The organism is Mycobacterium sp. ML4 (assembly GCF_054515735.1).
The window spans coordinates 1-57,671 of sequence record NZ_JBTNSY010000021.1 but is presented as its reverse complement, the minus strand read 5'-3'; the positions used below and the strand labels follow the sequence as shown (position 1 = coordinate 57,671).

General features: G+C 67.3%; 45 protein-coding genes and 3 pseudogenes (1 of these 48 running past the window's edge). 17 read left to right on the top strand and 31 right to left on the bottom strand.

The window, feature by feature from the left end; all coding sequences use genetic code 11:
- Window positions 1-62, bottom strand: partial view of a DUF1360 domain-containing protein gene (locus tag ACX9NE_RS22075; protein WP_459363207.1) — the 5' end (the start) only. Its footprint begins 493 nt before the window's first position; only the first 62 of its 555 coding nucleotides appear in the window; its start codon is at window positions 60-62; the stop codon falls past the left edge of the window.
- A gap of 32 nt (window positions 63-94) precedes the next feature.
- Entirely contained in the window at window positions 95-724 is a 630-nt protein-coding gene (locus tag ACX9NE_RS22070) for a flavodoxin family protein (RefSeq protein WP_459363206.1), read from the bottom strand.
- 51 nt (window positions 725-775) lie between these two features.
- On the opposite strand from ACX9NE_RS22070, the gene ACX9NE_RS22065 reads away from it, so the two are divergent.
- Together ACX9NE_RS22065 and ACX9NE_RS22060 are read left to right on the top strand one after the other, a co-directional pair.
- Entirely contained in the window at window positions 776-1,027 is a 252-nt protein-coding gene (locus ACX9NE_RS22065) for a hypothetical protein (protein ID WP_459363205.1), read from the top strand.
- Window positions 973-1,425 (top strand): annotated as a pseudogene (locus tag ACX9NE_RS22060) (Orn/Lys/Arg family decarboxylase); the annotation flags it as partial. The gene ACX9NE_RS22065 and the pseudogene ACX9NE_RS22060, both read left to right, overlap by 55 nt.
- 4 nt (window positions 1,426-1,429) lie before the next feature.
- Here the strand turns inward: ACX9NE_RS22060 and ACX9NE_RS22055 are convergent.
- The gene (locus tag ACX9NE_RS22055; protein ID WP_459363204.1) at window positions 1,430-1,816 is read right to left on the bottom strand and encodes a MerR family transcriptional regulator; all 387 of its coding nucleotides are present in this window, start codon (window positions 1,814-1,816) and stop codon (window positions 1,430-1,432) included.
- A gap of 138 nt (window positions 1,817-1,954) precedes the next feature.
- Here ACX9NE_RS22055 and ACX9NE_RS22050 point away from each other — a divergent pair, with 138 nt between their 5' ends.
- Together ACX9NE_RS22050 and ACX9NE_RS22045 are read left to right on the top strand one after the other, a co-directional pair.
- A complete protein-coding gene (locus tag ACX9NE_RS22050) occupies window positions 1,955-2,374 on the top strand; it encodes an Hsp20/alpha crystallin family protein (RefSeq protein ID WP_459363244.1) in 420 nt (139 codons plus the stop codon).
- Between the two features lie 179 nt (window positions 2,375-2,553).
- Window positions 2,554-3,213 carry a PAS and ANTAR domain-containing protein gene (locus tag ACX9NE_RS22045; RefSeq protein ID WP_459363203.1) on the top strand — a complete coding sequence of 220 codons (660 nt, stop codon included), beginning with the start codon at window positions 2,554-2,556 and terminating at the stop codon, window positions 3,211-3,213.
- 8 nt (window positions 3,214-3,221) lie between these two features.
- Here the strand turns inward: ACX9NE_RS22045 and ACX9NE_RS22040 are convergent, their stop codons facing one another.
- The 13 genes from ACX9NE_RS22040 to ACX9NE_RS21980 form a co-directional block, all read right to left on the bottom strand.
- Window positions 3,222-3,410 carry a hypothetical protein gene (locus ACX9NE_RS22040; protein ID WP_459363202.1) on the bottom strand — a complete coding sequence of 63 codons (189 nt, stop codon included), beginning with the start codon at window positions 3,408-3,410 and terminating at the stop codon, window positions 3,222-3,224.
- Between the two features lie 38 nt (window positions 3,411-3,448).
- Window positions 3,449-4,345, bottom strand: a complete 897-nt coding sequence (locus ACX9NE_RS22035; RefSeq protein ID WP_459363201.1) for a universal stress protein — start codon at window positions 4,343-4,345, stop codon at window positions 3,449-3,451.
- A 15-nt stretch (window positions 4,346-4,360) separates the two neighbouring features.
- Window positions 4,361-4,705: a ferredoxin gene (gene fdxA, locus ACX9NE_RS22030; RefSeq protein ID WP_459363200.1), complete on the bottom strand. Its 345-nt coding sequence runs from the start codon at window positions 4,703-4,705 to the stop codon at window positions 4,361-4,363.
- Window positions 4,706-4,789: 84 nt separating this feature from the next.
- Window positions 4,790-5,671: a universal stress protein gene (locus ACX9NE_RS22025; RefSeq protein ID WP_459363199.1), complete on the bottom strand. Its 882-nt coding sequence runs from the start codon at window positions 5,669-5,671 to the stop codon at window positions 4,790-4,792.
- 415 nt (window positions 5,672-6,086) lie between these two features.
- Entirely contained in the window at window positions 6,087-6,353 is a 267-nt protein-coding gene (locus tag ACX9NE_RS22020; RefSeq protein ID WP_459363198.1) for a hypothetical protein, read from the bottom strand.
- Window positions 6,350-6,967: an RNA polymerase sigma factor gene (locus ACX9NE_RS22015; RefSeq protein ID WP_459363197.1), complete on the bottom strand. Its 618-nt coding sequence runs from the start codon at window positions 6,965-6,967 to the stop codon at window positions 6,350-6,352. Before ACX9NE_RS22015 ends, ACX9NE_RS22020 begins: the two co-directional genes overlap by 4 nt.
- 30 nt (window positions 6,968-6,997) lie before the next feature.
- Window positions 6,998-8,065, bottom strand: coding sequence for an acyl-CoA dehydrogenase (locus tag ACX9NE_RS22010; protein WP_459363196.1), 1,068 nt, complete (start codon window positions 8,063-8,065; stop codon window positions 6,998-7,000).
- Window positions 8,066-8,074: 9 nt separating this feature from the next.
- Window positions 8,075-8,599, bottom strand: coding sequence for an OsmC family protein (locus ACX9NE_RS22005; protein WP_459363195.1), 525 nt, complete (start codon window positions 8,597-8,599; stop codon window positions 8,075-8,077).
- Window positions 8,600-8,674: 75 nt separating this feature from the next.
- On the bottom strand, window positions 8,675-9,523 hold the full coding sequence (locus ACX9NE_RS22000) for a DUF3097 domain-containing protein (RefSeq protein ID WP_459363194.1): 849 nt from the start codon (window positions 9,521-9,523) through the stop codon (window positions 8,675-8,677).
- A gap of 73 nt (window positions 9,524-9,596) precedes the next feature.
- On the bottom strand, window positions 9,597-10,667 hold the full coding sequence (locus ACX9NE_RS21995; RefSeq protein WP_459363193.1) for an ABC transporter ATP-binding protein: 1,071 nt from the start codon (window positions 10,665-10,667) through the stop codon (window positions 9,597-9,599).
- 2 nt (window positions 10,668-10,669) lie between these two features.
- Entirely contained in the window at window positions 10,670-11,500 is an 831-nt protein-coding gene (locus tag ACX9NE_RS21990; RefSeq protein ID WP_459363192.1) for a carbohydrate ABC transporter permease, read from the bottom strand.
- Window positions 11,487-12,425 (bottom strand): carbohydrate ABC transporter permease, encoded by a 939-nt coding sequence (locus ACX9NE_RS21985; RefSeq protein WP_459363191.1) that lies wholly within the window; start codon window positions 12,423-12,425, stop codon window positions 11,487-11,489. The genes ACX9NE_RS21990 and ACX9NE_RS21985 overlap by 14 nt, the downstream gene beginning before the upstream one ends.
- Window positions 12,422-13,744 (bottom strand): ABC transporter substrate-binding protein, encoded by a 1,323-nt coding sequence (locus ACX9NE_RS21980; RefSeq protein WP_459363190.1) that lies wholly within the window; start codon window positions 13,742-13,744, stop codon window positions 12,422-12,424. The genes ACX9NE_RS21985 and ACX9NE_RS21980 overlap by 4 nt, the downstream gene beginning before the upstream one ends.
- 86 nt (window positions 13,745-13,830) lie before the next feature.
- On the opposite strand from ACX9NE_RS21980, the gene ACX9NE_RS21975 reads away from it, so the two are divergent.
- Window positions 13,831-14,049: a hypothetical protein gene (locus ACX9NE_RS21975; protein ID WP_459363189.1), complete on the top strand. Its 219-nt coding sequence runs from the start codon at window positions 13,831-13,833 to the stop codon at window positions 14,047-14,049.
- On the opposite strand, the gene ACX9NE_RS21970 is transcribed toward ACX9NE_RS21975, so the two are convergent.
- Both ACX9NE_RS21970 and ACX9NE_RS21965 read right to left on the bottom strand, forming a co-directional pair.
- A complete protein-coding gene (locus ACX9NE_RS21970; RefSeq protein ID WP_459363188.1) occupies window positions 14,050-14,847 on the bottom strand; it encodes a ketosteroid isomerase family protein in 798 nt (265 codons plus the stop codon).
- On the bottom strand, window positions 14,844-15,407 hold the full coding sequence (locus ACX9NE_RS21965; protein WP_459363187.1) for an isochorismatase family protein: 564 nt from the start codon (window positions 15,405-15,407) through the stop codon (window positions 14,844-14,846). Before ACX9NE_RS21965 ends, ACX9NE_RS21970 begins: the two co-directional genes overlap by 4 nt.
- Window positions 15,408-15,481: 74 nt before the next feature.
- On the opposite strand from ACX9NE_RS21965, the gene ACX9NE_RS21960 reads away from it, so the two are divergent.
- Window positions 15,482-16,474 carry a DoxX family protein gene (locus ACX9NE_RS21960; RefSeq protein WP_459363186.1) on the top strand — a complete coding sequence of 331 codons (993 nt, stop codon included), beginning with the start codon at window positions 15,482-15,484 and terminating at the stop codon, window positions 16,472-16,474.
- Between the two features lie 5 nt (window positions 16,475-16,479).
- Here ACX9NE_RS21960 and ACX9NE_RS21955 read toward each other — a convergent pair whose 3' ends face one another.
- Genes ACX9NE_RS21955 through ACX9NE_RS21945 form a run of 3 tightly spaced genes read right to left on the bottom strand, consistent with a single transcriptional unit; the run spans window position 16,480 to window position 20,510 of the window.
- On the bottom strand, window positions 16,480-16,998 hold the full coding sequence (locus ACX9NE_RS21955; protein WP_459363185.1) for a gluconokinase: 519 nt from the start codon (window positions 16,996-16,998) through the stop codon (window positions 16,480-16,482).
- On the bottom strand, window positions 16,965-18,986 hold the full coding sequence (locus ACX9NE_RS21950) for a DUF7064 domain-containing protein (RefSeq protein WP_459363184.1): 2,022 nt from the start codon (window positions 18,984-18,986) through the stop codon (window positions 16,965-16,967). Before ACX9NE_RS21950 ends, ACX9NE_RS21955 begins: the two co-directional genes overlap by 34 nt.
- Window positions 18,987-19,004: 18 nt before the next feature.
- Complete coding sequence (locus tag ACX9NE_RS21945) at window positions 19,005-20,510, bottom strand: carboxylesterase/lipase family protein (RefSeq protein WP_459363183.1); 1,506 nt, start codon at window positions 20,508-20,510, stop codon at window positions 19,005-19,007.
- Window positions 20,511-20,588: 78 nt separating this feature from the next.
- Here ACX9NE_RS21945 and ACX9NE_RS21940 point away from each other — a divergent pair, with 78 nt between their 5' ends.
- A complete protein-coding gene (locus ACX9NE_RS21940) occupies window positions 20,589-21,212 on the top strand; it encodes a hypothetical protein (RefSeq protein ID WP_459363182.1) in 624 nt (207 codons plus the stop codon).
- A gap of 8 nt (window positions 21,213-21,220) precedes the next feature.
- Here the strand turns inward: ACX9NE_RS21940 and ACX9NE_RS21935 are convergent, their stop codons facing one another.
- The 4 genes from ACX9NE_RS21935 to ACX9NE_RS21920 all read right to left on the bottom strand — a co-directional run bounded on the left by ACX9NE_RS21935 (window position 21,221) and on the right by ACX9NE_RS21920 (window position 38,514).
- Window positions 21,221-22,804 (bottom strand): PE family protein, encoded by a 1,584-nt coding sequence (locus ACX9NE_RS21935; RefSeq protein ID WP_459363181.1) that lies wholly within the window; start codon window positions 22,802-22,804, stop codon window positions 21,221-21,223.
- Between the two features lie 47 nt (window positions 22,805-22,851).
- Window positions 22,852-25,419, bottom strand: a complete 2,568-nt coding sequence (locus ACX9NE_RS21930; RefSeq protein ID WP_459363180.1) for a PEP-utilizing enzyme — start codon at window positions 25,417-25,419, stop codon at window positions 22,852-22,854.
- Window positions 25,420-25,427: 8 nt separating this feature from the next.
- Window positions 25,428-37,841, bottom strand: coding sequence for a type I polyketide synthase (locus ACX9NE_RS21925; protein ID WP_459363179.1), 12,414 nt, complete (start codon window positions 37,839-37,841; stop codon window positions 25,428-25,430).
- A gap of 322 nt (window positions 37,842-38,163) precedes the next feature.
- A complete protein-coding gene (locus tag ACX9NE_RS21920; RefSeq protein ID WP_459363178.1) occupies window positions 38,164-38,514 on the bottom strand; it encodes a hypothetical protein in 351 nt (116 codons plus the stop codon).
- A gap of 169 nt (window positions 38,515-38,683) precedes the next feature.
- Between ACX9NE_RS21920 and rbpA the strand changes: the two genes are divergently transcribed.
- Window positions 38,684-39,019 (top strand): RNA polymerase-binding protein RbpA, encoded by a 336-nt coding sequence (gene rbpA / locus ACX9NE_RS21915; RefSeq protein ID WP_083114870.1) that lies wholly within the window; start codon window positions 38,684-38,686, stop codon window positions 39,017-39,019.
- A gap of 19 nt (window positions 39,020-39,038) precedes the next feature.
- On the opposite strand, the pseudogene lnt reads toward rbpA, so the two are convergent.
- From lnt to ACX9NE_RS21900, 3 genes and pseudogenes are all read right to left on the bottom strand, one after another.
- Window positions 39,039-41,605, bottom strand: a pseudogene (gene lnt, locus ACX9NE_RS21910) (apolipoprotein N-acyltransferase).
- A 178-nt stretch (window positions 41,606-41,783) separates the two neighbouring features.
- Window positions 41,784-43,316: an amidohydrolase gene (locus tag ACX9NE_RS21905; RefSeq protein ID WP_459363243.1), complete on the bottom strand. Its 1,533-nt coding sequence runs from the start codon at window positions 43,314-43,316 to the stop codon at window positions 41,784-41,786.
- Window positions 43,317-43,420: 104 nt separating this feature from the next.
- The gene (locus ACX9NE_RS21900) at window positions 43,421-43,945 is read right to left on the bottom strand and encodes an FxsA family protein (protein ID WP_459363177.1); all 525 of its coding nucleotides are present in this window, start codon (window positions 43,943-43,945) and stop codon (window positions 43,421-43,423) included.
- Between the two features lie 72 nt (window positions 43,946-44,017).
- Here ACX9NE_RS21900 and ACX9NE_RS21895 point away from each other — a divergent pair, with 72 nt between their 5' ends.
- Both ACX9NE_RS21895 and ACX9NE_RS21890 read left to right on the top strand, forming a co-directional pair.
- The gene (locus tag ACX9NE_RS21895; RefSeq protein ID WP_459363176.1) at window positions 44,018-44,710 is read left to right on the top strand and encodes a dienelactone hydrolase family protein; all 693 of its coding nucleotides are present in this window, start codon (window positions 44,018-44,020) and stop codon (window positions 44,708-44,710) included.
- Entirely contained in the window at window positions 44,707-45,222 is a 516-nt protein-coding gene (locus ACX9NE_RS21890; protein WP_459363175.1) for a hypothetical protein, read from the top strand. The genes ACX9NE_RS21895 and ACX9NE_RS21890 overlap by 4 nt, the downstream gene beginning before the upstream one ends.
- A 29-nt stretch (window positions 45,223-45,251) precedes the next feature.
- Here ACX9NE_RS21890 and ACX9NE_RS21885 read toward each other — a convergent pair whose 3' ends face one another.
- The gene (locus tag ACX9NE_RS21885; RefSeq protein ID WP_459363174.1) at window positions 45,252-45,632 is read right to left on the bottom strand and encodes a PPOX class F420-dependent oxidoreductase; all 381 of its coding nucleotides are present in this window, start codon (window positions 45,630-45,632) and stop codon (window positions 45,252-45,254) included.
- Between the two features lie 169 nt (window positions 45,633-45,801).
- Between ACX9NE_RS21885 and ACX9NE_RS21880 the strand changes: the two genes are divergently transcribed.
- The 4 genes from ACX9NE_RS21880 to ACX9NE_RS21865 are packed head-to-tail and all read left to right on the top strand — an operon-like array spanning window position 45,802 to window position 49,584.
- Window positions 45,802-46,998, top strand: a complete 1,197-nt coding sequence (locus tag ACX9NE_RS21880) for a DUF1214 domain-containing protein (RefSeq protein WP_459363173.1) — start codon at window positions 45,802-45,804, stop codon at window positions 46,996-46,998.
- Complete coding sequence (locus ACX9NE_RS21875) at window positions 46,995-48,140, top strand: sulfotransferase family protein (protein ID WP_459363172.1); 1,146 nt, start codon at window positions 46,995-46,997, stop codon at window positions 48,138-48,140. Before ACX9NE_RS21880 ends, ACX9NE_RS21875 begins: the two co-directional genes overlap by 4 nt.
- A complete protein-coding gene (locus ACX9NE_RS21870) occupies window positions 48,127-48,765 on the top strand; it encodes a TetR/AcrR family transcriptional regulator (RefSeq protein ID WP_459363171.1) in 639 nt (212 codons plus the stop codon). Before ACX9NE_RS21875 ends, ACX9NE_RS21870 begins: the two co-directional genes overlap by 14 nt.
- A 15-nt stretch (window positions 48,766-48,780) precedes the next feature.
- On the top strand, window positions 48,781-49,584 hold the full coding sequence (locus ACX9NE_RS21865) for an SDR family NAD(P)-dependent oxidoreductase (protein WP_459363170.1): 804 nt from the start codon (window positions 48,781-48,783) through the stop codon (window positions 49,582-49,584).
- 90 nt (window positions 49,585-49,674) lie between these two features.
- Here the strand turns inward: ACX9NE_RS21865 and cobN are convergent, their stop codons facing one another.
- A complete protein-coding gene (cobN, locus tag ACX9NE_RS21860; protein ID WP_459363169.1) occupies window positions 49,675-53,259 on the bottom strand; it encodes a cobaltochelatase subunit CobN in 3,585 nt (1,194 codons plus the stop codon).
- Window positions 53,260-53,315: 56 nt separating this feature from the next.
- Between cobN and ACX9NE_RS21855 the strand changes: the two genes are divergently transcribed.
- Window positions 53,316-53,516, top strand: a complete 201-nt coding sequence (locus ACX9NE_RS21855) for a hypothetical protein (RefSeq protein WP_459363168.1) — start codon at window positions 53,316-53,318, stop codon at window positions 53,514-53,516.
- Window positions 53,517-53,519: 3 nt separating this feature from the next.
- Here ACX9NE_RS21855 and ACX9NE_RS21850 read toward each other — a convergent pair whose 3' ends face one another.
- Window positions 53,520-55,061, bottom strand: coding sequence for a molybdopterin-dependent oxidoreductase (locus ACX9NE_RS21850; RefSeq protein WP_459363167.1), 1,542 nt, complete (start codon window positions 55,059-55,061; stop codon window positions 53,520-53,522).
- A 206-nt stretch (window positions 55,062-55,267) separates the two neighbouring features.
- On the opposite strand from ACX9NE_RS21850, the pseudogene ACX9NE_RS21845 reads away from it, so the two are divergent.
- Together ACX9NE_RS21845 and ACX9NE_RS21840 are read left to right on the top strand one after the other, a co-directional pair.
- Window positions 55,268-56,134, top strand: a pseudogene (locus ACX9NE_RS21845) (PE family protein); the annotation flags it as partial.
- A 290-nt stretch (window positions 56,135-56,424) separates the two neighbouring features.
- A complete protein-coding gene (locus ACX9NE_RS21840) occupies window positions 56,425-57,252 on the top strand; it encodes an SDR family oxidoreductase (RefSeq protein ID WP_459363166.1) in 828 nt (275 codons plus the stop codon).
- Window positions 57,253-57,671 lie beyond the last annotated feature (419 nt).

The window sequence follows — 57,671 nt, the reverse complement described above, 5'->3', positions numbered from 1 at the left end:
GCTTCCTGCCGTGCCCGGTCGGCGACTCCGGCGCCGGTTTTGTCGGTGGTCACTTCGGTCATGGAACTCCTCGAGAGCCTTCGGTAGGCGCAATCTACGCCTCGTACGGCGGGTAACTCGGTGTCTTCAACGTGCGGGCGAGGTGGGCTGCGTTGCGTGCCGCCGCAGCGGTGGCGGAGGCGATCTGGTCGGGTACCTCATCGAGGTCGTTGTAATCGGTGGCTTCCATTGCAGCACCGGTCCAGTACGTGCAACCCTGCGCGGGAATGCTGAATCCAATGTCGTTGAGCGCCTGGAAAAGATCCGCCACCACCTTGTGCGCGCCGTCCTCATTGCCGACCACGCTGACGATGGCGACCTTGCCAACCATCGCAGGTTTGCCGCTGTCATCGGTGTTGGACAACTCGGCGTCCAGGCGTTCCAGCACACGTTGAGTCACGCTGGACGGGTGTCCGAGCCACACCGGCGTGCTGACGAGGAGGATATCGGCATCAAGCACCTGGCGCCTGATGTGCGGCCACTCATCCCCGCCACCCATATCGTTCTCAACGCCTGGCGCGATGTCGTAGTCGACGCACCGCACGAGCTCACACTCGACCCCGGCCTTACCCAGTTCGACCGCTACATGCTGGGCGATCAATGCGCTGCTTGAGGCCGCTGGACTGGGTTTGAGGCTGCACACCAGACCAAGTGCGCGAACAGAAGTCTGAGGCTCGTCGCTCATGGCGAACTCATACCCGGCTTATGCCCCGGTAAACCGGGTACCCGCCGCCTCATGGACCAGTCTGAGGCCCCCCTGTTAGCGGCGCTGCGCGACTACCACCGCTGCGACCGCTACGGGTTCACGCCCCCGGGCCACCGCCAGGGCCGGGCCACCGATCCCCGCGTCATCGAGGTCCTGGGCAGGGAGCCGTTTCTCGACGACGTACTGGCCAGCAGGCGGTGGGACAGTGAGCGACACTTCTCCCACCGGGCTATCAGGCCGCCGACTGGCTACAGGCCAACTGCCAACTCGACCTCGGCCTGAGTGATCACCGCCGAATTCTGGCGACCATGTCCTTCGCCGACGACAAGGAAACCGCTGACCGGCTTGTTTCCGCGCTGACGCGGTGGCGCAAGGCCGCCCACAACTTTGACCGCCCGCCGGCAATTCAGTTGCCCTCGCCGGCTGGGTTGCAGCTGGAAACGGTGCAATTGCCGCGGGATGCCTACTTCGGGCCTACCGAGATGGTCAGCGCCGATCGCGCCGCCGGCCGCGTGGCCGCCGAACAGATCACCCCTTACCCGCCAGGCATTCCTGCGGTGGTCCCCGGCGAACGCCTGGACGCTGCGGTGATCGAGTACCTGCGGTCCGGGGTGGACGCAGGTATGACCCTGCCCGATCCCGCTGACCCGACCGCACACCAATTCCGCGTGGTCGCCTGAGGCGCTACGTCTTGCGCCGCGACCCGCGCCCGCGCGAGTTGTTCTCTGTCGCAGCCTTTTTGACGGCACCGCGCAGGGTGCGGTTGGCCGATTTCAAGTCACTGTTGACGGCCGTCAGTTCGGCATTGTCGTCCTCAAGGCTGAGAATACGGGCGATCCCGGCAAGATTGACCCCCGCGTCGACCAGCGCACTGATACGTCGAAGCCGGGCCAGGTCATCAGCGCTGTAACGACGCGTTCCGCCGTCACTGCGAGCCGGTGTGAGTAGCCCGTACCGTTCGTACAGGCGCAGCGACTGCACCGCGACGCCGGAAAGCTCAGCCGCGACCGAGATCCCGTACACGCCGTGATCAGACGCCGGGGGTGTCGCGTCGCCTGAACGATCGGTCATCGGGCATCTCCTCCCCAGTTGCTAAGAAACCTATCTATCACACTTGCACTCATCTGTCGATAGTGTTATAACAAATCTGTGTCACTTGACATAGAAATATACGACTTCAGACAGCAGAGGAGTAAAGAGGTGACTGCCATGCTGATGCGTACCGACCCGTTCCGCGAACTGGACCGTTTCGCCCAGCAAGTGCTCGGGACAGCCGCTCGTCCCGCGGTCATGCCGATGGACGCGTGGCGCGAGGGGGAAGAATTCGTCGTCGAATTCGATCTGCCCGGTATCGACGCCGACTCGCTCGACATCGACATCGAACGCAACGTCGTCACCGTGCGGGCCGAGCGACCGGCGGTCGACCCCGACCGGGAGATGCTGGCCTCGGAGAGGCCACGCGGAGTGTTCAGCCGCCAGCTGGTGCTTGGCGAAAATCTCGACACCGACCGGATCGCCGCTTCCTACGACGAAGGCGTCTTACGTCTGCGCGTCCCGGTTGCCGAGAAGGCCAAGCCACGCAAGATTTCGGTGGGCCGCAGCGAGACTCGCGAAGCCATCAATGCCTGAACGGCGGTGAGTAGCCAGCGGCCGCGGTGGCATTCGGCGTTCCGCGGCCGCTGCCGCTTACCGGGCTTGTCCGGGTGTCGCCACGGCAAGATATCTTGGAGCAACCCTCGGCGTTAGACATCCAGCGCCGCTTGCTCACATCTCGCGGCGCGCGCTCCACCCGAGGAGGCCATTTCGCGATGACCTGGAATCTTGACGGCCAGTCGGCCGCAGTCGAACAAGCACTTGCCGGCGGAACGCCGCAGCGGGTGGGTTCGTTTCGGTTCTACTTCGCCGACCAGCGTTGGGAGTGGTCGGAACAAGTCCAGCGGATGCACGGCTATGAGCCCGGCACGGTCACCCCGACCACGGAGCTGGTGCTGTCCCACAAGCATCCCGACGACTGCGGCCAAGTCGTGGCAACCGTCGACGACATTCTGCATAGTCGCTGCGCTTTCAGCACCCGCCACCGCATCACCGATACCGGCGGAAAGGAACACCACGTGGTGGTGGTCGGCGACCGCCTGGTCGACGAGCGCGGAACCGTCATCGGGACGCAAGGTTTCTACGTGGATGTCTCCCAAGAAGAACTCCGCCAAGACCTGGTCACCAAACGACTCGCCGAGATCGCCGAGAACCGTGCCGGTATCGAGCAGGCCAAGGGCATGCTGATGCTCGTGTACGGCATCGGTGAAGACGCGGCCTTCAATCTGCTCAAATGGCTGTCGCAGGAATCCAACGTCAAGCTCCGCCCGCTTGCTGAGCAGATCGCCGAGGACTTCCGTAGCGCCGGCCGGGCGATCGGTGCGCAGCCGGATTTCGACCAGCTACTGTTGACAGCGCATACTCGCGTCGGCTGAACCTGCGCCTAGCGCGACGCACCCTCGGTGTCGTCGAAGAACGACCACTCGCCGTCGGCATTCACCTCCATGCGCCAACCCAGCTCGGAGTTGTCGGCGACGGAGTCCACAAACCAGGCGTGCGCGTCATCGGCGCTCTCGATCTCTTTGGTGGCGACGACTTCGCCGCGGGGGTCGATCACTCTGAATTCAGCCATGCTTCTTGGGTTTCCCCAGTGGCCGCATTTCAACCGCGCTATCCGCGCGCGACGATCACCGGCATCCGGGTCGAGTGCACGATCGCGTTGCTGACCGAACCGAGGAGCATCCCGGAGAGAGCACCGCGACCGTGAGTGCCTACGACGACAAGCTGTGCCGACTCCGAACGCGCGACGAGTTGCCGCGCCGGGCGATCGCAGACGACCACTCGGCAGACCTTGACATCGGGATAGGTCTCCTGCCAGCCGGCCAGGCGTTCGGCGAGGGTGACTTCGGCCTCGTCCTTAACTTTCTCCCATTCCAACCCGGGCAACTCCACGACTTCGCGGTCGCTCCACGCGTGCAGCGCGATCAGCTCGACACCTCGCCGGGAGGCCTCGTCGAACGCCACCGCGGTAGCGTTCTCGGACGCTGGGGAGCCGTCGACACCCAGCAACACCGGCGCATGTCGGGGATCCGGCATCAAGGGATCCTCGTCGTGGATGACCGCGACCGGACAATACGCATGCCGCACCACGCTGGAACTCACCGAACCCATCAGCAACCGGGCGACCGCCCCCCGGCCTGCCGAACCTAGTGCCAGAATTGCTGCGTCCTTGGACATTTCAATCATCGTGGACACGGGAGTGGAGTGCACGAGTTCGGTCTTGATCGTCAGCTTACGGTCGGTCAGCGCTGCGTCTTCGGCGATTTTGACCGCCTCGGCTACGACCTTGCGACCTTCGTCTTCCTGCCACACTGCCCAGGTATCCGGGTACGGCATCGGCGGCCAGGTCGCCACGTCGGTGTTCACCACATGGACTATGGTCAGCGGGAGTTGTTTGAGCTCAGCGTCCCGCGCCGCCCAGACCACCGCCGCGTTGGACGCCGGAGAGCCGTCCACACCGACGAGGATCCCCAGTACTTTGTCGTGTCCCGTTGCGGCTGAGGTCATTTCGTTTACCTCCGGTCAGGAGCAGTTGGCCGGCATCGCTGCGATCATCGGGGTGTCGACGCCGATCCGGCCGAGCGCGCCCGCGCCCCCGGGGGTTCCCAGCGGTGCGTCCCGGCCCGGCAGGATCTGCTGGAAGAAGGCCGCGTTGTCCTCGAGGAACTGTAGCTCGTCCTCGGGCAGGTCGCCCTCCCAGTGGATCGCGTCGACGCGGCACGCCGGCTTGCACGCCCCACAGTCGACGCATTCTTCGGGATTGATGTACATCGTCCGGGCGCCCTCATAGATGCAGTCAACGGGGCACTCCTGTACGCACGACTTTTCAGCCACGTCCAAGCATTCCTTGCCGATCACATAGGTCATGTGCTTAGGCTACAAGGCGCCTCGGCCGACACCTTCGGTCCAAAGCCACTTCGAGCAGGGACCAAAGACCTTTTGCCGGAAGACCTAGGAACGCACCACGATCACCGGCACGTTGGCCGAGTGAACCACCGCAGAGCTGACCGAACCCAGCAGCATGCCCGGGAACCCGCCGCGGCCTCGACTTCCCACGACCACCAATTGAGCCCGTTCTGAAGCTTCGAGCAGCCATTTTGCCGGCGTGTCACACACCAGGGACCGCTCTACACGGACATCTGGGTACTGCTCTTGCCAACCCGCGAGGCGCTCGGCGAGTACTTCTTGCCCTTGACTTTCGCGATCATGCCAATCCATCCCCAGAACCGGAAACACCCCGACGTCGCTCCAGGCGTGCAAAGCCACCAAATCCACACCTCGGCGCGAGGCCTCGTCAAACGCCAAGGCTGTTGCGGCTTCTGATGCCGGCGAACCGTCGATGCCCACCAGGACCGCGCCCTCGGGATCCGGAACGGCGTCCTCTCCGGAACGGACGACGGCCACCGGACAGTGGGCATGTTGGACGAGGGCCGAGCTGACCGAGCCCAACAACAAGCGACCGAGTGCACCGATGCCCTGGCTTCCTACTACGACCAGTTGAGCCTGCTTGGACGCCTCGACGAGCGCGGATACCGCGTTGGCATAGACGATTTCGGCGCGGACCTCCGGTATCTGGGATCCATCCGAGGCTTTTGACGCCGTCTCACGTGCGTCAGCAACCACGCTGTCCGCGATATCTTGCTGCCAGTCGGGCATTTCCCTGTAGAGTTGCCCGACCGGCCAGCCGACAACGATCGGCGCGACCGCATGCAGCAACGTCAGCGGTACCCCATGCAGAACCGCCTCACGGGTGGCCCACGTGATGGCGGCGGCGGATTCCGCCGAACCATCGACAGCCACCAGGATTCCGTATTTCGTTGTTTCCGCTGACATTACATGCTCCTTGCCGTTGCAGACCTCATCCTACGAGGCCGGATGGCGTCGGTGTAGGGGTCTAAAGACTCTTCCTTCCATCGGTGCGTCAAGTGGCATCCGCAGCAACATAGTTTGACCGAGTTCTGTTCGCGGATAACAGAATTAGCGGTATGAGTTATTTGGGACGGATGGTGTTGTAGGCGCGGGCGCGTCGGCGGATTGACATCATCGGTACGCGGGGGCTGTCCAGGGGTGGTGTGGTAGTGGGGTGTAGCGCTGTGCCGGGGTGGCACAAGGCGGGAGAGAGCAACCGGCTGAAGGGGCGGGCGGTGCAGGTGAATCGCACATAATTTCGAGTACTCGTGAGTCGGCACCGCCACCACCACCGCGTCAGAACCGCGCCTGTGAGCGAGCGAGCCGGGTTGCAGGTCGCTCAGGCGTCGCCGTTCTTCAGATCGGTGATCGCGTTGATGACTCCGCTGATCTGCCCGTCGCTGAGCTTTTCGCCGTCATGGACGTGACTGAGCAGCACCTTGAGGTCGAGCATCTGTTGCAGATAGACCAGGCACGGCGGACAGTCTTCGAGATGTTTGGCCACGATTGCTCCCCACTGCCGCGGATCGGACTCCATCAATTCGTCGACGAGCCTGACGAATTCGACGCAGTCGATGGCGGGCACGGTGTTGTCGTAGACGGTCATCGTTGATACCGCCTTTCCAATTGACTTCGGAGGTTTCCCCGGGCGCGATACATCAGTGCGCGCTGCGCCTCCGCAGAGAGTTCGAGAACCTCCGACGCCTCTTCCGAGGACATACCGATGAGGTCTCGCAGGATGATCAGTTGCCGCTGCCGCGGCGGCAGGGCGTTCAACGCTGCGTGTACGTAACCCACCAATTCGCGCGTGACCGTCTGATCCTCCGGCAGGAACCGACACGACGGTGGCAGGCTCCAGTGCCCGGCATCAGGATGGCCGGGCGGATGCATCCGGCCGGCCAGTGGGTCGACATCCTCGGTCGCCAGCAACTCGTGCTCGCGTATCCGCGACTCCCGGCTTCGGTGACGCGACACGGTGTGCTTGACGATTCCGAACAGCCAGGTGGCCACCGACGAGCGCCCCTCGAAGGCGTCCGACGACCTGATCACCTGGACCCACGCCTCTTGAACAGCTTCCTCGGCGATCGCTGCCGAACTCACCATCGTGCAGGCGAAATTGACCATCGGCCGGTGGTAGTCACGGACCAGGTCGGCCAGCGGAATGCCGCCGACCAGGCGCTCGGGTTCCGTCCCGTCAAGAGGCGCTACAGCCGGAGTCACCGTTGACTCAGGCCTTCGCGCGCCGTCGCGTCACATGCATCCGCCTAGTTCCCAACGTAGTTGGGCCTCCGACGGTGACTGCACCGGAATGAACGCCGCTTCCCGGTAGCGCCGGCTCGCGGGTGTTTTACTCGCGTACCCTTTGCCACCGGCTGTGCGCACCTCCAACGCGGCACTCGCACTGGCGATCTCGGCCGCAGCGAGCCGGAGAGACAACAGTTCCTTCTTGCTCGGTGGTTGCGGTCCCCCGACCGCAGCCGCCAGACCTGCCAGCGTCGTCTGAGCCCGGGCGAGCCGGTCCGCGAGGTCGTCGACCTCGGCGGTGAAGACCGCGTTCACGCCGTTGAGCCCGATCCGGGCCTGCTTCACCGTCGTCTCAGCCAGGCCGACGCACATGGCCGACTGCAGGATCAGGAAGGTGGGGCGAACGGCACAGAGGAACTCTTCGAAGGCAGTCGACAACACCTGCTCCTCCGGGACGAATACGTCTTTCAGGTTCAGATACGACGAGGCCGTGCTGTCCATCGCCAGCAACTTGAAGTGGTCGCCCACCGTGACTCCGGCGCTGCCCAGCGGCAGGGCAACAATCAACTTCTCACCACGATCGGTCGCTACCGCAGTGACCAACATTGAGTCGTGATAGAGATTGGACGCCCACCGGATCGCACCGTTGATGTGGTAGCCGCCCGGCACCGTGTTCGCCGTCAATTCGAGCTCACCGCAGCCGGCCAATTCTTTGAAGGCGGCCGCCATCCCGGTCACCCCCAACGAGGTGCCGGCCGACAACGCCTCGGCAGCGGTCACACTGAAAGGCGTTGCGGCACTAAGGAGGTACTCCAACGTCAGCCGGTTCGCCCACACCGCGAATCCGGTGCTCATGCACTCGCCGGATATCAGCCTGATCACGTTGACCATGTCAGGCAGCTTGCCGTCGGCGTTGCCTGGCGCGCCCAGGCCGAGCAGTCCCGCGGCACCGAGGCCGGGGAAGCTGCGACGGGCGGTCGCCTCGCCGCGGTCCAACGCGCCGGCGTTGGCCCGGATGTCCGCCATCAGCTCCGAATCGAGTAATTCGACGACGGGATCAGTCGTTGTGGTCATCGTGTCTGCCTAACCGATGGAGAGCGCGGAGTCGACGGTTACGGGACGCCTGAATGTGTTGACAACCGGCGACCACGCGATGGCATTGTGGTGGATCTCCCGCAGCGTCGCATCGTCAGCGTCGCCCGCCAGAGTCACGTTGCAGCGCACTGCGGTGAAGCCGAGGATCTTGCCGTCGGGTGTGTCACCGACGCCCCACACCGCGGAGATGTCGATGTCGCCTTCCATCTCGACCTCGATCTTCGTCAGAGTCACGCCGCGGTGGGTGGCGTTGGCCAGCAGTCCGACCGAGATGCACGATCCCAGCGCCGCCAGGCAGGTTTCGGAAGGGTTGGGTGCCGAGTCGTCGCCGAGCAGGGCCGGCGGTTCGCCGACCAGCATCGGAGCGAGGTCACGCACGTAGGTCATATTGCGGAAGCCGGCCTCACAGACGGTCTTCGCCTTCAGGGTCTTCTTTCCGGTGGCGGGGTCGGCCTTGGCGTTACACGACAGCCGGTCCAGACCCTCAGCATCGATGACGAGCGCGTTCGTCATGCACTTCCTCCAGTTCTCTGCATAGGTGCGGTCACAGCATTAGTGCCGCACGCAGTGGCGAACGTGACGGTGAGCTCAATCACAGCGCTCTTCCGCCGGTAGCGTCACGAAATCGATAAGTTCCTCGACCCGTCCGATCAGCGCCGGTTCCAGGTCATTCCAATCGCGGACCTTCGACCGGATGCGCCGCCAGGCCGCAGCAATGTCGGCCTGATCCGCGTGCGGCCAGCCGAGCGCCTGGCAGATGCCGTGCTTCCACGCGATGTGACGCGGCACCGCCGGCCACGCCGTCAGTCCGAGCCGCTGAGGCTTGACGGCCTGCCAGATGTCCACGTAGGGATGCCCGACGACCAGGGTGTCGGCTCCCCCGGGACCCTTGCGTACCGCGTCGGCAATACGCGACTCCTTCGAACCCGGCACGAGATGGTCGACCAGCACGCCCAGACGGCAACCCGGCCCGGGCCGGAATTCCTTGACGATTCCGACCAGGTCGTCGACGCCGCCGAGGTGTTCGACGACGACGCCCTCGATCTTGAGGTCTTCACCCCAGACCTGGGCGATGAGTTCTGCGTCGTGGCGGCCCTCGACGTAAATCCTCCCGGCACGGGCGACCCGGGCCCGAACCCCCTTCACCGCGACTGATCCCGACGCCGTGCGGGTAGGGGTGGCGGTCCCCGACCGCCGCGGCGGAGTGAGGATCACCGGTTGACCGTCAAGCAGGTAGCCCGGTCCCAACGGGAACCCACGCGTCTTGCCGTGCCGGTCCTCGAGGTCGACGCGGCCGTATTCGACGCGGACCACCGCGCCAACGTAACCCGTCTGCGCGTCCTCGACCACCATGCCAAGCTCTACCTGGTGCTCAACCGAGCGGGGCTTGCGCGGCGGGCCGCCGGCCAGTACATCGTTTCCATAGCGGTCAGACACTCGGTCATACTAGGAAGCCCGAGCCGGGATCAGGGCCGCGGCGCGCCGCCGCACGGTCGAAATTGGTTGTAAGTCAGGATATTCGATGTCCGTCGGTACCGAAGAAGTGCAGGTGCCCGGGCTGCGGGTGCAGGTGCACGCGGCTGCCTCTCCCGGGCGGGTCGCGACCATCGGTGCGGGCGATGACAGGCTTGCTCACCACCGTGTCGGCTCCGGCGATCCGGCCGTAGAGGTATGCGTCTGCGCCCAGTTCTTCGACTACGTCGACCTCCATCTCGACGCCGATGCTGCCGAGTTCGAAGTGCTCGGGACGTACCCCTACGACGATTTCGTCAGCGGCGCCTGCGATCTCGCGCGGCACCTCGATGACGAAGTCACCCAGCGACACGGCGGAGTCGACGACGGGAACGGTGAACAGGTTCATCGCGGGCGACCCGATGAACCCGGCGACGAAGACGTTTCCCGGGTTGCGGTAGAGCTCGCGCGGTGCGGCACATTGTTGGAGTATCCCGTCGCACAGCACTGCGACCCGGTCACCCATCGTCATGGCTTCGATCTGATCGTGGGTGACGTACACCGTGGTGGTCCCGAGTTGGCGTTGCAATGCCGCAATCTGGTTGCGGGTCTGCACCCGCAGTTTGGCGTCCAGGTTCGACAGGGGCTCGTCCATGAGAAAAACCTGCGGGCGGCGCACGATCGCCCGTCCCATCGCCACCCGCTGCCGTTGCCCTCCGGACAGGTCTTTGGGCTTGCGGTCCAGATACCGCTCCAAGTCCAGCATCTGCGCCGCGGCCAAGACACGTTCGCGGATCTGGGTTTTCGGGGTTTTGGCGACCTTGAGCGCAAAGCCCATATTCTGCGCCACGGTCATGTGCGGGTAGAGCGCGTAGTTCTGAAACACCATCGCGACGTCGCGGTCCTTGGGATCGAGCTTGGTGACATCGCGCTCGCCGATCCGGATGCGTCCGGAATCCAGGCTTTCCAGTCCGGCCAGCATCCGCAGCGACGTCGTCTTGCCGCATCCGGACGGTCCGACCAGGACCATGAACTCGCCGTCGCCGACATCGAGATCCAGTCGATCCAGGGCCGCTCGATCGGTGCCGGGGTAGCGCCGTGTCGCCTGCTCGAAGCTCACCGAGGCCACGGCTAACCACCCATTCCGGTCACGACGATGCCGCGTACGAACGAGCGCTGGGCGAACGCGTACACCATGACCAGCGGCAGCAGGATCAGCATCGAGGTCGCCATCAATACGGGCCAGCGGGCCACGTATTCGCCGCGGAGCCGGACCAACCCGAGCGTCAACGTGGCGAGGCTGCTGCGTTGGATCATCAACAACGGCCACAGAAAGTCGTTCCACACGCTGACCCAGGTCAGCACCGCCAAAACCATCACCGCGGGCCTGGCGTGCGGCAGCAGAATGCGCCAGTAGATCTGCCACGGCGAACACCCGTCGAGAATCGCCGCCTCCTCGAGATCGGTCGGCAGGGTGCGGAAGAACTGCCGCATCAGGTAGGTGCCGAATGCGCTACCGAACAAACCCGGCACGATCATAGCCCAGGGCGTGTCTACCCAGCCCAGGGTCCGCATCACGATGAACTGCGGAATCACGGTCACCGTCAGCGGCACCATCAACGTACCCAGATAGAACAGGAACAGGGTGTCCCTGCCACGAAAGTCCAACCGCGCGAATGCATATCCCGCCAGAGAACAGAACACCACCTGGCCGCACGTGACGCATCCGGCATAGAGAACGGTGTTGAGGAACATGCGCCAGAACGGCATCAGGTCGAACACCGTCGTGTAGTTCGAAAACTGAGGGCTGGACGGGAACAAACTGGGTTCGCTGATCTCGCCCTCCTTTTTCAGGGACCCCGAGAGCGCCCACAGGATGGGAAACAACGCGCACCAGGCAACCAGGATCAGCGCGGCGTAAGACGCGGCAGCGCGGAACACGGCGCGTCTAGCCGAGACCACGGGACGCTTCCCAGGTACGGCGGCGGGTGCCGCGCAACTGCAGCACCGTCAGCACGAGCAGGATGGCGAACATCACCCACGCGAGAGCGGATGCATAACCGAATTCCAGGAACGAGAACGCGTGCTGAAAAAGCATGATGCCCAGGACGTAGGTACCGGTTTCGGGTCCGCCGTTAGCACCGGTGAGCACGTAGACGAGGTCGAAAGCCTGGAACGCGTGGATGATCGAGATGACCACTACGAACGACATCGCACCGCGGACCAGCGGAACCGTAATGAACGCGAACTGGCGGATCTCGCCCGCGCCGTCGATTCGGGCTGCCTCATAAACCGTTTCGGGAATGCCCTGCATCGCGGCGAGCAGTACCACGGTCGCGAACGGAACGCTGCGCCACACGCCGACCATGCACAACGACACCATGGCCCAGTGCGGTTCGACCAGCCACGGAATCGGGCCGATACCGACCCAGCCGAGCATGATGTTGAGCAACCCGTTGTCAGTGTTGAACACGAACTGCCACACCACCGCCATGACGACCGATGAAATCGCCAGTGGCACAAAGACGATGGTCCGAAAGACCGCTATTCCCCGGACTTTCCGGTTGAGCACGCCGGCGACCACCAGGCTGATCAGGACGGTGGGCACAACGGTCCCCACGGTGTAGATCACACTATTGCGCAACGCGATCAGAAACAGCGGATCCGAGGTGAACAGGTGACGGAAGTTGTCCATGCCGACAAACGTGGCCGGGGTGAACACGTCCCACCTGTGGACGCTCATGTAGAGCGAAAAGCCGAGCGGGAACAGCATGAAAACGAGCACCGCAGCCAAGTTCGGTGCGATGAAAAGCCTTCCGGCCCAATCCCGTCGGCGCCAAGGGCGGATCCTTCCGGACCCTGCTGCGGGTGCTTCGACTGCGGTCATGGATTGCGCAGCACCTCGTCGACGGCCCGCGACAGTCCGCTGAGCGAACTCGCCGGGCGCGCACCGCGCAGCACCGGTCCGAAGTTGCGGTCCATCAAGGCGACCACCTTCTCCCATGCCGGTGTGATCGGCAGGCCTACCGAAACCGCCCGTCCCTCGGTCAGCACGGCCAGGTTACCGATCCTGCGGTGTGCGTCCTCGAATCCTTGGGAGTGGATCGCGGACCGCAGCACCGGCACGAACAATCGCGATTCACCGATCAATGCCTGGCCGACCGGGCCGCTGGCGAACTTGACGAACTCCCACGCCTGCTCCTTCCGCTTGCTGCTCGCCGCGATAGCCAGACCCGTGACGCCGATGTTCGAGCAGGCGGTTTGCCCGCGCGGCCCCAATGGCAAGGGTGCGACATCGAAATCCAGTCCGTCGGCGCGGTCGAACGTCTGATATCGCCAGTGTCCACCCAGCGCGATAGCCGCCCTGCCCGCGGAGAACAGGTCAGCGTTGGACATCGACTGCTGGTCAGAGGCGCTGGGCGAGACCCTGTACTTGTTGATCAGGTCGGCGTAGAACTGCACCGCCTCGACGAAGGCGTCGTCGTCGAAATTGAGGTGGGTCGGGTTGGTCCGCGGGGACGACCACCTCACGCCGTTGTTCATGGCGAACAGGCCGGCCGAATAGAACGACACCCAGGCGTTGACGAACCCCCACTGCGTGACCCGTCCGGAAGTCTCCCGTCTGGTGAGGGCCCGGGCTGCGTCCAGGAAGTCTGCGAAGCTCCACGCCTGCTGCCAGGTACCCGGCGGCGGGCTCAGCCCGGCGGCATCGAAGATCGCCTTGTTATAGAACAAGAAGTTGCCCGACCATTGCTCCGGCAATGCGTACTGGCCGCCATGGGGGCCGGCCGGGTAGGTGAATGTCCGGTACAACGCGTCGATGCTGTCCGCCCTGAGCTGCTCGGCAAAGACCTGGTCACGCGCCAACAGCGAATTGAGGTCCAGTAGCACGCCCCGGTCGGCGAGTTCGGCGTAGGTGAGTTCCCAGGTCATCAACACATCCGGACACTTGCCGCCCGCACAGAACGTCGACAACTGCTGCATCACTCCGGGTCCGGACAGCAGCGGCCGGACCTTGATGTCGGGGTGCCGGCGCTGGAACTCGTTGACCACCCGCATCCGCGGGCGAACCTCGTCCGGGTTCGCCGCGAAGAAAAAGGTCAGCGCGTCGTCATCGTCAGAGGCGCACCCGGCGGCCCACGGCGCCAGCGCGAACGCCCCGGCGCCTCGTAGCAGGCTGCGCCGCCCGAATGACTTCTCGATCATCGCGCTCCCGGATCCCAGTCCGCTGCCGCCCACCCGCGGCGGTACCTGATCTACTTCTTAGTCGAGAGTCCCGTGGTCTGCCCGGTATGCGCGACATCGCGAAGATCGGTGCTCAAGACGGCAGCGTGAGAATCGCGTTGCGCAGGCGTTCGGGGTCGCCGGTGACAGCCGAGCACCTCGAGCTGGTGCGGGCGCGATCGCCTCGAACGGCACACGTGCGGGCGCGCGTGTTTTTCAACATCGCGTTCCCGGGCGCCTATCTGCTGCTCTCGCTGCTCTCGTTGGCGTTGTCGACGGTGCGGTGATCAGGCCGGGAAGTAGCGGACCGCGTTGATCTTGTTGCCGAGCCGGGCCACGTCGGCGAATACGATGCCCCGCCCCTGATCGGAGGCTACCGACACCACGACGGTGGATCCCGCGGCAATCACCTTGGACCATTCGGCGCCGCGCAGCCGTTGGCCCAGCTCAGTTACGCCGAGTGGGGCACTGTCCCCCAAAGTTATTGGTGCGGTGAAGGACAAGGCCGCGCGAGCGGCGTCCACGTCGCCGCGGGCGGCGGCACGCAGAAAACGGTCGACCAGCCTCTTGTGCCGGGTGCCCACCCGGCGGAAGCCGGCCATGAATCCGGCGGCGCCGCGGGGACCCTGGTTAGCGAGCAGCCCCTTGCCGAGTTGTAAGCCCGGCGTCAGTGCCTCGGACCCGGTTTTGAGGAATTGCATCATCATGGCCGGCAATTCCCAGTACGCACGCAGTCGGGCCACTTTCCACACGCCGTCCACCTCGCGCAGGTCGTAGCGCAGGAAGGCGGGGATGCGCATCGTCACTGCCGTGCCCATCGCCACCTCGAGTTCGAGATCGCGAAGGACCGAGGAACCGGTTACGACATCGACATCGCGGTGGAAGGTGATGCTGCGCGGACCGATGAACGTGTCGTAGAACCGGTAGATCTGATCGTGCCCGACGTGCGGGCTCGACCCCACCGGGTCTTCGACGCGTGCGTCATCGGCGAAAACCTGCACCCATGCCTGGCGGTCGTGCACCGAAACCGCTTGCGGTGACCGCTCCACAGCGGCCAGCAGGTCGTCTCGGTGCGCTGTCGTCATGGCTTGTGTCCGATCAATTCGATTCTGGCGGTGTGCATGTCATAGAGCGCCTGGGCCGTGGTGTCCGCGGACACCCCCGCCGTCATGTCGATCAGCACCCTGGTGACCAGCCCGGCCCGGGCCGCGTCGTGGGCGGTGTGCCGCACGCAGTGATCGGTGGCCACACCCACCACGTCGACCTCGTCGACGTGGTGGCGCCGCAGCCAGTCCAGCAGTGACGTCCCGTTTTCGTCGATGCCCTCGAAGCCGCTGTAAGCCGCGGCGTAGGCGCCCTTGCGAAAGACCGCCTCGATCCGGGCGGTGTCGAGGTCGCCGGCGAACTCCGCGCCGCTGCTGCCCGCACGACAGTGCGGTGGCCACGACAGATAGTAGTCCGGGTCGTCGGCGAAGTGGTTGCCCGGGTCGATGTGGAAGTCCTTGGTGGCGACGACGTGGTGGTAACCCCGATCGACGGCGAGATAGTCGTTGATCTTGTCCACCACCGTGCGCGCCCCCGCCACGGGTAGCGCACCACCCTCGCAGAAATCGCTCTGCACGTCGACGATGATCAACGCCCGCATGCCGTCCACCATATCGCCGAGCTGTCTTCGATCCGGCGGGTTTGTCTACCGTCCGGCCGGGGAACACAGCGGCCATGTTGATCCGCAGAATCGCTCGACCCATGTTGTCAGCCGTCTTCATCGGCCAGGGAGTGGACGCCCTGCTCAACCCGAAACCTGCTGCTCAAGCTGCCCAGCCGACGGTGAGCGGGTTGCAGTCGCTGCCGGATTCGGTGAGCAGCAACATCCCTGCGGATGCGGAGACGTTCGCTCAGATCAACGCCGCCGTCCAAATCGGCGGTGGTGTGCTGCTGGCCGTCGGCAAGTTGCCCCGACTGGCCTCGGCCGCGCTGGCGCTGACGGTGATCCCGGGCAACCTCGGGACCCACATGTTCTGGAATGAAGCCGACCCCGAGCGCAAGGCCGAAAAGCGCCGCGCGTTCCTGGCCGACGTGAGTTTGCTGGGTGGGTTGCTCATCGCGTCGGCCGACACGGCGGGTAAGCCGTCGCTGGGGTGGCGCGGGCGCCGTGCCGCCGAGCGGCTGTCCGACAAGGTGTCCGGGGCGCTGCCGGGCTCATCCCACGACATGCTGGACTCCGATTTGGGCGAGAAGATCGTGCACGGGCTGCAGGCCGGCGCCGAACGAGGCCGCGAACTCGCCAGTACGGCCGCCGAAAAGAGCGCGCCTTACGCCGAGGCCGCACTCGAGCGGGGGCGGGAATTGGCCAGCACGGCTGCCGAGCGCAGCGCCCCCTACGCCGAGGCCGCCTTGGAGCGCAGCCGCGAACTGGCCAGCACGGCGGCCGAGAAGAGCAGGCCGTACGCCAAGAAGGCCCGCAAACGTGGTGAAAAGCTAGCCCACCAGGCCGTCGATCGCAGTGCCCCGTACGCCGAAGCCGCGCGCAAGCGGAGCGAGAAGTTGGCCGACACCGCTCGCGAGCGCGGGCTGGAGCTCGCCGAGACCGCACGCGAACGCGGTGCGAGGCTCGCTGACACGGCGGTGACCCGCGGCAACGAGCTGGCCGAGACGGCCCGCGACCGTTTCGACGATCAGCTCAGCAGCGGCCGCAAGCGCTGGGGCCGCTAGCGGCGCTACGCAGCGCTTGCCAGAAAGGCGTCGACGATCGCGTTCACGTCGCGGTCGTCGATGTCTATGACGACCCCCGGTTCGTCGGCGCCGAGTGGTTCCAGCGTGTCGAGTTGCGCGTGCAGCAAGGTTGCGGGCATGAAGTGACCGGGCCTGGCGGCCAGGCGCCGGGCGATGAGTTCGGGTTGGCCCCGCAGGTGCAGGAAATATACGGACGGGCACCACCTGCGCAGCCGGTCCCGGTATGCACGTTTGAGCGCCGAACAACTCATCACGCCTCCGGGGTGTGTGGCCAGCCACTCACCCACTGTGTCCAACCACGGGTGGCGGTCACCGTCGGTCAGCGGCTGACCCGACGCCATCTCGGCGATGTTGGCACTCGGATGCAGGTGGTCCGCATCCTCGAACGGCACTCCCAACCGCTGGGCCAGCGCGGCGCCGACGGTTGACTTGCCCGACCCGGACACCCCGATCACCACGAGTGTGCGTGTCACTGACCGTGGTCGACCTGACTGCGGTTCCATTCCATCCAGCCGGCGCCGCCTCGCCCGTCGTCGGTGATCACGTCGACCCAGGCGCGCGGAAAGTGGCTCACCCGCCCGTCGGCGGCGACCAACCGGACCGGGGCATGCGCACGGATTACGACGTCGGCGGTGATCCCCGCCGGTTGCATCGTCAGCGTCTGGTTCTCGGGTAATCCGTTGGCGCCGAAGGCCTCCCTGATGTCGACCGCGGTCAGGTCGGTGATGCTGCCGGTGCGGTCCTGGGCGTAGCCGAGGCTGAACGCCGGGTTGCCGGGGATTTGGATGCGCACACCGTGCAGGTGCGTGCCGTCCTCGAGATGCAGCGCGGTCCACATCCAGTCCATGGACCACCAGTCGCGCACCCCCCACGAGTGGTCGCGCTGTCCGGGCACCGAATCGATCTGGTAGCGGGCGTGTTTGATCGTGACGGTGCCCGAGACGGTGCACGGGATCTCATAGCGGGTGGTCAGCCGGTACTGATACGGGATACCGTCGGTGGTCCAGGCCAGGTTGATCGCGAGCTCGACCGGCTCACCCGGTTCGCCGCGCAGCAGTGCCGAGGGATCTTGGTAGGACTGGCCTTTGGCCTTGAGGTCGACATGATAGGTCTGCAGTGGGGCATAAGTGGAGTGAGCCAGTTCAACCGCCTCGGTCCGCACCGTCCACGGGTCCGGCGGCAGCGGTATCTGACAGTCGACGGCGACGGTCGCCTCGTCGGGTCCGCACAACAGCGCATGAATCCATGCTGTCTGCTGGTTCGGGATCAGCCCGATGCGAAACCAGCCAGCTAATCCTTCTGCTGCGTCGACGAAGTCGGCGTACCAGCTTTCGCTCCACAGCGGTTCGTCGGTGGGCGGGTGCGCTCGTTCGTCTTCCGGTGCCGGCAGCAGTGGCTTCGGCGCCTCGGCGTCGGGCAATAGTGCCAGCGCGTCGACGTCCAGGACGTGCTGGCAGTGCCGTTCCAGCATCGTCATGAACAATGTGTCGCCGCGCTCGGTCCGCTCAACCAGCATGGACGAGACGATGGCCATCATCACCCCGAAGAAACTCTGGTGCCGTACGCCTTCGCGGACCTGGGCGACGGTGACGGGGGGTTGCGGCCCGAGCGCCTGGTGGTAGGCCTGCAACAGCTCGTCGTACTGCGCGCGACGGTCCGCCGCCGGCAGCGCGCAACCCAGGAAGTACGCCAGATCGGTGAACGCCGGGCCCCAGGAAACTGTTTGCCAATCCACCACGGTCAGCGCACGTTTGGCTCCCGCAGACCCGAACAACAGGTTGTCCAGACGATAGTCACCGTGTACCAGGCCCTCGATTGTGTCGCGGGCCGTTTCCTGCGCCAGGTAGCCATCGAAGGCGCCTACCAGGCGCTCACATACGGTGCGGTGCGCCGGGACGATCCGGTCTGCGTATCGCTCGATGAAACCGGCGTAGAGCGGAGAGAGCATCGCTTGACTCAGCGGTGATTTCCGGTTCAGCCACGGCGCGTCGGCCAACGTGGTGTCGCCCAACAGGGGACCGTGCAGACGGCCCAGCTCGGTGACGCTCAACAACGCCTGTTCACTTGTGGCACCGGCGATTTCGTCACCGACAGCGGCTGGTCCGGCGTCGTCGAGCAGCAGATCGAACACCCCGGTGGAGACGTTGATCGCGGCGTGGTAGCACGGCGCGACGGCCCCGCCCAGGCGCGGCGCGATGTCATGGTAGAAACGGACCTCACGCTCGTAGAGGCCCAGCGCCGATCCGGTCTGCCGGCTCAGCGGGTCGGTAGCGGCGACCTTCAGCACCACCGATGCCGGCCGCGGCTTCACATCCGGGTCGGCTTCCGGTTCGACGTAGCTCAACCCGATGCGGTAGCACTCGCTCATCTGGCCCGTGCCGATGCGCTCGGCGGTGAAGCCGGAGACGGTGCCGGCACGGATGGTGGCGGTCAGCCACTCGGGGGTGAGGTCGCCGGGCCGCTCGACGGCTTGGTCGGTGTTGGAAACCATGGGGGTCAGCGTGCCAGGTCAGCGGGCCAGGGTGAAGCCGTCCCAGGCCAACCGGCGACGCTGATGCGGGTCGAACTCGATGCGTGATTTGCGATCGAAAACCAGGACGGCACGGTCCTGGTGGGTGTAGACCGGCCAGTCGTCACCCGGAACACCGGAACGGCTGAACGAGCGCCAGCGTCGTTGCACGTCATTGCTGACCCGCAGAGCGGGACCCCGGTCGGCTGCGGCGGTGAGCAAAGCCCCGAACCTGGTGCGGTAGATGTCGAAGACCGCGAACAATTCGGTGGCATGGGTGGCCCCGAAGCCCGACCACTGCAATGTCCGCGGGGCGTAGTCGTAGCGGTACAGGTAGGTGGGCGCATGGTGGGTGTGCGCCTCGGCGATCTGCCAGGCTGCCGCGCTGAACGCGAAGTCACCACCGAGCTGAATGCACGCCTCGGGCTTCGGGTACTTCGGGTACGCCGCGGTAATGCGTTCGCGCGCAGCGGGTTCCACTTCGGCAAGCAGTGCTTCGACCATTACTTTGTTGGTCGGCAGCATGCCGAGGAAGCGGGTGAACAAGCGTCCCTCTTCGGCATTGGTGCCCACGATGAGCGGAACCCGGTGTGCCTGACCGGACCGCATCGCCTCGACGGGATCGACCGGCACGACGTCGTCGCCGAAGACCGGGCCGATGGGGAAGGCGCCCAGGCGTTTCCGCATGCCCTGCTCAATGAGCCGGTGCTGGGTGTCGATCAGTTCGGCTGCGGAGGCCCGCATCAGCGCGCCGGCCGCGTCCCTGCTGCGCGCACCCAGCAACTCTGCGAATCGAGTCGCGAACTCGGCGGCGACCTCCGTCGAACGAGTCATGCCGGCCGCCGGGCTCTCGGAGATCGCCCGGTGGAAAAGGCCCGCCGCCGCGGGCACGGCCAGCAGCGTGGCGGTGATGTGCGCGCCGGCGCTTTCGCCGAAGACGGTGACGTTGTCAGGGTCGCCGCCGAAGTTGGCGATGTTGTCCTTGACCCAGCCCAGCGCCATGACCAGGTCGCGAAGATAGAGGTTGCTGTCGATCGTGACGTCCTGGGTCGACAACGACGACAGGTCCAGGCATCCGAGCGCGCCCAGCCGGTAGTTGACCGACACATACACGCAGCCGCGACGAGCGAGCGCGGCGCCGTCATACAACGGGGTCGCCGAGCTGCCCAGGATGTAGCCACCGCCGTGAATGAAGACCATGACCGGCAGTGGTTCAGCGGAGCCGACCTCGGGTGTGACGACATTGAGGGTCAGGCAGTCCTCGCTCATCGGCTGATACCGGCCCACCCCGAGCATGGTGTAGCGGCGCTGCTGGGGTGCGCAGTTGGCGAATCCGTGACAGTGCCGCACGCCCGACCAGGGCTGCACGGGCTGCGGTGCGCGGTAGCGCAGCGGCCCCACCGGCGGCCTGGCATACGGGATCGAACGCCAGCGATTCACCCCGTCGCGGGTGAAGCCTTCGACGGTACCGGCGGTGGTGCGGGCGCGGACGATGCGCTCATGCATACTTCGACGTTATCGGACGCACCGCGGCGACGGCGTGCGCAGCGCCAAAATCTGGTGTGCGGCGGTTAGCCTTTCGGAATGCGGATCCCCGCGCTGGTCGCCATCCCGTTGCTGATCGCCGGCTGCTCGCACACCGTCGGCGGTAATGCCGCGCCGGCCCCGCCCGCCCTCCCGTCAACCGCTGCTTCAGGGCCGCCGGCGGCCGGAACACCGATCGCCGCGGTCATCGCCTGGATCAAAGCGGCGCATCCGGCCGATCCGGCGCGCTACCAACTCGACGGGAATGTCGCCTTCAGCGCCCCCGGGGGCAAGGTGAAATGCACGACGGACTCCAGGCACATCGCAGGAGTGCTGTCGTGTCTGGTCAACCTCACCACTCCGCCGCCCCGGCCGGATACGGCGTACGGCGACTGGAAGGGCGGCTGGGTCGATTTCGACGGGACGAGCCTGCAGGTCGGGGCTGCGCGCGCCGATCCGGGACCGTTCCTGGCCGGCACCGGCGCCGAGCTGTCCGGCGGGGACTCGTTGACCTTCGGCGACTACGGTTGCCGCTCCGAGCAGGGCGGGCTGGTGTGTGCGAATTACGCGCACCAGTCGGCGGCCCGGTTCAGCGCGGCCGGCGTGCAGCCATACGGATGCCTGCAGCCGGCACCACCGCCTGAAGGGATCGGCGTCGCATTCAAATGCGCACGTTCGCAATGACTTTCGGATCAGCCAGCGGTGCCGTCGCGACCGAACAGCAGTCCGCCGGCGCCGCCGTCGCCCGAGCTCCCGACGGCACCGTTGGGCGTTCCGGTGCCACCGGTACCGCCGGCGCCGCCGTCGCCCCCGTCGCCGATCAGGCTGGTGGACCCGCCGTCGCCGCCGGCGCCGCCTGATCCGCCGCTACCGGTTGCTGAGGGCCCGCCGGCTCCGCCGCGACCGCCCACCGCACCGTTTCCGAACACCCAACCACCCGCCCCGCCGCGACCGCCACGGGCTCCGGCGCCCCCGGTCTCGCCGGCGCCGTCCGCACGCCCTCCGCCGCCGCCCGCCCCGCCGGCCCCGCCATCGCCCAACAGGCGGGCGGCGCCGCCATTTCCGCCCAGACCGCCGGCGCCGCCGGCGCCCGCCGCCTGGGCCAGAGCGTCCCCGCCCGCTCCGCCGGCCCCGCCGTTGCCGAAGACCAGCCCGCCCGCGCCGCCGTTGCCGCCCGTGCCTGCGGTCTCGCTGAAATGACCACCCCCCTGGCCACCCGCGCCGCCCGCGCCGCCGGTCCCGATGAATCCGGCGTTGCCGCCGAATCCACCCGTTCCGCCGGTGCCGCCGGCAGCGCTGGCCCCGCCCTCACCTCCGATGCCGCCATTGCCCAACACCAGCCCGCCGGTGCCGCCGCCGCCGCCGGCTCCACCCAGTCCGGCGGTCGCGACCGGAGCCGTCGCGGCGGCTCCGTGGCCACCGGCGCCGCCGTCTCCAATCAGCCAGGCGTTGCCGCCGGCACCGCCGGCACCACCGTTGCCCGCGGTGGTCGCACTGCCGCCGGCACCGCCGGCGCCGCCGCTGCCGGCCAACAGGCCGCCCCAACCGCCCGCTCCGCCGTTACCGCCGCCGTTGGCGCCCAAGCCGCCGGCGCCGCCGATCCCGCCCGCACCCAACAGAATGGCCTGACCGCCCGCGCCACCCAACCCGCCGATACCGGTCGGCGCGTCACCGCCAACACCGCCCTGCCCGCCGTTGCCGAAGAGCCAGCCGCCGTTTCCGCCGGTGCCGCCGACCGCTCCGGCGGCACCGGCGCCGCCTGCCCCGCCGTTGCCGAAAAGCCCTGCGGCGCCGCCCTTTCCACCCGCCGGATGGATCCCTCCACCGGATCCACCGGATCCGCCGTTGCCGAACAACAGGCCACCGGCCCCGCCGTCGGCTCCGGTCCCCGCGGCGCCGTCGGTGCCGCTGCCGATCAATGGCCGGCCGAGCAGCAGCTCAGTGGGCGCGTTGATGAGGTTGAGTAGATCGTTGAGGGGGTTCAGGGCCGCCGCGGCGGCGGACTCGGCGCCGGCATACGATGCCCCGCTCGCGGTGAGGGCCCGCACGAACCGGATGTGATAGGCGTGCGCCCGCGCGGCTGCTGTCTGATAGTTCAGCGCGTGCCGCCCGAAGAGCGCGGCGATTGCCGCCGACACTTCATCGGCTGCGGCGGCGGGGATCGCAATCGTAGGAGTCGCCGCAATAATGTCGGCCGAGTTGACAGCCGAGCCGATAGACCTCAACTCCGTTGCAGCAGCTGACATCAGCTCCGGCACCGCGAAGACCGATGACATTGCACCTCCCCCGGACAGCACCGGATGTGAAGCACAGGGTAACGCGGTCAGGGCTCCAGGACGCGGATTTCCCCGGTGGCGCCGTCGACCTCGACCAGCGCGCCTTCCGGCAGCGCCCGGGTGGCGCCTTGCACGTCGACCACACAGGGGAAGCCGAACTCGCGGGCCACCACCGCGGCATGCGACATCGGCCCGCCGAGCTCGGTGACCACCGCGGCGGCGTAGCAGAACGCGGCCGTGTATCCGACGTCGGTCACCTCGGCGACCAAGATCTCGCCGGGCTGTAGGTCGTCGATGGTTTCGGGCCGCACGATGCGCACCCGGCCGCGCACCCGCCCGCCGCACACCCCCACACCGCGCAGGGTGTCACCGCCGGTCAACACCTGCGCCGATGCCGTGGTGGGTTCCCAGCGACCGCTGAACACGGTGGGGGGGACCACGGCCATCAGCCGGCGCTGCTCGGCGCGGCGCGCGGCCACCAGCTCCGACACATCGGCGGGCAACGCGTCGAGTTCGTCGACCAGCAGGAAGAACACGTCGTCGGCGGCGCCGAAGACACCGGAATCGGTCAGGCGCCGGCCATATTCGCGCAAGAGTCCGCGCAGCACCCAGATGGCCCGCACCATCCGGTCGCGGCGCACCTCGCGATCGCGCAACTGCCGCACCGCCAAGGCGGCAACAGGCTTGGCACGCAACGGAATCGTTGCGTGCCGCGGTTCGGGTGCGGGCGCGCTCAGTGCTTTGGTGACCATGCGGATCAGCAACTCGGGATCGTCGGCGTAGCTGGTCGACAACATCTCCACTTCAGCCGGCCCGCGATGCCCCATCAGGGCCAGCTCGCCGAGCACCGCGTAGTGAAACTCCGGCGCCTCCACGGCCAGCTTGCCCAGCCGCTCACCGGGTTCGGCCAGCACCCGCAGCACGGTCGGATCGCGGCGGGCCGCGACGACCAGGCGTTGCACGGCTTCCACCGATCGGGCACTCACCAGCTCAGGTCCAGCTGACGGAGCGGTTTCGCGTCCGCACAGGCCACGCAACAGCACGTTGAACGCCGCGCACAACATGAACGATCCGGACGCCAACAGCCAGCCATGGACGACGTGGTCGCGCGCCAGCAGGATCAAGCTCAGTAGCCGGCGGTCGTCCAGCCGGGTCACGTCGTCGCCGACGAGACGTTCCAGCCGCTCGACGTCATCGAGGTAGTCGAGGGTGTCGAGCGGCGAGCCCGCGCTCAAGCCCACCAGATTGACACCGAACACACCGATGTTGCGGATGGTGCGCAGCCGCCTGCGCACCGGATTGGTTTCCGACGGGGGCCGTTCGTCTCCGAAGATCGGCAGCGAGGCCATGCTGGGGCCGAAGAATCCGCTGTTGCTGACGATGGTCGCGGGCTTGGCGAACGGCACCGTCTCAGCCATGAAGTGAGCCGACGTGATGGCTCCGTAGAGCCGGTGGGCGAACACCGCGACGGTGCGCATCGCGATTTCCTTCTGGACAACCCCCCCGGGCCGCAACCTCTCGGCGATGCCCACGCCGCCGGCCCGCAGCCCGCGCACGGTGACCGACGCCGACGACGGGGAGAACGGCCCCGGCAACGCTTCGGACAGGTTGGTCGCCAGAAATGTCGGGAAGCGCGGGTCGATCGGTGTGTCGAACTCGCCGTTATCCCCTTCCGGGCCGGCCAGTTTGGGCTCCACTCCGTCGTCGGCCGCAGTGTCGACCGCGGGCAGATCCTGGACGGGGGCCAGCCGCCACGGCAGTGACAGCACGCGGCCGCCCAGCGCGAACCGGCCGCGCACCGCAATCGAGAAGTCTTCCAGGCCTTCCTGCGCGGTCCAGGCAGGCGCGAAATTCCACTCCTCGCGCATCCGGGAGGTGTCCATCAGAGGAAGGCTCGGCAGGGTCACCCTGCTGCTCACGGCGGCGAGCTTGGGGCTCAGCGATACGAGCGGTCGCCGCACCGCCGCGGCGACCTGCCGCATCGTCGGCGTGCCCGACGCCGCGAGATTCACCGGGCCGCTGATGATGTCGTCCTGCAGGACGGCCTGGGTCAGGAACCGCAACGCGTCGTCGGTGTGCACGACCTGGATCCCGCGCTCGGCTGCGGCCGTGAACAGCACCGGAAGAGCCACGAGCGCGCGCAACCGGTTGTTGACACCGCGACCCACGATCAGCGGGAAGCGAATCGTGACCCACTCGAAGCCGGACGCTGCCAGCAGCTGCTCGGCCCGGGCCGTGTGCCGCCCCGCGAAGGTCACCGGATGCACTGCGTCCTCTTCGTTCGCCGGCCCCGATCCCGTCGCGTAGACGTGTGCACAGGAGGTGAAGACGATGCGCTGGCACCCGGTTTCGGCCATTGCCGCCAGAACGTGAGCGGTGGCCTGGACATCGTCGGGACCTTGCACCGGGACGCAGTGTGCGACGACCTTCGCGCCGCCGATCGCGCGGCGGACCGCATCAGCGTCACGAAGGTCCGCGGTGACGAATCCGGCTGTACTGGGCCAGCTTTCGGGCCGGTGACGGGCGATGCCAGTGACCTCGTGACCCCGGCTGAGCAATCTGGCAACCAGCCCGCGGCCAAGCACGCCGCTGGCGCCGGTGACGGCGAGTTTCACGGGCAGGCCTACTCGTCGTCGTCCATGAACGCCGCGTTGACCAGGTCGTCGAGGTCCATGTCCGCCAGATCCTTGCCGGCCGGCGCGTCCGGTGACGTCGCGCCGCTCCGGTCGCCGTCCTTGTCGTTGGCCAGCGCCAACAGCAGATCCAGCACGCCGGCCTGCCGCAGCCGCTTGACCGGGATGGAGGCCACGACGCGCCGCAACTCCTCCTCACCGGGAGCCGCCACGGGCTGTGCGTCCTTGGGCTCGGCGCCGAGCAGCTCCTGGTGGAAGTATCCGGCCAACGCCGCCGAGTTCGGGTAATCGAAGATCAACGTCGGCGAAAGCCCCAGCCCGGTCGCGGCTTTGAGACGGTTACGCATCTCGACCGCGGTGAGGGAGTCGAAGCCGAGTTCCTGGAACGCCCGGTCGGGGTCGATGGCCTCGGGCGTGGTATTGCCCAGCACGGTGGCGATGTGCGAGCGCACCAGATCGAGCAGAACCGCGTGCTGCTCCTCCTCATCCAGCCCTTCCAGCCGTTGCAGCAGCGCCGACTTCGATTTCGCGGCAGCCAGCGAGTCGTCGACCTGACGCCGTGCCGGAGCGTTGATCAGGTCGATGAACATCGGCGGCAAGGTCCCGGCATCGAACTTGGCACGCAGCGCCACCAGGTCGATGTGGGCGGGCAGCAGGAAAGGCTCGTCGACCACCAGCGCGGTGTCCAGCAGCTCGAGCGCTTCCTCCGAGGGCATCGCCACGATCCCGTCGCGGGCGAACCGGGCGAGATCAGCGGCTCCCAACGCACCGGTCATGCTGCTGGCCTGATCCCAGAGCCCCCAACCGAGCGAGATCGCGGGCAGCCCAAGCTGTTTGCGGTGTAGCGCCAGCGCGTCCAGGAACGAGTTACCTGCCGCGTAGTTCGCCTGTCCCGAGGCGCCGGCCAGGCCGGCGATCGACGAAAACATCACGAACGCCGCGAGCTTCATCTCCCGGGTCAGTTCGTGCAGGTTCCACGCCGCGTCCACCTTCGCGCGCAACGCTGAGTCGACCCGCTCGGTAGTCAACGACGTCACGACGGCATCATCCAGCGTTCCCGCGGCGTGGATGACGGCCGACAACGGATGCTGCGCCGGAATACCGGCGATCACCCGGGCCAGGTCGGTCCGGTCTGCCGCGTCGCAGGCAACCACCCGCACGTCTGCGCCTGCTGCGGTCAACTCCGCAAACAATTCCTCGGCGCCCGGGGCCTCCGGGCCGCGGCGGCTGAGCAGGACCAGGTGACGCACCCGGTGCCGGTGCACCAGATGCCGGGCCAGGGCCGAACCGGCCATACCGGTGCCGCCGGTGATCAGGACGGTCCCGTTGCCCAGGCCGGCACTCATGGTCATCACGACCTTGCCGACATGGCGGGCCTGGCTGAGATAGCGCAGTGCGGCCGGAGCCCGGCGCACGTCGAACACGGTGGCCGGCAACGGCTTCAGCACACCGGTCTGGAAAAGTCCGGCGAGCTCGGCGAGCATGCGCTGGATGTGATCGGGCCCGGCTTCGAACAGGTCGAACGCGCGGTACCGCACACCGTGTTCGGCCAGTTCGGCGGCGTCGCGGATGTCGGTCTTGCCCATCTCCAGGAACACCCCGCCGGGAGCGACCAGCCGCAGTGAGGCGTCGACGAAATCACCGGCCAGCGAATCCAGCACCACGTCCACGCCGCGACCGCCCGTGGCGTTGCGGAATTGGTCCTCGAATTCCAGGCTGCGTGAGTCGCCGATGTGCGCGTCATCGAAGCCCATGGCCCGCAACGTGTCCCACTTGCCGCGGCTGGCGGTGGCGAAGACCTCCACGCCCCAGTGCCGGGCCAACTGGACCGCCGCCATGCCGACCCCGCCGGCGGCCGCGTGCACGAGCAGCCGCTGTCCGGGCCGCACGTCCGCCAGTACCTTCAGCGCATAGTAGGCCGTGGCGAAGACGACCGGGGCGGTGGCGGCGTCGGTCTCCGACCAGCCGGCCGGGATCTTGATCAGCAACCGTTCGTCAGTGGTAGCGACGGCGCCGGTACCTTCCGGGAACAGCCCGGTCACCCGGTCGCCGACCGCGAAAAGACCTGCGTCGCGCCCGTTTTCGATCACCGTTCCGGACGCTTCGACGCCCATTGCCGCGGCTTCGTCGGGGTAGAGGCCGAGGGCGATCATCACGTCGCGGAAGTTTGCGGCCATGGCGCTGGTCGCGATGCGCACCTGCCGCGACCCCAATGGTGCGTCCGAATCGGGAATCGGCTCCATGCGCAGGTTTTCGAACGTACCCGGGCTGCTCATGCCAAGTCGCCACGGGACGTCGCCCGGAGGCGCCAGCAAAGCGCGCACGGCGCGGCTGCCGTGCACGCGCGCGATGTGTGCGGTGCCATTGCGCCACAGCACCTGCGGCTCCCCTACCGCCAGCACGCTGGCCGCCGCCTCGTCGGACAACGGAACGTCGGTGTCCACCAACACGATCCGGCCGGGGTGCTCGGTCTGGGCCGAACGCACCAGACCCCATACCGCGGCACCGGCCAGGTCGGTCACGTTCTCACCCGGTAACACCATTGCGCCCCGCGTCCAGACGACCAGCACTCCGGATTCGTGTTCGGTCAGCCAGGCCTGCACGGCATGCAAAGCGCGATGGGTGGCGGTGTAGACGCCGGCCAGGGTGTCACCGACCACGGGTTCGGACGCGAACACCTCATACGGCGGGGTCACCGTCCCGGCTGCGGCCGGTGCCGGTGACCAATCCAGCTCGAAGAGTCGGTCGCCGGCCGATCCCGCCAGGGCGGCCTTCAACTGCTGCTCGGTCACCGGACGAGCCACCATCGAGGCCACCGACAGCACCGGCAACCCCAGTGCATCCGTCAGCTCTACCGACACCGACGACGGCCCGGTCGGTGTGATGCGGGCCCGAACCGCCGACGCGCCTGCCGCGTGCAGGCGCACACCCTGCCAGGCGAACGGCACCAGGACACCGTCGGCGCGGTCCGTGTCGCCGCCGGCGCCCACGATGATCGCGTGCAACGCGGCATCGAGCACGACCGGGTGCACGCCGAACCCTGCCGGCGAGGGACCGGCCGTATCAGGCAGGTTCACCTCGGCGTACAGATCGTCGCCGCGACGCCACATAGCGGTCAGCCCCCGGAAGGCGGGACCGTACCCGTAGCCGCGCTCGGCCAGCCGCTCGTACATGCCCGCCACGTCCACCGGATCGGCGCCCACCGGTGGCCACGTGGACAGATCCGGGACCTGTTGCGCGGCCGCGGAACTCACCGAGCCCTCGGCGTGCAGTAGCCAGCCCCCTTCGCCGCGCGAAAACACCGAGACGCCACGGGAACCGGACTCGCCGGCGGGATCGACGACGACCTGCACGGCAACCGAACCGGTTTCAGGCAGGATCAACGGCGCCGCCAGCGTGAGCTCGTCAACCACCGAGCAGCCGACCTCATCCCCGGCGCGGATAGCCAGCTCCACGAAGCCGGCACCCGGGAAGATCGCCACCCCACCCACGGCGTGATCGCGCAACCAGCCATGCGTCGCGGCCGACAACCTGCCGGTCAGCACCACGCCGCCTGAGGACGGTAGGTCGACCACCGCGCCCAGCAGTGCGTGCTCGCCGGCCGACAGGCCCAGACCCTCGGCGTCCACAGGAGCGCTGCCGTTGGCCAGCCAGAACCTGCGTCGCTCAAAGGCATACGTCGGCAATTCGACGAAGCCGGCCTCGCCCACCACCGCCCGCCAGTCCACCGGCGCACCCGCGACGAAGATCTGCGCCAGAGCGTTGGTCAGCGTCGTGGGCTCGGGCCGGTCTTTGCGCAGCGCGGACCCCGCGACGACCGGCACATCAGGCAGCGACTCCTCGATCGAGGCGGTCAACCCCCCGCTCGGGCCGACCTCGAGGAAACGGTTTGCCCCGGCAGCCTGGGCGAAACGGATGCTGTCGGCGAACCGCACCGCTTCCCGGACATGGCGCTTCCAGTAGGCGGGCGAGGCGAAGTCGTCGCCGGCGAATTGCCCGGTCAGGTTCGAGATGATCGGGATGGTGGGCTGCCCGACAGACAGCCCGGCCGAAACGGCCCCGAACTCCTCGGTCATCGGATCCATCAGCGGAGAATGGAACGCGTGCGAGACGGCGAGTTGGTGTACCCGGCGGCCCTCGGCACGCATGCGCTCGGCCGCGGTGAGGACTGATTGCTCAGCGCCCGAGATCACCACCGACGTAGGACCGTTGATCGCGGCGATGCTGACGTCGGCGGTCAGCAGCGCACGCACTTCCTCTTCGGTGGCCTGCACCGCGACCATCGCCCCACCGGACGGCAGTCGTTGCATGAACCGCCCGCGGGCGGCGACCAGCACGGCGGCGTTCTCCAGCGACAACACGCCGGCGACGTGCGCCGCCGACAGCTCACCGACGGAGTGCCCCATCACGAAATCGGGCCGCACGCCCCAGGATTCCAGCAGCCGGAACAACGCGACTTCCACCGCGAACAACGCCGGCTGAGCGAATTCCGTTGTATTCAGCACACTTTCGTCGTGGCCCCACATCACCTCGCGCAGCGGCCGCAGCAGGTGGCGGTCCAGCTCCCCGACGACGGTGTTGAACGCCTCGGCGAACACCGGGTACGTCGCGTGCAGGCCCATGCCCATGCCCAGCAGCTGGGAGCCCTGGCCGGGGAAGACAAATACGGTCTTGCCGCCCGGCTGGGCGACGCCGCGGGTTACGGTTCGGAGATCGTCGTTGGCCAGTTCGGACAAACCGCGCAGCAACTCCTCGCGGTCGCCACCGACGATGACGGCCCGGTGCTCGAAGGACGAACGACCGGCCAGTGTCCAGCCGACGTCGGCAACCGCCAGTTCGTTGTGCCGACCCAGGTGTTCGGCAAGCCGGCGCGCCTGGGTGCGCAACGCGGGGTCGGACTTCGCCGAAAGCACCCACGGCAACACCGCGGGTGTGGGCCGCGTCGTCTCGGCAACCGTTGCGGCGGGACCGGATTCGATAATCACGTGCGCGTTGGTGCCGCTGATTCCGAATGACGAGACTCCCGCCCGCCGGATGCGCGCCGCCTCGGCCGGCCACGGCTGCGATTCCGTCAGCAGCGCAACCGATCCCGTCGACCAGTCCACGTGCGGACTCGGTGCGTCCACGTGCAAGGTGGCCGGTAGCACCTGGTGGCGCATCGCCTGCACCATCTTGATCACCCCGGCAACACCCGCGGCGGCCTGGGTGTGACCCATGTTCGACTTGATCGACCCGAGCCACAGCGGGGTGTTGCGGCCCTGCCCGTAGGTGGCCAGCAAGGCCTGCGCCTCGATCGGGTCACCCAGCATGGTCCCGGTCCCGTGTCCCTCGACGGCATCGACGTCGGACCCCGACAGACCCGCGTTGGCGAGCGCGGCCCGCACCACCCGCTGCTGCGAGGGGCCGTTGGGCGCGGTCAGCCCGTTGGAGGCGCCGTCCTGGTTGATCGCGGAGCTTCGCACCAACGCCAGCACCGGGTGGCCCAGCCGCTGCGCATCCGAGAGCCGTTCCACGACCAGCATTCCGCCGCCCTCGGAGAATCCGGTGCCGTCGGCGGCCCCGGCGAACGCCTTGCACCGGCCGTCAGCCGACAAGCCCCGCATGCGGCTGAACTCGATGAAGATGTCGGGTGTCGCATTGACCGTGACACCGCCGGCCAGGGCGAGGTCGCACTCCCCCGACCTCAGCGACTGCACCGCCATGTGCAACGCGACCAGAGAGGACGAGCACGCGGTGTCCACCGACACCGCGGGACCTTCAAGGCCCAACACGTACGCCACGCGCCCGGATGTCACGCTGCACGACTGCCCGGTCAAGCGGAAGCCCTCTGTCGCGTGGGGCGAGGAGAATCCATAACCCTGGGTCATGACACCGGCGAAGACACCGGTTGCGCTGCCGCGCAACGAGCCCGGCTCGATCCCCGCTCTCTCCAACGCCTCCCAGGACAGTTCGAGGTACATCCGTTGCTGGGGGTCCATCGCCAGCGCTTCGCTGGGCGCGATCCCGAAGAAGGCGGGGTCGAAGTCTGCGACACCGTCCACAAACCCGCCGGTGCGCGTGTAGCAGGTGCCGGCCACGTCCGGATCGGGGTTGTACAGCCCGGCCAGGTCCCAGCCCCGGTCGGGGGGGAACTCCGATAGCACGTCGCGGCCCTGAATTAACATGTCCCACAAGTCTTCCGGAGAGTTCACTCCCCCCGGATACCGGCATGACATGCCGACGATGGCGATCTGGTCGTCACCGGTGGACCGCACCGCCGTCACCGGTGCGATTTGCTGTGGCATTCCGGCGAGTTCGCTACGGATATAGCCGGCCAGGCCGCTCGGCGTCGGGTAGTCGAAGATCAGAGTGGGCGACAGCGACAGTCCGGTGGCGGACTTGAGCCGGTTGCGCATCTCGACCGCGGTCAGCGAGTCAAAGCCCAAGTCCTGAAACGCCTTATCCGGGTCGATAGCCTCGGGCGCGACACTTCCCAGCACTGTGGCGATGTGGGAGCGCACCAGATCGAGCAGCAAGGTGTGCTGCTCGGTTTCCGGCAGGCCGTGCAACCGTTGCGCCAGTGCCGATTTCGACTTCGCCGCGGCCAGCGACTCGTCCACCCGGCGCCGGCCCGGCGCGTTGACCAGGTCACGGAACATCGGCGGCACCGCTACCGCGTGAGCCCGCAACGCGGACAGGTCGATGCGGGCGGGCGCCAGGAACGGCTCGTCGACGATCAGCGCGGTGTCGAACAGTTCCAGCGCCTCCTGCGACGACAGCGCCAGGACCCCTTCACGGCCCAGCCGGGCCCGGTCGGCGTCGTCCAGCCCACCGGTCATGGCGCTGGCCTGATCCCACAGCCCCCAGCCCAGCGACATCGCGGGCAACCCGTGTGCCCGGCGATGCGCTGCCAGGCCGTCCAGGAAGCAGTTGGCCGCCGAATAGTTGGCCTGGCCCGAGGAACCGACCAGGCCGGCCATCGACGAGAACATCACGAATGCAGACACATTCAGGTCGCGGGTCAGCTCATGCAGGTTCCAGGCCGCGTCCACTTTGGCGCGCAACACCGCGTCCATCCGATCGGGTGTCAACGACGCGACCACGGCGTCGTCGAGGACGCCGGCGGCGTGGATCACCGCGGAAAGCGGTCGTTGCACCGGGATGTCGGCGATCACCTTGGCCAGCGCCGGCCGGTCTGAGGCGTCGCAGGCCACCACCTGCACCTGCGCGCCGGCCGCCTCGAGTTCGGTCACCAGATCCGAGGCACCCGGCGCATCCGGTCCGCGCCGGCTGAGCAGCACCAGGTGGCGAACGCCATGTCGGGTCACCGCATGGCGCGCCAGGGCCGAACCTGCCATGCCGGTGCCGCCGGTGATCAGCATGGTGCCCCGGGCCCAGAGGCCGGGGAGGGTCATGACGACCTTGCCGACATGGCGGGCCTGGCTGAGGTAGCGCAATGCCGCCGGTGCCCGCCGGATGTCGAACGTGGTGACCGGCAGTGGGCGCAACACGCCCGCGTCGAAGAGTTCGGCCAGGTCGAGCATGTACTGGTGCATGCGCGGACGTCCCGGTTCGAACAGGTCGAACGCGCGGTAGCGCACCCCCGGATACTCCTGGGCAATCACTCCGGGGTCGCGGATATCGGTCTTGCCCATCTCCAGGAACACCCCACCGGGTGCCACCAGACGCAGCGAAGCGTCGACGAATTCACCTGCCAGCGAGTCCAGCACGATGTCCATGCCGGCCCCCCCGGTCACGCTGCGGAACTTCTCCTCGAAGTCCAGAGTCCGCGAGTCGGAAATATGGTCCTCGTCAAAGCCCATGGCGCGCAGGGTGTCCCACTTGCCCTTGCTGGCGGTGCCGAACACCTCCAAACCCAGGTGGCGGGCCAGCTGGGTGGCGGCCATGCCCACGCCGCCGGCGGCGGCGTGGATCAACACCCGTTGCCCCGGCTTGGCAGCCGCCAGATCGATGAACGCGAACCATGCAGTGGTAAAAACCGCGGAGATAGCGGCGGCTTCGGCATACGACCAGTGCGACGGCATCGGCAGCAGCAGCCGGACGTCGCCGGGAACCAGGGTGCCGCTGGTGTCGGGGAAGAATCCGTACACGGAGTCACCGATCGCGAACTCGGTGACGCCGGGACCGACCTCCACGACGACCCCGGCACCCTCACCGCCCAGCAGCGCCTCGTGGGTGAACATCCCCAGAGTGATCATGATGTCGCGGAAGTTGGCCGCGATGGCGAGCAGCGCTACCCGGACGTAGCCGGGCTGCAACGGCGCATCGGCATTCGGGACGGGCTCCAGCCGCAGGTTTTCGAAGGTGCCCGCACTGCTCAGGCCCAGCCGCCACGGACCCTCAGCGGGCGGTTCCAGGATTTGGTCCACCGCGCGGCTGCCGCGGACGCGGGCGGTGTGGAGCTGTCCGGCGCGCAGCAGCACTTGCGGCTCGCCGACGGCCAGCGCCGCGGTCAATACCGAATCATCCAGCGGCGCATCGGAATCGAGCAGAAGCAGGCGGCCCGGATGCTCGGTTTGCGCCGATCGCACCAGACCCCACACCGCCGCGCCGGCCAGATCGGTGACGTCTTCACCGGCCAGCGCCACGGCGCCCCGGGTCGCAACCACCAGCACGCCCGAGTCGGGGTCGGCCAGCCAGGACTGTACGGCGGCCAGCGCGCGATGCGTGCGCTCATAGCTCGCTGTCACCGGGTCCTCGCCGGTGGCCACGGATTCGAAGATCTCGTAGGAACGGGCGGGTGCCCCGCCGGTGGATGTCGCCGGTGTCCAGACGAGCTCGAAGAGCCGGTCCGGGCCGGAGCCGCAAAGCGCGGCCCGCAGTCGTTTTTCATTCACCGGCCGGGCCACCATGGCAGTCACCGAGAGCACCGGCAACCCAAGGCCGTCGGCGAGTTCGACCGAGACCGCGGACTCCCCGGTGGGTACGATTCGCGCCCGCACCGACGATGCGCCGGCGCCGTGCAGGGTCACACCCTGCCAGGAGAACGGCAGCACGAGCTCGGCCGCCGGATTCGCCAGCACCGCGGCGTGCAGGGCGGCGTCCAGCAGCGCCGGATGCACTCCGTACGCGGCGGAGCTGCCTGCCGATTCGGGCAGCGTCACCTCGGCGAACAGCTCCTGGCCCCGCGACCACAACGCGGTGAGCCCGCGGAACGCCGGACCATAGCCGTATCCCTGATCGGCCAATCGTTCGTAACCGCCGCTCACATCGATGGCGACGGCCCCCTTCGGAGGCCATACCGACAGGTCGGCGCCTGGCTGGAGGTTGCCGGAACGCAGGGTGCCTTCGGCGTGGCACACCCAGACCGAACCGCCGTCGACATCGGCGTGGGAGTAAATCGAGACACCGCGCTGCCCGGTCTCTTCGGCGGCAGCACCGACGATCACCTGTACCGCAACAGATCCCGACGCCGGGATCAGCAGAGGTGACCGCAGCGTCAACTCGTCGACTACCGAGCATCCGACTTCGTCACCGGCGCGGATCGCCAGTTCCACGAACCCGGTGCCGGGGAACACCACCGTCCCGGACACGGCGTGATCGGCCAACCACCCCTGCGCACTCGGGGACAGCCGACCGGTCAGAACGACCCCGCCGGAGTCGGGTAATTCCACCACGGCGCGCAGCAGCGGATGATCGCTGGCCGCCAACCCGAGCCCGGAGGCGTCGGCGCCCACGCCGTCGCCGGAGAGCCAGAAGCGGCGCCGGTCAAAGGCATACGTCGGCAACTCGACAAACCCGGCGCCGTCCAGGACGCCACGCCACGACACGGGGACCCCCGCGGTGAAAGCCGTAGCGGCCGAAGCCAGGAATCGTTGCGGTCCGCCGTCGTCACGGCCGAGGGTGGGGACCACGACAGGTTCGATGTCGCAGTCGCCCGCGGTGCCCTCAATGCCGGCGATCAACGCCGGATGTGGACTGGATTCGATGAACACCCGGTATCCGTGCTCGCAGGCACTGCGGACCGCCCGGTCGAGGTGCACCGTCTGGCGGATGTTGCGGTACCAGTACCCGGCGTCCAATCCCGCGGTGTCCATGCGATTTCCGGTGACCGTGGAGAAGAACGCGATCCGCGACGACGACGGCTCGATCCCGGCCAGAATCTCCGTCAGCTCGCCGCGGATGGCCTCGACCTCGACCGAGTGGGACGCATAGTCGACGTCGATCCGGCGAACACGTAGCTCCAGGCCGGTGCAGACCGCCACGAGCTCCTCAAGCGCCGCAACTTCGCCGGACACAACGACCGCCGCCGGGCCGTTCACCGCCGCTACGCCGATACGATTGCCGAAGGGCGCCAACAACTCCCCCGCCCGCTCGGCGCTGCAAGCAATCGAGACCATTCCGCCCGGTCCGGCCAGGCCGGTCAGTAGCTTGCTCCGCAGCGTGACCACTTTGGCGGCATCGCGCAGCGACAGGGCGCCGGCCACATAGGCCGCGGCGATCTCACCCTGCGAGTGACCGATCACGGCGTCCGGACGCACGCCGACCGACTTCCACAACTCGGCCAGCGACACCATCACCGCGAACAGCACCGGTTGCACGACGTCGACCCGGTCCAGCCCCGGAGCGCCGGGCGCCGCACGCAGCACGTCGATCAGCGACCAATCCACGAACTCTGCGAAAGCCTCGCCGCACGCCCGGATCTGCTGCGCGAAAACCGGTGCGGTATCCAGCAACTCGACGGCCATGCCCGGCCATTGCGAACCCTGACCGGGAAACACGAAGACGGTCTTGCCGGCCGGCTGGGCGACACCGCGAATGAACTCACCCGGCTCGTCGTTCGCCAGGTCGGACAACCCGGCCAGCAGTCTGTGCCGGTCTCGGCCGACGATGACGGCGCGATGGTCGAAAGAGGTACGGCCCGCTAACGACCAGGCGACATCGGCGACGTCCAAATCCTCACGCGTGCCGATGTATTCGGCGAGCCGCGCCGCTTGCGCCGCCAACGCCGGAGCAGACTTGGCAGAAATCACCCAAGGCACTGCGGGACGCTGCGGGCCGGGAACTCGCGGTTGTTCGGCCGGCGCCGACTCGATGATCACGTGCGCGTTGGTTCCACTGATCCCGAATGACGACACCGCCGCCCGGCGGGGGCGCGCGGACTCGGTGGTCCAGGGTTGGGCCTGGGCCAGCAACTCCACCGACCCGGCCGACCAATCCACGTGTGGGGACGGCACATCCACGTGCAACGTCGCCGGCAACACCTTGTGGCGCATGGCCTGGACCATTTTGATCACGCCGGCGAGACCGGCGGCGGCCTGGGTGTGGCCCATGTTCGACTTGATCGACCCCAGCCAGAGAGGTTGTTGGCCGGCTTCCTTCCGCCCCTGCCCATAGGTGGCCAACAGCGCCTGCGCTTCGATCGGGTCCCCCAGCGTGGTGCCGGTGCCGTGGCCCTCCACCACGTCGACGTCGGTGGCCGACAGCCCGGCGTTCGCCAGCGCCGCTCGCACCACCCGCTGCTGGGACGGGCCGTTCGGTGCCGTCAGTCCGTTGGATGCGCCGTCCTGGTTCACCGCCGAGCCCCGGACCACCGCCAGCACCGGATGCCCGAGACGCTGCGCATCCGAAAGCCGCTCCACCACCACAACGGCGCCGCCCTCGGACCAGCCCACTCCGTCGGCCGCACCGGCGTACGCCTTGCACCGGCCGTCGGGCGCCAAACCCCGGTGTCGGCTGAACTCGACGAAGACCGTCGGGGTGGCGTTGACGGTGGCACCGGCGGCCAGCGCCAGGTCGCACTCGCCGGTTCGTAGCGACTGCACCGCCATGTGCAGCGCGACCAGCGACGACGAGCAGGCCGTGTCCACAGACACAGCGGGGCCCTCCAGACCCAGCACGTAGGACACCCGGCCAGAGGCGACACTCGATGTCATGCCGGTGAGGCGATAGCCCTCGATCTCGTCGGCAAACATCCCGTAGCCCTGGGCGATGATCCCGGCAAACACGCCGGTAGCGCTTCCGCGCAGACCGCCCGGGTCGATACCGGCCCGCTCGAGCGCCTCCCACGACAGTTCCAGCAGCATCCGGTGCTGAGGGTCCATGGCCAGGGCTTCGCTGGGCGCAATCCCGAAGAAGGCAGCGTCGAAGTCGGCGACGCCGTCCACAAAACCGCCGGTATTGGCATACGTCTTGTGCGGCGCGTCGGGGTCGGGGTCGAAAAGCTCGCCCACATCCCAGCCCCGGTCGGTCGGGAACCCGGCGATGACGTCGCGTTCGTCGGCCACCATCTGCCACAGGCTGTCCGGCGAATCGACCCCACCTGGGAACCGGCACGACATTCCGACGATGGCGATCGGCTCACTGTTCCGCTCCAACAGCGCGCGATTGGTCTTTTTCAGGCGTTCGACCTGGACCAGCGCTTTCCGCAATGCTTCAGTCGCATGCTGGAGCTGATCACCCATTACTAACCCCTCGCCTAATTTGGTCGTCTCTGACCGCCGGATGCGGCTCTCGTCGAGTCATGAGACTCGCTGCACGGAGCGACCGCCTGGTGCAGCATTCCGACCAAGAATCTCGCTGGTGAGTATCGCCAACTCCGGCAGGATTTCAAAAACGTCGAATACTCCCAGCTACACGAGGAACGGCTGAGCACCCAACGGCGCGGACGATCCACCCGATGGATCCGCGACCCACTGCGCGCCCTCCGTACTCCCTTGTACTCCTGGCCCGCCGTCCATGGCGCGACTGTACCGGGTCGTGCTGCGACCGCGTTCGCAGTGCGGCTCAGACGCCGACGCGGCGCCAGCCGTCGGCTGCCCTGGCCGCGCGCAGCAATTCGTGGCACAGCTCGCGCAGTTCGGCGGCCGCCGCGCCTTCGTCCAAGGCGGTGGCGACATCCTCGGCGGCACATCGGACCTGGTAGACGCGGTCCGAGAGGTCGGCGGCCTCCTCAGCCGACAACACCACCGCATCGGCGGGCACGGCGGCCACGTCACCGCGCGAGATCATGGCCCGCTGTTCGTAGGCCCGTTGCCGGCACGACTGCCGGCAGTACTGGCGGCGGCGGCCCATTCCGGCGTCGGTCACGTCGCGACCACACCATCGACACGGCTGGGGCCGAACGCGACGACTCACGCCTGCCGACTTTAGTCCGATACCCGCTGCGATCCCGGTATCATGGACACTCGCGTCGCGCACCGCGCGGATTTTCCATATCGGGAACTTGTGCAGACGGTCTTAACGTTTGCTTAGACAGATTGAGAATACGGGAGCAGCAGCTCGCCGGACCCAAAGGAGCAGCACGATGGCTGATCGAGTCCTACGAGGCAGTCGCCTCGGAGCCGTGAGTTATGAGACCGACCGCAACCACGACCTCGCACCGCGCCAGATTGCCCGGTACCGCACCGAGAACGGCGAAGAGTTCGAGGTTCCCTTCGCCGACGACGCTGAGATCCCCGGCACCTGGCTGTGCCGCAACGGCATGGAAGGCACCCTGATCGAAGGCGACCTGCCCGAGCCGAAGAAGGTCAAGCCGCCGCGTACCCACTGGGACATGCTGCTGGAGCGCCGCTCGGTCGAGGAGCTGGAGGAGCTGCTCAAAGAGCGTTTGGAACTGATCCGTTCGCGCCGGCGCGGTTAGCCGCCGCGGCGCTCACCGATCACGTGTGGGCCCGGCTGGACCGGGTGCGCTCGCGCCGGCCCTCGATGCCCCACTGGGCGACCTTGACCAGCGCCTCACGGATGTTGGATCCACTCATCTTTGACACACCGATCTCACGTTCGGTGAACGTGATGGGCACCTCGACGACCACGAAGCCGCTGTTCACGGTGCGCCACGTCATTTCGATCTGAAAGCAGTAACCCTTGGAATCGACCGAGTCGAGGTCGATGGTCTCGAGGACCTCGCGACGATAGGCGCGGTAACCGGCGGTGATGTCGTGAATCCCGACGCCCAGGGCCACCCGCGAATACGTATTCGCCGTCCACGACAAGGCCCAGCGGCGCCACGGCCAGTTGCGGACGGCACCGCCGTGGACGTAGCGGGAACCGATCGCGAGGTCGGCACCGGCTTCGACGGCCTCCAGCAACCGGTACAGCTGCTCGGGCGCGTGGCTGCCGTCGGCGTCCATTTCCACCAGGACCGAGTAACCGCGGCCCAGTCCCCAGGCGAAACCTTCCAGGTAGGCGGCGCCCAGGCCGTTCTTCGCGGTGCGGTGCAGCACGTGGATGCGCGCCGGATCGGCCGCCGCCAGCTCGTCGGCGAGTTCACCGGTGCCGTCGGGGCTGTTGTCGTCGACGATCAGGACGTGCACATCGGGGCAGGCGTCGGTGACCCGCTGATGGATCAGCGGCAGGTTTTCCCGCTCGTTGTAGGTGGGGATGATCACCAGGACGCCCCGGCGGGGACTATCGCCCGCAACCTCGGGCACAGGCTGGCCGGTGGTCATGTAGCTCCTTCATTTCGCCCGATATACGTTCGCTCGCCCTCGTCGGACGGTGCGCCGTCAGCAGTCTCAACGTGCGCCACCGCTGATTCGTTCGCGGCGTTCACGTCCTCCGTTTCAGCTGACGGCGTATCGGAATCGTCAGGTTGATCGGCTGCCCCCGACCGACGCCGCAAACGCCGAAACCAGCCGGAGAAAGAACTATTGTGCCGTATCGCGAAGACGACCACCGCGCCAGCCGCCCCGACCAGGACCCACTGCAGGATCGGGCCCCAGCGCGTGGCCGGGGTCAGCCTGGTTTTCAGGCGTACCTGGGTGTCGAGGTAGTCGGGAACGAAGAAATCCGTGCGCTTGAGCTCGGCGCCGTCCGGGGCGATGACGGCGCTGATCCCCGTCGTGCCCGCCACCACCACGTAGCGGTCGTGCTCCACGGCACGGACTTTGGCAAAAGCCAGCTGCTGCTCACTCATCGTCTTGGTGAAGGTGGCGTTGTTGCTGGGCACCGTCAACAACTGCGCGCCGTGTAAGACGGAGTTGCGCGCCGCCCGGTCAAAGACCACTTCCCAGCACGTGGCGACCCCGACCGGGATGCCGGAAATATGCACTATCCCGCTACCCGGGACCGGGATGAAGTAACCGGCGCGGTCTGCGTAGCCGGACAGGTGCCTAAACAGCCACCGCATCGGCAGGTATTCGCCGAACGGCTGCACGATCGCCTTATCGTGCCGTTCAGCCGGCCCGCTGCCGGGATTCCAGACGATCATCGAGTTGGTGTATTCGGGTTTGTCCATCGTGCTGCCGGGGACGGCTTGCAGCGTGCCGATGAGGATCGGCGCCCCGATCGCGTCGGCGGCCTGCGAGATCTCCTGGCGGGCGTCGGGGTTGACGAAGGGGTCGATGTCCGATGAATTCTCCGGCCAGATCACGAAACGGGGTTGAGGAGCCAGCCCGGCGCGCACGTCCTCGGCCAGCCGTAGCGTCTGGCTGACGTGGTTGTCCAACACCGCGCGGCGCTGAGCGTTGAACTCGAGGCCGAGCCGGGGCACATTGCCCTGGACGACGGCGACGGTGATCGCCGGTTCACCGCCCGAGCCCACGCCCGCGTGCCGCACCTGTGGCCAGACCACGATGGCGGCCAATAAAACCAGGCAGATACTGACGCCGGGCAACATCACGGCGGGCGGTTCGGCCGCAACCGCGGATGCCTTTGAGCCGTTGGTCGTCGCGCCGGTCCGAAACCACTGCACGATCTGCGCTGCGATCGCTGCCACGCTGGTCCCGATCAGCGCGACGGCGGTCGACAGCAGCGGAACCCCGCCGAGCTGAACCAACGGTAGGAGCGGCCCGTCGGCCTGACCGAAGGCAATCGATCCCCACGGGAATCCGCCGAACGGAAAGTTCGATTTGACCCACTCCTGGGCACCCCAGAGCACCGCGAACCAGATCGGCCAACCGGGCAGCCGGCGCACCACCACCGCCCACAACCCGAAGAGTCCGGGCATGCACGCGCACACCGTCGTCAACACCAGCCAGGGCATGTCTCCGACCAATGTGCTTATCCAGGGCAACAGCGGCGCGTAGAACGCCATACCGAACAAGAATCCGTAGCCCAGGCCGCCGGCCGGCGTGGTGGCGGGATGGGTCAGCACCCACGTCAACAGCGCGATGGCTACGATGGCGGCCCACCACCAGCTCAGCGACGGGAAGCTGGCATACATCAGGAGACCGGCCACCACTGCGACGGCCAGCCGCGCCAGCCGCGGCCGCAGCCAAGACCCCATCGCAGGCGTGCGCGACACGCTGCGGCGTGCCAGCCGACCCAATCGCGCGGCGAAGCCGGGGCCCTGCGCTGGCAAATCCGATGAGTCGGTTTCCAGCGAATCGTCCGACGTTTGCTCACTGCCGATTTCGGGGTGGTCGGAGAGCTCTGCGCTCACAGTGCCGTCGGGCTCGCTGTCGCTAGCCATAAATGACCGCACCTCGGTGCACAGTCTGGCGGCACTGCGGCAACGCATCGTCGCCGTCCAGCCGCGGCAGCGCAGGGACCCGGGACCGCGGGTCGGTGGACCAGCGCTGGACGGCGTCCCGGGGTGCACTGACGTCGAGCACGCCGGCGTCCCACACCGCGTAGGACGCGGGCGCGCCGGGGACCAGGGTGCCGGTGATGCCGTCGCGGACGCCGGCGGCCCGCCAGCCGCCGCGGGTGGCGGCCCCGAACGCCGCTCGCGCCGACACCCCGCTTCCCGGCGTGCGGTGGTGCATCGCGGCGCGCACGCTCGCCCACGGCGTGAAGCCGGTGACGGGCGAATCAGAGCCGAGGGCGAGTGGCACGCCTTGGGATGCTAACAGCGCCAGCGGGTTGAGCCGGCAAGCTCGGTCCGGACCCAGTCGCTGTGCGTACATGCCGTCACTGCCGCCCCACAGGGCGTCGAAATTGGGCTGCACGCTGGCGATGACACCCCATGCTCCCAGCTTGGCGGCCTGGCGCTCGGTGACCATTTCCAGGTGTTCCAGCCGGTGACCGCAGCGAGCGACACCAGCCACCCCAAGTTGGTCCACCACCCGTTCGAAGGCATCGACGACCGCGGCGACTGCGGCGTCGCCGATCACGTGGAAGCCGGCGGTGACCTGGGCCTCGGTGCATGCCAGGAGGTGGGCGCCGATGGTCTGCGGGTCAAGGTGTGCGGTGCCGGTACAGGCGGGCGCATCGGCATAGGGCTCGTGCAGCCACGCGGTGTGAGAACCGAGCGAGCCGTCGACGAACAGGTCGCCGGCCAGTCCGTGCGCACCGGTCTCCGCGATCAGGGCGCGTGCCAGCTCGGGGGTCGTCACCGGCTCTCCCCAGTATCCGATCACCTCGACTCCGTGGTCGAGACTGCGCAGCGCCAGCCAATCGTCGAGCCCGCCGATCTGCGGTCCGGCGCATTCGTGCACCGCGACAATGCCGGACGCCGCCAACGCGTCCAGCGCCGCGAGGCGGGCTTCGCCGAGTTGGTCTGCGGTCAACAGGCCGCGGGCTGTCGTCCGCACCCGGTGGTGCGCATCGCCGGTCAACGGACGTTCGGGGTCGAACCCCGCGGCCGACGACAGATCGGGAATTAGCCGACGCAAACCGGGTGACGCGAGGGCGGAGTGCACGTCAACGCGAGCCAGGTAGGCGGGCCGGCCGCCCAAGGTCCGGTCCAGGTCCGTGGTGCTGGGCGGGCTGCCCTCGGGCCACGTCGACTCGTCCCATCCATGGCCTAACACCGGACGGCCCGGATGAGCCGTCGCGTAATCCGCGACCATCGTGAGCAGCTGCTCCCGCGACCGGGCGGCCCGCAAATCCAACCCGCTGATCGCCAGACCGGTTGCGCTCACATGAATGTGGCTGTCGACGAATCCGGGGGCCACGAAGGCGCCGTCAAGGTCTTGGACGTCGGCGCCGGGAAACTGACTCCTCGCCACGTCATCGCTGCCCAGCCAGACAATGACATCGCCGCGTACCGCCATGGCGGTGGCATCGGGATGGGTGGGACTGTGTACCCGCCCGTTCACGAGCAGCGTGGTAGATGTCACGACAAAACCCTAGAGGGCGGCTGGAAAGGCGCAGACCGCTACATGTACCGCTGGTCCGCCCGCGGAGCGGGAGTCAGCGTCGGCGGTTCCCCGTCGACCACGTCGATCACTTCGCCGTCGATGTAGTCCCGGCGGTCCCGGGATGGACGACGGCGGAACGCGTCTGCCAGGCCGGCCGCTTCGGCGCCACCGAGCGGAACGCGCCGAAGCAATCCGCGCATCGCGACGGCGGTGAGGCCTGGACGCGCGGCCGCCCGTATCGGGGGCACCAGCAGCAGCAGCCCCAGCACCGTGGTGGCCAGACCGGGAACGACGACCAGGCCGGTGGCCAGCGCGGTCAGCGCGCCGTCGCTCAGCGCGCTGCGTGGTTCTTGCACGCCGGACCGGAGTTGCATGAATTGCCGGGTGAGCTGTAGCCCGCCCATCGGAGCCCCTACACCCAATCCCAGGACGAGGGTGCCCAGCAGCAACGCCGCGGTCCAGCCGACGCCGATCGCCGCCGCCAGCCCGATAGTCACCATGAGCTCGACGACGGCGTAAATGAGAAACAGCCGTCCTACCATGTTTCGCCAACGTCCGGGCCACGCGCCCGAGTTCCGCGAACGGTCGCGGCTCGGCTGCAGTTAGATGACGCTATGACGACGATTGAGCTGAACACCCCGGCCGGACCGATCGATGCCCTGCTGAATGTTCCCTCCGGACAGGGAGCGTGGCCCGGAGTGGTGATCGTCCACGACGCGATCGGGTATGCGCCGGACAACGAGGCCGTTTCCGAACGCGTGGCTGGGGCGGGGTATCTGGCGCTCACACCGAATTTGTACGCGCGGGGTGGCCGGGCCCGTTGCATCACCCGGGTGATGCGCGATGTGCTGACCAAGCACGGGCCCGCCATCGATGACGTCATGGCGGCGCGGGAGTATCTGCTGGGTATGCCCGAATGCTCCGGGCGGGTCGGCATCGCCGGCTTCTGCATGGGTGGTCAATTTGCACTCGTGCTGTCGCCTAAGGGTTTTGGTGCCTCAGCCCCGTTCTACGGCACCCCGCTGCCGCGCAAGCTCAGTGAAACTTTGGACGGTGCGTGCCCCATCGTGGCGAGCTTCGGCAGCCGCGACCCGTTGGGCATCGGCGCGGCCGGGCGCCTGCGCAAAGTGACCACGGCCAAGAACATCACCGCCGACATCAAGTCTTATCGCGGCGCCGGGCACAGCTTCGCCAATCAGCTGCCTGGCCAGCCGCTGTTGCGCATCACTGGTTTCGGCTATGACGACGCCGCCACGGAAGACGCCTGGCGCCGGGTGTTCGCTTTCTTCGGCGAGCACCTGGGATGACGGTGACGCGCGCGTGGTGGGCCGCTGCCCTGCTGGTTCTCTGTTGTTCCGGGATCGGTCCGGCCGGCGCTGAAGAGTACACCGCGGCTGAGCGACAGATCATCGCGCTGCTGCCGCCCGGGTACACCGCTACCTCGTGCCGTCGGGCCACCGATCCCTTTCCCTCTTCGGTCGCCAGCCTGGACTGCACCGATGACATGCACAGCGACACGCCGGATTACGCACGGTTCACGCTCTACGACAATCTGGGCGCGCTGACCGCCGACTTCTACGAGACCGCCGCCATCATGTCGGTGTCGCCCTGCCCGGGCGGGAACGCCTCGCCGGGCACCTGGGATTACGGACCGCACCTGACCAGTCCCGGAGGCAAGATCGTGTGCGGTTCCGTCGAGGATCGGGCCGATATCGCGTGGACCTGCGATGCCCAGCTGCTGCTGGCCACCGTCAATGGCAGCCCCGATCTCAATGATCTGTACCAGTGGTGGCAGCGGTACGGCGCCGCAACGGGGTAAGCCGCGATCCCGGTCGGCGTTCGGGCCTGTCACGCCACCCGGAGCTCGAGTCCGACGTTGTTGTCCATGCCGCCCCGCAACTTGCTGAACAGGTTGAAGACTTTGCCGAGGATGCCGTAGCGCTTGCCGATCGCGTCGTAGACAAACTTCGTCTCCGATTTGTCGAGGATCGCCGCGGTGCCCTCGACGGGATCGCTCTTGGGGCGACCGCGCATGTCGCAGATGGCCAGTTGCACGCGCGGCGTATTGCGAATCCGCTTGACCTTCCACGACTTTCCCTCGGTGATGACCAGGAGGCGATCGCCGTCGGCCGCGGCCCAGATGGGAACCGGCTTGGGCCGTCCGTCCTTGGTGAAGGTAGTGAGCAGGATGTATTGAGCTTTAGCCAGGTCGGCGAAGGTCGGTGTCACGGTGCCAACTTACCTGGCCTTCGCCCGCCTTGACCTGCCGAGCAGTCGCAAAATCGCGCTCCAAGGGCCTTCAGAGTGCGACTTCGCGTCTGCTCGTTGACAGTGGCGCGGCAGGCGCGCGATAGTCGCCATTAAGTGAAAACGCTATTTTCATTTAAGGGGTGGGCCGGTGGCCTGGTTGCCGTTTTCCATCGCCCAGGCGGCGTTAAACGGTGACGCCCTGAGTGTCGGGCAGGCCTGGTCGCATTTGCTGGAAAGGCTCCGCACCGCCGCGGCCGCCGTGGAATCCGACCCTGCCAACCGAAACCGGGCCGATCTCACCGCCGGCATGCGGCATCTGCTGGTTCTCCTCGCGGCCGGCATCGACGAAGTGTTGCGGTTCGACCCGGATCCGGTGCTGCGGGTGCAGCCCACCAGCACCGACGACGTGCTGACCTGGGGGATGGAATGCCCCGACTGCATCTACACCAGAGCGGTGTTGCGCGCCGGAGAGAGCTACCGGATATCCGGCAACCGCGGCACCGCGCGCTACGTGGGCCTGCAGACCATGGATGGCATCGCGGCGACGGCGAACGCGTTGGTCGACGAACTGGGAACCGACGACGCAGGCAACTTCGAGGTGGTGTTGTCAGCTGATCGGCAGCCCGGAAACTGGATGCGCACCGAGGGCGACCATCCCACGTTCACGGTGCGGCACTTCTTCTACGACTGGGGCACCGAACGCGCGTCGTCCCTGCGGATCGAACGGCTTGGTGAGGCGGTTACGGCTTCCGGCAGGCCGATCGATGTTGGAACCGCGCTGTCCCGGCAGATCAAGGCGCTAGGCGACTTCGTCAGCGAGAACCTGGGGTTCTTTCTGCAGTTCGGTGCGGCGGCCCCGGTCAATGGGTTTCTCCCGCCCATCGACCGCAGCGACATGGGGGCAGCCGCGGAGAATCGGCCGGTAATCGGCCGGTGGGAGCTCCAACCCGGCGAGGCGCTGATCGTGGAAGTCGAACCGCCCGAAGGTATGTACTGGAGCTTCTCGATCGGCAACCCCTGGTGGGAGACCATCCACTACGGCCGTCACCAGTCGAGCCTGAACGGATACCAGGCGGCGCTGGATTCCGACGGCCGCGTCCGGGTGGTGTTGTGTGCCGAGGACCCGGGGATAGCCAATTGGCTGGACACCGCGGGGCACAGTAACGGCCCGATCATTCTGCGGTGCGTGCGGACCGAGACGGCGCCGACGCCGACGACGCGCGTGGTCCCGGTCGGCGAGGTGCTTTCGGCACTGCCGCCGGACACCGCGACGGTGACCGCCGAGCAGCGGGCAGCCGTGCTGACCGCGCGCCGGCATGCGGTGCTGGAAAGGTTCGGACGGTGATGTTCAGCGCGGACGAGTTGGAAGAAGGCGCCTGCGCCGCAATGGGTTTGGAAGATTTCGGCTCGCCATACTACCGCGAGGGCCTGGAACGCATCGTCGACGCCTTGAACACCGAAGCCGATCTCAACGACATGGGTCGCGTCATTCAGCACGCAACGATCAGCAACGCGCTGATCCAGCGACTCAAGATCGAGGACACCTACGCGCGGCACCCCGAGATCGACCATCAGGTAGTGGACGGGCCGGTGTTCGTCATCGGATTGCCCCGCACCGGCACCACCGCACTGAGCCAACTGGTGGCGGCCGACCCGCAATTCCGTTCGTTACGGATGTGGGAATCACAGGCCCCTACACCACCGCCGGAGTCCTCGACCCAACACGATGATCCGCGCATCGCACGGGCCGAGGCCGGCCTGAGGATGCTCGACGACATGTTCCCGTTGATGAAGACGCTCTACAACTCCGAGGCGACCGCGCCCACCGAATGCCAGGATCTGATGGGAATGAGTTTTCGGACCTTTCACTTCGACGGGGCCGTGCGCGCACCGGCATATCTGGCGTGGCTCATGCACTGCGACATGCGCGAGACTTACACCTTCCACCGGCGGGTGCTCAAGCTGCTGCAGTGGCATTGCCCGCCGAACCTGTGGCACCTGAAGACACCGGTGCACATGTTCGCCCTCGACGCGCTGGTCGAGGCGTATCCGAACGCCAAATTCCTGTGGAGCCATCGAGATCCCGCCACGGTGATGGGCTCGGTCTGCAGCCTGATCCACTACGTGCGCAGCTGGAGCAGCGACCGCGACGACGCCCACGAACTCGGACGCGAGCAGGTCGACAGCTGGGCCGAAGCCGTGCACCGCGCCATGGACTTCCGGCGGCGGGTGGGCGATGACAGGTTCGCGGATGTGTCGTTCGCGGATCTCCAGACGGACCCGGTCACCACCCTGCAGAACAGTTATGAGTCATTGGGTTTGACGTTCACCGACGCTTCACTGACAGCCGTGCGGCACTGGGCCCACGCGCATCAGCCGGGCTCGCGCGGCGCGCACGACTATGACCTGACCGAGTACGGCCTGACCCCCGAAGGCGTCCGGGAGCGGTTCGCGGACTATCTCGCCACCTACGATGCCACCGCCTGAACACACGACGGCGGCACGGACCCGGCGCCGGGACAAGCTGGCCCCGGACCCCGGGGTACGTCGCGAGATCCTGGCCGCCGCGTCGACGGCCGTGCGCGAAGACGGCGTCGGAGGGCTCAGCATCGGCGCGGTATTGCAGCGAGCCGGATTGAGCACCCGGGCCTTCTATCGGCAGTTCGGTTCCAAGGACGAACTGGTGGCTGCGGTGTTCCTCGAATCGGCGCGGGCCGAGACGCGACGGTTGCGCCACCGAATGGATACTGCCGCAACGGAAATCGACGCGGTGGTGGCCTGGATCGACGGCCGGTTGGACCTGGCGTTCGACGACACCGTCCGCGCTGACCTACGGCGCCTGTCGTTGGAAGCCCAATCCCAGATGTCGGGCGCACCGCACCTCATTCAATCCGCCTATGCCGAGATGCTGCTACCGCTGCGCGAGGTGCTCGAGCGTGGGTTGCGGCACGGGGTGTTTCGTGGCGTCGAACCGGAGTCCTGCGCACAGTTCATCCACGGCGTGGTGTGGGCGGGCATCGACCGGCACTGGAGGGCCGGTGACAGCACACCCGGCGACCTCCGCGATCGGGTTGTGCGGTTCTGTTTAGGCGGGTTGGGCGTGGACCGTTAACGAAGGAGTCTATCCATGGATCTCGGGTTTGCGGGATCTACCGCGGTGGTCACCGGCGGTAGTAAAGGGATGGGGCTGGCCATCGCCGAGACGTTGGCGGCCGAAGGAGCCAGCGTGGCGGTGATGGCCCGCGGACAGCAGGCGCTCGATGCCGCCGTCGCCGCATTGCGCTCAGCGGGCGCACCGGAGGCGGTGGGGATAAGTGTGGACATGGCCGACGCCGACTCGATCGCGGCGGGCTTTGACGCCGTCGCCCAGCAGTGGGAACGATTGAACTGCGTGGTGCACACCATCGGCCCTGGCGACGGCTATTTCGAGCAGATGGACGACGCGGATTGGGATGACGCGTTCGCGCTCGGCACGATGTCGGCGGTGCGATCGGTCCGCGCCGCGTTGCCGATGCTGCGGTCTGCGGACTGGGCGCGCATCGTCACCCTAGCGGCCCACTCCATTCAACGGCAGAGCCCACGCCTGGTGGCCTACACCGCATCGAAGGCGGCGCTGGCCAGCATCACCAAGAACTTGGCCAAAAGCCTTGCCAAGGACGGCATTCTGGTCAACTGCGTATGCCCGGGCACCATCGTCACGGCCAGCTTCACCGAGAACCTCAAAGACATTCTCGCCGCCGACGGTCTGGATGCGACCAACCCGTGGGACGTGATGACCTGGATCGACAAGAACTTTCACCACCCCTGCGACCTTGGGCGGGCAGGGCTGCCCGAGGAGATCGCCTCGATCACCGCATATCTGGCGTCTCGGCGCAACGGGTATGTCACAGGTGCGACGGTGAACGTGGACGGCGGCTCCGATTTCGTATGAGGTGCCCCGGCCCCCTGGCGCGAGCAGACACAAACTCGCACAAAAGCGCTGCGCGCTGTGCGAGTTTGTGTCTGCTCGCCAGAGAGCGGGTCAGCCCTCTAGGTCGCCTTCGGTTTCCAGCAGCACCTGGCGAAGTCCGTCGAGCGTGTCGGGTTGCGGCTCGGCCCACATGCCACGCCCGGCGGCCTCCAGCAGCCGCTCCGCCATGCCATGCAGCGCCCACGGATTGGACTCGTTCATGAACTTGCGGTTCTCCGGGTCCAGCACATAGCGCTCGGTGAGCTGCTCGTACATCCAGTCGGCCATCACCCCGGCGGTGGCGTCGTAGCCGAAGAGATAGTCCACGGTTGCGGCCATCTCAAACGCACCTTTGTAGCCGTGCCGGCGCATCGCGGACATCCAGCGGGGGTTGACCACGCGAGCCCGGAATACCCGCGTGGTCTCCTCCGACAGCGTTCGGGTGCGGATGGAGTCGGGCCGGGTGTTGTCGCCGATGTAGGCCGCCGGCGCCTGGCCGGTGAGCGCGCGCACGGTAGCCACCATGCCGCCGTGGTACTGGAAATAGTCGTCGGAATCGGCAATGTCGTGTTCAAGGGTGTCGGTGTTCTTGGCGGCCACCGCAATTCGCCGGTACTGCCGGTTCATATCGTCGACGGCTTCACGGCCGTCCAGGTTGCGGCCGTAGGCGAATCCGCCCCAGGCGGTATACACCTGCGCGAGGTCGGCGTCGTCGCGCCAGTTGCGGCTGTCGATCAGCTGCAGCAGCCCCGCGCCGTAAGTCCCCGGTTTCGATCCGAAAATTCGTGTGGTAGCGCGTCGTTGATCACCGTGCTGAGCCAGGTCCGCCTGTGCGTGGGCGCGGACGTAGTTGGCCTCATCCGGCTCGTCGAGCCCGGCGACCAACTGGAACGCATCGTCGAGCATGGTGACGACGTGCGGGAAGGCGTCGCGAAAGAACCCGGAGATCCGCACGGTGACATCGATGCGGGGCCTGCCGAGCTCGGACAATGGGAGCACGGCCAGATCCACGACACGCCGGGATGCGTCATCCCAGACCGGCCGCACACCCAGCAGCGCCAGCACTTCGGCGATGTCGTCGCCGGCGGTGCGCATCGCCGAGGTGCCCCACATCGACAGGCCGACCGACTGCGGCCACCGGCCGTGGTCGGCTCGGTAGCGCTGCAGCAACGAATCCGCCAGCGCCACACCGGCTTCCCAAGCCAGTCGGGACGGCACCGCCTTGGGGTCGACGGAGTAGAAATTGCGTCCGGTGGGCAACACATTGACCAGGCCGCGCAGCGGCGAACCCGACGGACCCGACGGTATGAACCGGCCCTCCAACGCCCGCAGCACCTGGTCGATCTCCGATGCGGTGCCGGCCAGCCGGGGTACCACCTCGGTGGCCGCAAAGCGCAGCACGGCCGCGACGTCACCGTTGTCGGTGAGCCGGTCAGCGGTCGCAGGGTCCCAGCCCGCTTCCTGCATCGCCGCCACCAAACCGCGCGCCGCGGCCTCAGCGTGATCAACGGATACCCGCTCGTCGCTGCCGTCCTCGGCCAGGCCCAGCGCCTGGCGCAGGCCGGGCAACGCATGCGCACCGCCGAACAACTGACGGGCCCGCAGGATAGCCAGCACGAGATCGAGTTCGCTATCCCCCGTAGGTTTTTGGCCCAGGATGTGCAAGCCATCGCGGATCTGCACATCCTTGATCTCGCACAGCCAGCCGTCGACGTGCAGCAGCATGTCGTCGAAGGTGTCTTCTTCCGGTCGCTCGGTCAGGCCCAGGTCGTGGTCCATCTTGGCGGCGCGGATCAGGGTCCAGATCTGTTGGCGGATGGCGGGCAGCTTGGCGGGGTCCAGTGCGGCGACGCTGGCGTGTTCGTCGAGCAGCTGCTCGAGACGGGCGATGTCGCCGTAGGTTTCGGCGCGGGCCATCGGCGGGATCAGGTGGTCGACCAGTACCGCGTGCGCCCGGCGCTTGGCCTGGGTGCCCTCGCCCGGGTCGTTGACCAGGAACGGGTAGATGAGCGGCAGATTGCCCAGTGCGGCGTCCGATCCGCAGGCCGCCGACATGCCCAGCGTCTTGCCCGGCAGCCACTCCAGGTTGCCGTGCTTGCCCAGGTGCACGATCGCGTGCGACCCGAAGCCGGCCGGACAATCTTGAGAAAGCCAGTGGTAGGCGGCCAGATAGTGGTGGCTGGGCGGCAGGTCAGGGTCGTGGTAGATGGCGACGGGGTTCTCGCCGAATCCTCGCGGCGGCTGCACCATCAGGACCAGGTTCTCGGATTGGATTGCGGCGATGACGATTTCACCGTCGGGATCGTTGCTGCGATCGACGAAAAGATCGCCAGGCGGCGGTCCCCAATGCCGGGTCACCGCGTCGGTCAATTCGGCGGGCAGGGTTGCGAACCACTCGCGGTACTGGCACGCGGGCACCCGGATGGGATTGTCGGCGAGCTGTCCTTCGGTGAGCCAGTCGGGGTCCTGGCCACCACGTTCGATCAGTGCGTGGATCAACGCGTCACCGTCGCCGGCCTCGACACCGGGCAGATCGCCGACGCGATACCCGCTGTCGCGCATGGCCCGCACCAGGGCCACCGCGCTGGCCGGGGTATCCAGGCCGACGGCGTTGCCGATGCGCGCGTGCTTGGTCGGATAGGCCGAGAAAACCAGCGCCACCCGCTTGTCGGCGGGCGCGATGCGGCGCAACAGCGCGTGCCGGATCGCCAGGCCTGCCACCCGGTCACAGCGCTCCGGGTCGGCGACATAGGAAATCAGCCCGTCGTCGTCAATCTCCTTGAACGAGAACGGAACCGTGATGATGCGGCCGTCGAACTCGGGCACCGCGACCTGAGTGGCGACGTCAAGCGGGCTCAGACCGTCGTCGTTATCGCTCCACTGCGCCCGCGAGCTGGTCAGACAGAGCCCCTGCAGGATCGGAACATCCAGCGCGGCCAGATGTTCGACATTCCAGCTGTCGTCGTCTCCCCCGGCTGATGCCGCGGCCGGCTTGACTCCCCCGGCGGCCAGCACGGTGACCACCATGGCGTCGGCAGCACCGAGTGTGTCCAGCAATTCGGGTTCGGCGGTCCGCAGCGAGGCGCAGTAGACCGGCAGCGCACGCCCGCCGGCTCGTTCGATCGCCTGACACAGCGCCTCGACGTAGGCGGTGTTGCCGGCCAGCTGCTGGGCACGGTAGAACAGCACGGCGATCGTCGGGCCTTCGCTGTCAACAGCGGGTCGCTGCAGCACCCCCCAGCTCGGCGTCGCCACCGGGGGCGTGAAACCGAACCCGGTCATCAGCACGGTGTCGGACAGGAAGGCGTGCAACTGGCGGATGTTGCTGACGCCACCATGTGCCAGGTAGATGTGCGTCTGCACCGCGATGCCCGCCGCAACGGTGGAGCGATAAGTCAGGTCAGCGTCGGCGGCCTGCTCGCCGCTGACCAAAACGGTCGGCACCCCGCTGGCCAGCACCGTGTCGATGCCGTCCTCCCAGGCTCGGTAGCCGCCGAGAATCCGCACCACCACGATCGAGGCTGCCGCGAGCAGGTCGGGCAACTCCACCTCGGACAACCGCGCCGGATTGGCCCACCGGTAGTTCTTTCCGCTGGAACGGGCGCTGATCAGGTCGGTGTCGGATGTCGACAACAGCAGGACAGTCGGCTCAGCCACTCACCATTCGTACCGCACAGCCGAGGAACCGCCGAATCGGCGCGTAAGGTTCCGGTATGGGCAGGGGCTTCGTGGTCACTTTCGCGGTCGGGCTGATCATTGCCTTATTCGGTCTGATCTGGGCCCTGCAGGGGTTCGGAGTGCTGGGCGGTAGCCCGATGAGCAACACCACCACCTGGTCGGTCATCGGTCCGGTCACCTCGCTGATCGGACTCGCGATCGCGGTATTGAGCTGGCGCAAAATGTCTTCCAGGTAGGCCTTACTTCTGCGTCACGGAAAAGCTCACCGTGTGCCAGCCGGTGGCGCCGTCGGGAACGGGATCGGACCGCTGCTCCGTTTGGACGGCTCCGGTGTTATCGATTGCCCGCACGGTAATGGTCTGCTTCCCAGTGCTTTTCGCCTGCCACTGATAGGTCCACAACCGCCAGGTCTCGTTGGAATAGGTTGCGCCCAGCTCAGCTTGCTGCCACGCCCCGTCGCCGATGCGTACTTCGACGGCCCGCACACCACGATTCTGTGCCCACGCGACCCCGCCGAACACGACCGGCCCGAGCGGCACCTGCTGACCGTTTCTCGGCACGTCGATCCGGGACTCGGTCTTGACGGGCGCCTGCGCCGCCCAGCCCTGCCGTGTCCAGTAAGCCTTTGCCCTGTCGAACCGGGTCAGCTCCAGGTCGACGACCCACTTGGTGGCCGACACGTAGCCATAGAGTCCCGGCACCACCAGGCGGGCCGGGTAACCATGTTCGACCGGCAGCGGCTGACCGTTGAGGCTGACAGCCAGCAGCGCGTCGCGGCTGTCGATGAGGGACTGCACCGGCGTGCCGGTGGTGAAGCCGTCGATGGAAGTCGAGAGCACCATATCGGCGTCTTTGTGCACACCGGCGGCCGCCAGCAGATCCGCCAGCCGGTAGCCCGTCCAGATACCCGTCGAAATCAGTTTTCCACCAACGGGATTCGATACACAGGTCAGCGTCGCCACCGTTTCGATCAGATCGAAGCGGGTGAGGTCGTCGAAGCTGTACGTGGTTTCGCGGTCCACCATGCCGTGGAGGCGCAGCCGCCAGTCGCCGTGGCTGAGCTGAGGAACACTGAGTGCGGTGTCAATCCGGTAGAACTCGGTGCTGGGGGTGATGAAGCGCGGGAGCGCAACATCTTTTGGTTGCACGTCCGCGGGGATCGGTGGTGCCTTTGTTCTCGGCGGGGGCAGGACGAATGTCTTGCGGTCGGCTGCCACCGAATGTGACAGCCGCGCGATGACCGCACCCGCGACGCCGCTGACGACTCCGAATCCGAGCACGCTCAGAATGATCAGCCTGCGCCTGCCCGCATCCGCCCGGTCGCCGCTGCCGGCCACGTCGTTGGAGTCCGGCCGGATCCGGCGGGTCAGCATGCGCAATGTCGCCACGCCGCAGGCGGCGCCGATGATGGTCGGGATGGTGTCGAGTGCTGAAGCGTTTTGCCGCGTCAGCACGGCGACACATCCGAGAACGCCCGCCGCGGCAATCACAGCGCTGCCGAGCGGCCGGCGCCGAGTCTCGAGGGTGCCGGCGATCGCGGCCAATGTCGCGATCACCACGAGCACAGCGACGGCGAGGAAGAGCTTGTCCAACGTGCCGAGGGTCTGGATCGCCCACTCTTTGATCGGCCCCGGTGTCAGGTCGACGACCGCCGAGCCGACGGCGGTGCGCGCATCGGCCCGCCCATCGAACGGGATACCGACCAGCTGAGCCACCCCGAGGGCGACGGCCGCGGCAGCGACGCCCACGAGCATCCTCTCGTTCGACGGGACTGCAGCCATCGCACAACTTTAGCCGTGTTACACACGCGGCACGTAAACCGTTGTCGCACAATCGAACAACGAGGGGTTTTGCTGCTGCGGGCGCACCTGCTCAACCCCGGCGAAAGTTCTGCGTTCAACCCGCAGACATCGGGCCGCACCCGGCGTAGTCTCCACAATCATCCGATTCACCGATACGTCAGTGCCGACGTGGCAGGAGGATGGCGATGTCGCAGCTATGGACCGTTCCGGAACTGCTGACTTCCACCGCGACGGATCTCTCCGATATCGGCTCGGCGCTCGTCACGGCCAACGCGGCGACGGTGGCGCCCACCGCTGAACTACTGCCCGCAGCCGCGGACGAAATCTCTACCGCCATCAGGTCGGTGTTCGCCGACCACGCCCGGGTTTATCAGGCGCTCAGCCGCCAGGCAGCGGCGTTGCATGACCAGTTCGTCCAGGCATTGAGCGCCGCGGCAGGCTCGTACGCGGCCGCCGAGGCGGCCAACGCCTCACCGCTGCAGACGGTGACGGACAACCTGCTGGGCGCAGTCAATGCGCCCACCAATGCCCTGTTGGGACGTCCGTTGATCGGCAACGGCGCCGACGGAACGGCGGCCAACCCGAACGGCAGTGCCGGCGGGTTGTTGCTCGGCAATGGCGGCAACGGCTTCTCATCGATCACCGCCGGGGTGGCGGGCGGTGCCGGCGGGGCCGCGGGGCTGATCGGCAACGGCGGCCTCGGCGGAAACGGTGGACCAGGCGCAGCCGGCGGCGCCGGCGGCCAGGGCGGCTACTTGTACGGCAATGGTGGCGGCGGCGGCATTGGCGGCCCGGGGACCAGGATCGCCGGCTCGACCAGCCTCAATGCCGGCGTTGGAGGTGCAGGTGGCGCCGCCGGGATGTGGGGCGCCGGGGGAGCCGGCGGGCAGGGTGGTAGCGGCGGAACATACATCCATCCGCTCCCGGCCGGGGCGAGCATTCGACTGTCGGACTTCGTTTTGAACGGCGGCACCGGCGGTGACGGCGGACGCGGCGGATGGCTGTTCGGACCGGGCGGCGCTGCCGGGCCCGGCGGCCCAGGGAGTACGGGAACCGCGGTCCTCACCGTCCCGGGCGGACCCGTCACCTACACGGTGGCTGTTCTCAACGACACCACCGGGGTGGCGAATGTCAGCTTCGCCGTCGCACCCGGCTCAATTCTCGCGGTGAGTGCTCTCGGCGGGACCCTGGCCCCGGGCGCCTCGATGGCGACGACAGTCTTGGTTCCAGCCGCCTCGACCGGCGGTTCGGTCTTCGTCAACTCCAATGTGCTGGGACAACCGGGACATGCCGGCAACGCCGGCGCCAAGGGGCTGCTGTAGCGCCGGGTAGCGTGAAGCGGGTGACATCCTCGGTTGCCGGAAAAGTCGTCGCCATCACCGGGGGCGCTCGCGGAATCGGCCTGGCCATCGCCACCGTCCTGCACCGTTCGGGTGCCAAGGTCGCCATCGGCGACATCGATGAAGCCGGCGCCCAAGCAGCGGGTGACCGGCTCGGGCTGCAACTGGCCCTCAGACTCGACGTCACCGATCGGGAGTCCTGCACCGCGTTCCTGGACGCCGTCGAGAATCAACTGGGTCCGCTGGACGTGATGGTGAACAATGCGGGCCTGATCGCGGTCGGCAGCGCCGTGGAAGAGAACGACGAAGCCACCCGGCGCCTGTTCGACGTCAACGTGCACGGCGTCATCCTCGGCACCAAGTTGGCCACCCAAAGGATGCTGCCCCGGCGCCGCGGCCACGTCATCAACATCGGGTCGGTGAGTAGCGTGCTGCCCACCGAGGGCATCGCAACCTACTGCGCCACAAAGCATGCCGTGCTTGGTTACACCGACGCGATCCGCCTGGAAAACCGTGGCCGCGGCGTGCACTTCTCGGTGATCATGCCGACCTTGACGAATACCGAGATGGTCGCCGGAGTCGGGCACGCCAAGGGGTTCAAGAACGCCGAACCGGAAGATGTCGCGCGGGCGGTGGTGCGCGTGATCGCAAAGCCGGAGCCGCATGTCGTCATCCCCCGTTCGCTGGGGATGACGCTGTGGGCTCAGCGCCTCATGCCGGTGGGCCTCGCGGAAGCGCTTGGCCGTGCATTGGGCGCAGGACGCGTTTTCACCAGCGACCTCGATGCCAGCAAGCGCGCGGCTTATGCCCGCCGGACAGGGACGTCGTAAAGGCACGCGGGCTTGGGCCTGTTGTCGACAGTGGGCTGTTTGTCCATGCTGGTTGTTTCGGTGCTGTAGCTGTCGGCCTGGCATGACCGCCGTGCCGATGGCCTTACCGACCGCGCCCGGTGGTCGTGCGACAACTGGGACGCTATGGCTGGCGAAGTAGCTGCAGCACAAGGTATCAGCCACGGCACGGCGTCCGGTCGGATGTATCTTGCCGTGGCCGCGCCCGGAATTGCGCGCCGGTGCCGGCCAGTTCGGCTAGGAAGGTTCCGCGTCGAACCCGCGGTCACACAGCACCAGCATGTCGGTCTTCAGCAGCGGCAATTGCGCTCACGCGTAGTCGACTTCGCGCGTGGGGTGGTGACGATGAACGTGCGGAAATAATGGCCTGATCTGGCTGGTCAGGAAATCACGCGGTCCCC

Coding starts and splice junctions, on each gene's coding strand:
- ACX9NE_RS21960 (WP_459363186.1), top strand. CDS start 15,482: ATGTTGATCCGCAGAATCGCTCGACCCATGTTGTCAGCCGTCTTCATC.
- ACX9NE_RS21980 (WP_459363190.1), bottom strand. CDS start 13,744: ATGATCGAGAAGTCATTCGGGCGGCGCAGCCTGCTACGAGGCGCCGGG.
- ACX9NE_RS21965 (WP_459363187.1), bottom strand. CDS start 15,407: ATGCGGGCGTTGATCATCGTCGACGTGCAGAGCGATTTCTGCGAGGGT.
- ACX9NE_RS22050 (WP_459363244.1), top strand. CDS start 1,955: ATGCTGATGCGTACCGACCCGTTCCGCGAACTGGACCGTTTCGCCCAG.
- ACX9NE_RS22010 (WP_459363196.1), bottom strand. CDS start 8,065: ATGACCACAACGACTGATCCCGTCGTCGAATTACTCGATTCGGAGCTG.
- ACX9NE_RS21900 (WP_459363177.1), bottom strand. CDS start 43,945: ATGGTAGGACGGCTGTTTCTCATTTACGCCGTCGTCGAGCTCATGGTG.
- fdxA (WP_459363200.1), bottom strand. CDS start 4,705: ATGACCTATGTGATCGGCAAGGAATGCTTGGACGTGGCTGAAAAGTCG.
- ACX9NE_RS21970 (WP_459363188.1), bottom strand. CDS start 14,847: ATGACGACAGCGCACCGAGACGACCTGCTGGCCGCTGTGGAGCGGTCA.
- ACX9NE_RS21895 (WP_459363176.1), top strand. CDS start 44,018: ATGACGACGATTGAGCTGAACACCCCGGCCGGACCGATCGATGCCCTG.
- ACX9NE_RS21870 (WP_459363171.1), top strand. CDS start 48,127: ATGCCACCGCCTGAACACACGACGGCGGCACGGACCCGGCGCCGGGAC.
- ACX9NE_RS21945 (WP_459363183.1), bottom strand. CDS start 20,510: ATGCATGAGCGCATCGTCCGCGCCCGCACCACCGCCGGTACCGTCGAA.
- rbpA (WP_083114870.1), top strand. CDS start 38,684: ATGGCTGATCGAGTCCTACGAGGCAGTCGCCTCGGAGCCGTGAGTTAT.
- ACX9NE_RS21865 (WP_459363170.1), top strand. CDS start 48,781: ATGGATCTCGGGTTTGCGGGATCTACCGCGGTGGTCACCGGCGGTAGT.
- ACX9NE_RS21955 (WP_459363185.1), bottom strand. CDS start 16,998: ATGGAACCGCAGTCAGGTCGACCACGGTCAGTGACACGCACACTCGTG.
- ACX9NE_RS22025 (WP_459363199.1), bottom strand. CDS start 5,671: ATGTCAGCGGAAACAACGAAATACGGAATCCTGGTGGCTGTCGATGGT.
- ACX9NE_RS22040 (WP_459363202.1), bottom strand. CDS start 3,410: ATGGCTGAATTCAGAGTGATCGACCCCCGCGGCGAAGTCGTCGCCACC.
- ACX9NE_RS21975 (WP_459363189.1), top strand. CDS start 13,831: ATGCGCGACATCGCGAAGATCGGTGCTCAAGACGGCAGCGTGAGAATC.
- ACX9NE_RS22055 (WP_459363204.1), bottom strand. CDS start 1,816: ATGACCGATCGTTCAGGCGACGCGACACCCCCGGCGTCTGATCACGGC.
- ACX9NE_RS21940 (WP_459363182.1), top strand. CDS start 20,589: ATGCGGATCCCCGCGCTGGTCGCCATCCCGTTGCTGATCGCCGGCTGC.
- ACX9NE_RS21905 (WP_459363243.1), bottom strand. CDS start 43,316: ATGGCGGTACGCGGCGATGTCATTGTCTGGCTGGGCAGCGATGACGTG.
- ACX9NE_RS21890 (WP_459363175.1), top strand. CDS start 44,707: ATGACGGTGACGCGCGCGTGGTGGGCCGCTGCCCTGCTGGTTCTCTGT.
- ACX9NE_RS21985 (WP_459363191.1), bottom strand. CDS start 12,425: ATGACCGCAGTCGAAGCACCCGCAGCAGGGTCCGGAAGGATCCGCCCT.
- ACX9NE_RS22035 (WP_459363201.1), bottom strand. CDS start 4,345: ATGACCTCAGCCGCAACGGGACACGACAAAGTACTGGGGATCCTCGTC.
- ACX9NE_RS22005 (WP_459363195.1), bottom strand. CDS start 8,599: ATGACGAACGCGCTCGTCATCGATGCTGAGGGTCTGGACCGGCTGTCG.
- ACX9NE_RS22070 (WP_459363206.1), bottom strand. CDS start 724: ATGAGCGACGAGCCTCAGACTTCTGTTCGCGCACTTGGTCTGGTGTGC.
- ACX9NE_RS21850 (WP_459363167.1), bottom strand. CDS start 55,061: ATGGCTGCAGTCCCGTCGAACGAGAGGATGCTCGTGGGCGTCGCTGCC.
- ACX9NE_RS22065 (WP_459363205.1), top strand. CDS start 776: ATGGACCAGTCTGAGGCCCCCCTGTTAGCGGCGCTGCGCGACTACCAC.
- ACX9NE_RS21935 (WP_459363181.1), bottom strand. CDS start 22,804: ATGTCATCGGTCTTCGCGGTGCCGGAGCTGATGTCAGCTGCTGCAACG.
- ACX9NE_RS21925 (WP_459363179.1), bottom strand. CDS start 37,841: ATGGGTGATCAGCTCCAGCATGCGACTGAAGCATTGCGGAAAGCGCTG.
- ACX9NE_RS22045 (WP_459363203.1), top strand. CDS start 2,554: ATGACCTGGAATCTTGACGGCCAGTCGGCCGCAGTCGAACAAGCACTT.
- ACX9NE_RS21950 (WP_459363184.1), bottom strand. CDS start 18,986: ATGGTTTCCAACACCGACCAAGCCGTCGAGCGGCCCGGCGACCTCACC.
- ACX9NE_RS22020 (WP_459363198.1), bottom strand. CDS start 6,353: ATGACCGTCTACGACAACACCGTGCCCGCCATCGACTGCGTCGAATTC.
- ACX9NE_RS21855 (WP_459363168.1), top strand. CDS start 53,316: ATGGGCAGGGGCTTCGTGGTCACTTTCGCGGTCGGGCTGATCATTGCC.